66 protein-coding genes and 3 pseudogenes (2 of these 69 running past the window's edge) are annotated in these 57,671 nt (G+C 26.9%); 39 read left to right on the top strand and 30 right to left on the bottom strand.

Going from position 1 to position 57,671, the window contains the following annotated elements; genetic code table 4:
- The 29 genes and pseudogenes from ACFEL5_RS07615 to tuf form a co-directional block, all read left to right on the top strand.
- On the top strand, window positions 1–847 hold the 3' portion of the coding sequence (locus ACFEL5_RS07615; RefSeq protein ID WP_375315374.1) for a CTP synthase. Its footprint begins 755 nt before the window's first position; 847 of the gene's 1,602 nt are visible here — the last part of the coding sequence; the start codon falls outside the window, past its left edge; it ends in the stop codon at window positions 845–847.
- 25 nt (window positions 848–872) lie between these two features.
- Complete coding sequence (gene fba, locus ACFEL5_RS07610; RefSeq protein ID WP_342189689.1) at window positions 873–1,742, top strand: class II fructose-1,6-bisphosphate aldolase; 870 nt, start codon at window positions 873–875, stop codon at window positions 1,740–1,742.
- Between the two features lie 167 nt (window positions 1,743–1,909).
- Window positions 1,910–2,854, top strand: coding sequence for an IS30 family transposase (locus tag ACFEL5_RS07605; RefSeq protein WP_375315190.1), 945 nt, complete (start codon window positions 1,910–1,912; stop codon window positions 2,852–2,854).
- Between the two features lie 19 nt (window positions 2,855–2,873).
- A complete protein-coding gene (locus tag ACFEL5_RS07600) occupies window positions 2,874–2,996 on the top strand; it encodes a hypothetical protein (RefSeq protein WP_375315189.1) in 123 nt (40 codons plus the stop codon).
- 19 nt (window positions 2,997–3,015) lie between these two features.
- Entirely contained in the window at window positions 3,016–3,138 is a 123-nt protein-coding gene (locus ACFEL5_RS07595; protein ID WP_375315189.1) for a hypothetical protein, read from the top strand.
- The gene (locus tag ACFEL5_RS07590) at window positions 3,139–3,282 is read left to right on the top strand and encodes a hypothetical protein (RefSeq protein ID WP_375315373.1); all 144 of its coding nucleotides are present in this window, start codon (window positions 3,139–3,141) and stop codon (window positions 3,280–3,282) included. It begins immediately after the preceding gene.
- A 200-nt stretch (window positions 3,283–3,482) separates the two neighbouring features.
- Entirely contained in the window at window positions 3,483–4,703 is a 1,221-nt protein-coding gene (locus ACFEL5_RS07585; protein WP_375315372.1) for a hypothetical protein, read from the top strand.
- Between the two features lie 52 nt (window positions 4,704–4,755).
- On the top strand, window positions 4,756–5,148 hold the full coding sequence (locus ACFEL5_RS07580) for a transposase family protein (RefSeq protein WP_375315019.1): 393 nt from the start codon (window positions 4,756–4,758) through the stop codon (window positions 5,146–5,148).
- Window positions 5,149–5,150: 2 nt separating this feature from the next.
- The gene (locus ACFEL5_RS07575) at window positions 5,151–5,573 is read left to right on the top strand and encodes a transposase family protein (RefSeq protein WP_342224593.1); all 423 of its coding nucleotides are present in this window, start codon (window positions 5,151–5,153) and stop codon (window positions 5,571–5,573) included.
- An 82-nt stretch (window positions 5,574–5,655) separates the two neighbouring features.
- Window positions 5,656–7,209, top strand: coding sequence for an ABC-F family ATP-binding cassette domain-containing protein (locus ACFEL5_RS07570; RefSeq protein WP_342277924.1), 1,554 nt, complete (start codon window positions 5,656–5,658; stop codon window positions 7,207–7,209).
- Window positions 7,210–7,240: 31 nt separating this feature from the next.
- Window positions 7,241–8,536: a hypothetical protein gene (locus ACFEL5_RS07565; RefSeq protein ID WP_375315371.1), complete on the top strand. Its 1,296-nt coding sequence runs from the start codon at window positions 7,241–7,243 to the stop codon at window positions 8,534–8,536.
- A gap of 102 nt (window positions 8,537–8,638) precedes the next feature.
- Window positions 8,639–8,851: pseudogene (rpmE, locus tag ACFEL5_RS07560) on the top strand (50S ribosomal protein L31); the annotation flags it as partial.
- Between the two features lie 221 nt (window positions 8,852–9,072).
- On the top strand, window positions 9,073–11,004 hold the full coding sequence (locus ACFEL5_RS07555; RefSeq protein ID WP_375315370.1) for a hypothetical protein: 1,932 nt from the start codon (window positions 9,073–9,075) through the stop codon (window positions 11,002–11,004).
- A 16-nt stretch (window positions 11,005–11,020) separates the two neighbouring features.
- Window positions 11,021–11,974 (top strand): DHH family phosphoesterase, encoded by a 954-nt coding sequence (locus ACFEL5_RS07550; RefSeq protein WP_338967718.1) that lies wholly within the window; start codon window positions 11,021–11,023, stop codon window positions 11,972–11,974.
- The gene (locus ACFEL5_RS07545; protein ID WP_375315369.1) at window positions 11,974–12,624 is read left to right on the top strand and encodes a thymidine kinase; all 651 of its coding nucleotides are present in this window, start codon (window positions 11,974–11,976) and stop codon (window positions 12,622–12,624) included. The genes ACFEL5_RS07550 and ACFEL5_RS07545 overlap by 1 nt, the downstream gene beginning before the upstream one ends.
- Window positions 12,575–13,654 (top strand): peptide chain release factor 1, encoded by a 1,080-nt coding sequence (prfA, locus tag ACFEL5_RS07540; protein ID WP_338967721.1) that lies wholly within the window; start codon window positions 12,575–12,577, stop codon window positions 13,652–13,654. Before ACFEL5_RS07545 ends, prfA begins: the two co-directional genes overlap by 50 nt.
- 2 nt (window positions 13,655–13,656) lie before the next feature.
- Window positions 13,657–14,499, top strand: a complete 843-nt coding sequence (gene prmC, locus ACFEL5_RS07535) for a peptide chain release factor N(5)-glutamine methyltransferase (RefSeq protein ID WP_338967722.1) — start codon at window positions 13,657–13,659, stop codon at window positions 14,497–14,499.
- A gap of 81 nt (window positions 14,500–14,580) precedes the next feature.
- Entirely contained in the window at window positions 14,581–16,149 is a 1,569-nt protein-coding gene (locus tag ACFEL5_RS07530) for a hypothetical protein (protein WP_375315368.1), read from the top strand.
- Window positions 16,150–16,162: 13 nt separating this feature from the next.
- Window positions 16,163–16,681, top strand: a complete 519-nt coding sequence (locus tag ACFEL5_RS07525) for a hypothetical protein (protein WP_375315367.1) — start codon at window positions 16,163–16,165, stop codon at window positions 16,679–16,681.
- Between the two features lie 7 nt (window positions 16,682–16,688).
- Window positions 16,689–17,897: a hypothetical protein gene (locus tag ACFEL5_RS07520; protein WP_342277935.1), complete on the top strand. Its 1,209-nt coding sequence runs from the start codon at window positions 16,689–16,691 to the stop codon at window positions 17,895–17,897.
- 12 nt (window positions 17,898–17,909) lie between these two features.
- Window positions 17,910–18,437: an L-threonylcarbamoyladenylate synthase gene (locus ACFEL5_RS07515; RefSeq protein ID WP_375315366.1), complete on the top strand. Its 528-nt coding sequence runs from the start codon at window positions 17,910–17,912 to the stop codon at window positions 18,435–18,437.
- Window positions 18,438–18,589: 152 nt separating this feature from the next.
- On the top strand, window positions 18,590–18,832 hold the full coding sequence (locus tag ACFEL5_RS07510; RefSeq protein WP_375315104.1) for a helix-turn-helix domain-containing protein: 243 nt from the start codon (window positions 18,590–18,592) through the stop codon (window positions 18,830–18,832).
- A gap of 164 nt (window positions 18,833–18,996) precedes the next feature.
- Window positions 18,997–19,941, top strand: coding sequence for an IS30 family transposase (locus ACFEL5_RS07505; protein ID WP_338966716.1), 945 nt, complete (start codon window positions 18,997–18,999; stop codon window positions 19,939–19,941).
- A 51-nt stretch (window positions 19,942–19,992) separates the two neighbouring features.
- A complete protein-coding gene (locus ACFEL5_RS07500; protein ID WP_338966716.1) occupies window positions 19,993–20,937 on the top strand; it encodes an IS30 family transposase in 945 nt (314 codons plus the stop codon).
- 173 nt (window positions 20,938–21,110) lie between these two features.
- The gene (locus tag ACFEL5_RS07495) at window positions 21,111–23,192 is read left to right on the top strand and encodes a hypothetical protein (RefSeq protein ID WP_375315365.1); all 2,082 of its coding nucleotides are present in this window, start codon (window positions 21,111–21,113) and stop codon (window positions 23,190–23,192) included.
- A gap of 169 nt (window positions 23,193–23,361) precedes the next feature.
- Window positions 23,362–23,775, top strand: a complete 414-nt coding sequence (rpsL, locus tag ACFEL5_RS07490; RefSeq protein WP_338967736.1) for a 30S ribosomal protein S12 — start codon at window positions 23,362–23,364, stop codon at window positions 23,773–23,775.
- A gap of 23 nt (window positions 23,776–23,798) precedes the next feature.
- Window positions 23,799–24,266, top strand: coding sequence for a 30S ribosomal protein S7 (gene rpsG / locus ACFEL5_RS07485; RefSeq protein WP_338967738.1), 468 nt, complete (start codon window positions 23,799–23,801; stop codon window positions 24,264–24,266).
- Window positions 24,267–24,287: 21 nt separating this feature from the next.
- Window positions 24,288–26,366 carry an elongation factor G gene (gene fusA / locus ACFEL5_RS07480; protein ID WP_375315364.1) on the top strand — a complete coding sequence of 693 codons (2,079 nt, stop codon included), beginning with the start codon at window positions 24,288–24,290 and terminating at the stop codon, window positions 26,364–26,366.
- Between the two features lie 411 nt (window positions 26,367–26,777).
- Window positions 26,778–27,965 carry an elongation factor Tu gene (gene tuf / locus ACFEL5_RS07475; RefSeq protein ID WP_375315363.1) on the top strand — a complete coding sequence of 396 codons (1,188 nt, stop codon included), beginning with the start codon at window positions 26,778–26,780 and terminating at the stop codon, window positions 27,963–27,965.
- A 91-nt stretch (window positions 27,966–28,056) separates the two neighbouring features.
- Here the strand turns inward: tuf and ACFEL5_RS07470 are convergent, their stop codons facing one another.
- The gene (locus ACFEL5_RS07470) at window positions 28,057–29,418 is read right to left on the bottom strand and encodes a M17 family metallopeptidase (protein WP_375315362.1); all 1,362 of its coding nucleotides are present in this window, start codon (window positions 29,416–29,418) and stop codon (window positions 28,057–28,059) included.
- A gap of 113 nt (window positions 29,419–29,531) precedes the next feature.
- On the opposite strand from ACFEL5_RS07470, the gene pepF reads away from it, so the two are divergent.
- From pepF to ACFEL5_RS07450, 4 genes are all read left to right on the top strand, one after another.
- On the top strand, window positions 29,532–31,319 hold the full coding sequence (gene pepF / locus ACFEL5_RS07465) for an oligoendopeptidase F (RefSeq protein ID WP_375315361.1): 1,788 nt from the start codon (window positions 29,532–29,534) through the stop codon (window positions 31,317–31,319).
- Window positions 31,320–31,829: 510 nt separating this feature from the next.
- Complete coding sequence (locus tag ACFEL5_RS07460; RefSeq protein WP_338966716.1) at window positions 31,830–32,774, top strand: IS30 family transposase; 945 nt, start codon at window positions 31,830–31,832, stop codon at window positions 32,772–32,774.
- Window positions 32,775–32,793: 19 nt separating this feature from the next.
- Window positions 32,794–33,534 carry an IS30 family transposase gene (locus tag ACFEL5_RS07455; protein WP_375315360.1) on the top strand — a complete coding sequence of 247 codons (741 nt, stop codon included), beginning with the start codon at window positions 32,794–32,796 and terminating at the stop codon, window positions 33,532–33,534.
- Between the two features lie 19 nt (window positions 33,535–33,553).
- Window positions 33,554–33,889 (top strand): IS30 family transposase, encoded by a 336-nt coding sequence (locus tag ACFEL5_RS07450; protein ID WP_375315359.1) that lies wholly within the window; start codon window positions 33,554–33,556, stop codon window positions 33,887–33,889.
- Window positions 33,890–33,957: 68 nt separating this feature from the next.
- Here the strand turns inward: ACFEL5_RS07450 and ACFEL5_RS07445 are convergent, their stop codons facing one another.
- Window positions 33,958–34,350, bottom strand: coding sequence for a transposase family protein (locus ACFEL5_RS07445; RefSeq protein ID WP_375315019.1), 393 nt, complete (start codon window positions 34,348–34,350; stop codon window positions 33,958–33,960).
- A 101-nt stretch (window positions 34,351–34,451) separates the two neighbouring features.
- On the opposite strand from ACFEL5_RS07445, the pseudogene eno reads away from it, so the two are divergent.
- Window positions 34,452–35,504: pseudogene (gene eno / locus ACFEL5_RS07440) on the top strand (phosphopyruvate hydratase); the annotation flags it as partial.
- On the opposite strand, the gene ACFEL5_RS07435 reads toward eno, so the two are convergent.
- Entirely contained in the window at window positions 35,503–36,447 is a 945-nt protein-coding gene (locus ACFEL5_RS07435) for an IS30 family transposase (protein WP_375315358.1), read from the bottom strand. The pseudogene eno and the gene ACFEL5_RS07435 overlap by 2 nt on opposite strands.
- A gap of 68 nt (window positions 36,448–36,515) precedes the next feature.
- Here ACFEL5_RS07435 and ACFEL5_RS07430 point away from each other — a divergent pair, with 68 nt between their 5' ends.
- Entirely contained in the window at window positions 36,516–37,289 is a 774-nt protein-coding gene (locus tag ACFEL5_RS07430) for an IS30 family transposase (protein ID WP_375315357.1), read from the top strand.
- On the opposite strand, the gene ACFEL5_RS07425 is transcribed toward ACFEL5_RS07430, so the two are convergent.
- The 7 genes and pseudogenes from ACFEL5_RS07425 to ACFEL5_RS07395 form a co-directional block, all read right to left on the bottom strand.
- Window positions 37,286–37,528, bottom strand: a complete 243-nt coding sequence (locus tag ACFEL5_RS07425) for a helix-turn-helix domain-containing protein (RefSeq protein ID WP_342277269.1) — start codon at window positions 37,526–37,528, stop codon at window positions 37,286–37,288. The genes ACFEL5_RS07430 and ACFEL5_RS07425 overlap by 4 nt on opposite strands.
- Window positions 37,529–37,618: 90 nt before the next feature.
- Complete coding sequence (locus tag ACFEL5_RS07420) at window positions 37,619–38,377, bottom strand: MurR/RpiR family transcriptional regulator (protein WP_375315356.1); 759 nt, start codon at window positions 38,375–38,377, stop codon at window positions 37,619–37,621.
- 238 nt (window positions 38,378–38,615) lie between these two features.
- A complete protein-coding gene (locus ACFEL5_RS07415; RefSeq protein WP_375315355.1) occupies window positions 38,616–40,130 on the bottom strand; it encodes a dicarboxylate/amino acid:cation symporter in 1,515 nt (504 codons plus the stop codon).
- 25 nt (window positions 40,131–40,155) lie between these two features.
- The gene (gene gpmI / locus ACFEL5_RS07410; protein WP_375315354.1) at window positions 40,156–41,688 is read right to left on the bottom strand and encodes a 2,3-bisphosphoglycerate-independent phosphoglycerate mutase; all 1,533 of its coding nucleotides are present in this window, start codon (window positions 41,686–41,688) and stop codon (window positions 40,156–40,158) included.
- A 32-nt stretch (window positions 41,689–41,720) separates the two neighbouring features.
- A complete protein-coding gene (locus ACFEL5_RS07405) occupies window positions 41,721–42,539 on the bottom strand; it encodes a Cof-type HAD-IIB family hydrolase (protein WP_342190067.1) in 819 nt (272 codons plus the stop codon).
- A 26-nt stretch (window positions 42,540–42,565) separates the two neighbouring features.
- Window positions 42,566–43,303: pseudogene (tpiA, locus tag ACFEL5_RS07400) on the bottom strand (triose-phosphate isomerase).
- Between the two features lie 261 nt (window positions 43,304–43,564).
- Window positions 43,565–44,122 carry a UPF0236 family transposase-like protein gene (locus ACFEL5_RS07395; RefSeq protein WP_375315353.1) on the bottom strand — a complete coding sequence of 186 codons (558 nt, stop codon included), beginning with the start codon at window positions 44,120–44,122 and terminating at the stop codon, window positions 43,565–43,567.
- 124 nt (window positions 44,123–44,246) lie between these two features.
- Here ACFEL5_RS07395 and ACFEL5_RS07390 point away from each other — a divergent pair, with 124 nt between their 5' ends.
- On the top strand, window positions 44,247–44,639 hold the full coding sequence (locus ACFEL5_RS07390; protein WP_375315352.1) for a transposase family protein: 393 nt from the start codon (window positions 44,247–44,249) through the stop codon (window positions 44,637–44,639).
- Window positions 44,640–44,641: 2 nt separating this feature from the next.
- Window positions 44,642–45,064, top strand: a complete 423-nt coding sequence (locus ACFEL5_RS07385; protein WP_342224593.1) for a transposase family protein — start codon at window positions 44,642–44,644, stop codon at window positions 45,062–45,064.
- Window positions 45,065–45,187: 123 nt separating this feature from the next.
- On the opposite strand, the gene ACFEL5_RS07380 is transcribed toward ACFEL5_RS07385, so the two are convergent.
- The 5 genes from ACFEL5_RS07380 to trxA form a co-directional block, all read right to left on the bottom strand.
- Window positions 45,188–45,310, bottom strand: a complete 123-nt coding sequence (locus ACFEL5_RS07380) for a hypothetical protein (RefSeq protein ID WP_375315351.1) — start codon at window positions 45,308–45,310, stop codon at window positions 45,188–45,190.
- Window positions 45,311–46,255 carry an IS30 family transposase gene (locus tag ACFEL5_RS07375; protein ID WP_338966716.1) on the bottom strand — a complete coding sequence of 315 codons (945 nt, stop codon included), beginning with the start codon at window positions 46,253–46,255 and terminating at the stop codon, window positions 45,311–45,313.
- A 90-nt stretch (window positions 46,256–46,345) separates the two neighbouring features.
- Window positions 46,346–46,996 (bottom strand): hypothetical protein, encoded by a 651-nt coding sequence (locus tag ACFEL5_RS07370; RefSeq protein WP_375315350.1) that lies wholly within the window; start codon window positions 46,994–46,996, stop codon window positions 46,346–46,348.
- A gap of 283 nt (window positions 46,997–47,279) precedes the next feature.
- Window positions 47,280–47,582, bottom strand: a complete 303-nt coding sequence (locus ACFEL5_RS07365; RefSeq protein ID WP_215825698.1) for an HU family DNA-binding protein — start codon at window positions 47,580–47,582, stop codon at window positions 47,280–47,282.
- Window positions 47,583–47,662: 80 nt separating this feature from the next.
- The gene (trxA, locus tag ACFEL5_RS07360) at window positions 47,663–47,962 is read right to left on the bottom strand and encodes a thioredoxin (RefSeq protein WP_342189506.1); all 300 of its coding nucleotides are present in this window, start codon (window positions 47,960–47,962) and stop codon (window positions 47,663–47,665) included.
- Window positions 47,963–48,106: 144 nt separating this feature from the next.
- Between trxA and ACFEL5_RS07355 the strand changes: the two genes are divergently transcribed.
- The gene (locus tag ACFEL5_RS07355; RefSeq protein ID WP_375315028.1) at window positions 48,107–49,051 is read left to right on the top strand and encodes an IS30 family transposase; all 945 of its coding nucleotides are present in this window, start codon (window positions 48,107–48,109) and stop codon (window positions 49,049–49,051) included.
- A gap of 12 nt (window positions 49,052–49,063) precedes the next feature.
- On the opposite strand, the gene ACFEL5_RS07350 is transcribed toward ACFEL5_RS07355, so the two are convergent.
- The 11 genes from ACFEL5_RS07350 to ACFEL5_RS07300 all read right to left on the bottom strand — a co-directional run bounded on the left by ACFEL5_RS07350 (window position 49,064) and on the right by ACFEL5_RS07300 (window position 54,215).
- Window positions 49,064–49,324, bottom strand: a complete 261-nt coding sequence (locus ACFEL5_RS07350) for a hypothetical protein (protein ID WP_375315349.1) — start codon at window positions 49,322–49,324, stop codon at window positions 49,064–49,066.
- A 57-nt stretch (window positions 49,325–49,381) separates the two neighbouring features.
- Window positions 49,382–50,311: a hypothetical protein gene (locus ACFEL5_RS07345; RefSeq protein WP_375315348.1), complete on the bottom strand. Its 930-nt coding sequence runs from the start codon at window positions 50,309–50,311 to the stop codon at window positions 49,382–49,384.
- Window positions 50,312–50,438: 127 nt separating this feature from the next.
- Window positions 50,439–51,101 (bottom strand): hypothetical protein, encoded by a 663-nt coding sequence (locus tag ACFEL5_RS07340; protein WP_375315347.1) that lies wholly within the window; start codon window positions 51,099–51,101, stop codon window positions 50,439–50,441.
- Complete coding sequence (locus tag ACFEL5_RS07335) at window positions 51,102–52,046, bottom strand: IS30 family transposase (protein ID WP_338966716.1); 945 nt, start codon at window positions 52,044–52,046, stop codon at window positions 51,102–51,104. It lies immediately after the preceding gene.
- A gap of 80 nt (window positions 52,047–52,126) precedes the next feature.
- A complete protein-coding gene (locus tag ACFEL5_RS07330; protein WP_375315104.1) occupies window positions 52,127–52,369 on the bottom strand; it encodes a helix-turn-helix domain-containing protein in 243 nt (80 codons plus the stop codon).
- Window positions 52,370–52,860: 491 nt separating this feature from the next.
- Window positions 52,861–53,103: a hypothetical protein gene (locus ACFEL5_RS07325; protein WP_338967559.1), complete on the bottom strand. Its 243-nt coding sequence runs from the start codon at window positions 53,101–53,103 to the stop codon at window positions 52,861–52,863.
- Window positions 53,104–53,122: 19 nt separating this feature from the next.
- Window positions 53,123–53,257 carry a hypothetical protein gene (locus ACFEL5_RS07320; RefSeq protein WP_338968593.1) on the bottom strand — a complete coding sequence of 45 codons (135 nt, stop codon included), beginning with the start codon at window positions 53,255–53,257 and terminating at the stop codon, window positions 53,123–53,125.
- Window positions 53,258–53,268: 11 nt separating this feature from the next.
- The gene (locus ACFEL5_RS07315) at window positions 53,269–53,499 is read right to left on the bottom strand and encodes a hypothetical protein (RefSeq protein WP_375315046.1); all 231 of its coding nucleotides are present in this window, start codon (window positions 53,497–53,499) and stop codon (window positions 53,269–53,271) included.
- A gap of 4 nt (window positions 53,500–53,503) precedes the next feature.
- Window positions 53,504–53,647, bottom strand: a complete 144-nt coding sequence (locus ACFEL5_RS07310) for a hypothetical protein (RefSeq protein WP_375315047.1) — start codon at window positions 53,645–53,647, stop codon at window positions 53,504–53,506.
- Between the two features lie 17 nt (window positions 53,648–53,664).
- Entirely contained in the window at window positions 53,665–53,886 is a 222-nt protein-coding gene (locus tag ACFEL5_RS07305; RefSeq protein ID WP_375315048.1) for a hypothetical protein, read from the bottom strand.
- A gap of 2 nt (window positions 53,887–53,888) precedes the next feature.
- On the bottom strand, window positions 53,889–54,215 hold the full coding sequence (locus ACFEL5_RS07300; RefSeq protein WP_342263031.1) for a hypothetical protein: 327 nt from the start codon (window positions 54,213–54,215) through the stop codon (window positions 53,889–53,891).
- A 581-nt stretch (window positions 54,216–54,796) separates the two neighbouring features.
- On the opposite strand from ACFEL5_RS07300, the gene rpmB reads away from it, so the two are divergent.
- Window positions 54,797–54,985 (top strand): 50S ribosomal protein L28, encoded by a 189-nt coding sequence (gene rpmB, locus ACFEL5_RS07295; protein WP_338967333.1) that lies wholly within the window; start codon window positions 54,797–54,799, stop codon window positions 54,983–54,985.
- Between the two features lie 29 nt (window positions 54,986–55,014).
- On the opposite strand, the gene ACFEL5_RS07290 is transcribed toward rpmB, so the two are convergent.
- The 4 genes in view from ACFEL5_RS07290 to ACFEL5_RS07275 are tightly spaced (at most 3 nt apart) and all read right to left on the bottom strand, a layout consistent with a single transcriptional unit that may run on beyond the window.
- Window positions 55,015–55,659, bottom strand: coding sequence for a hypothetical protein (locus tag ACFEL5_RS07290; RefSeq protein ID WP_375315346.1), 645 nt, complete (start codon window positions 55,657–55,659; stop codon window positions 55,015–55,017).
- Complete coding sequence (gene rpe / locus ACFEL5_RS07285) at window positions 55,652–56,320, bottom strand: ribulose-phosphate 3-epimerase (RefSeq protein ID WP_338967337.1); 669 nt, start codon at window positions 56,318–56,320, stop codon at window positions 55,652–55,654. Before rpe ends, ACFEL5_RS07290 begins: the two co-directional genes overlap by 8 nt.
- 3 nt (window positions 56,321–56,323) lie before the next feature.
- Window positions 56,324–57,211, bottom strand: a complete 888-nt coding sequence (gene rsgA / locus ACFEL5_RS07280) for a ribosome small subunit-dependent GTPase A (RefSeq protein ID WP_375315345.1) — start codon at window positions 57,209–57,211, stop codon at window positions 56,324–56,326.
- Window positions 57,199–57,671 carry the 3' portion of a protein kinase domain-containing protein gene (locus ACFEL5_RS07275; protein WP_338967341.1) on the bottom strand. It continues 556 nt past the right edge of the window, so only the last 473 of its 1,029 coding nucleotides appear in the window; its start codon lies beyond the right edge, outside the window; its stop codon occupies window positions 57,199–57,201. Before ACFEL5_RS07275 ends, rsgA begins: the two co-directional genes overlap by 13 nt.

Below are 57,671 nucleotides of genomic sequence, written 5' to 3'. Positions count from 1 at the left end.
TTATGAACAAGATATTTTAACAACGCTTGCTTCGTTGCTACATTTAAAAATTAAACATAATAATTTAAAGAAATTAAAATTGTTTTTACAAAAAGCTAGTGATGCTAAAAATAAAGTTATTACAATTTATTTAGTTGGTAAGTATATTGAATTACCGGATGCGTATTTATCAGTTTTAGAGTCATTAAAGTTAGCTGGTTATGAAAAAGGTGTCGAAGTTAAAGTGCAATGAATTAGTGCCAATGATATTGATGAAAATAATTATGAAGATATTTTTAAACATTGTAAAGGTATTATTGTACCTGGTGGGTTTGGTTATCGGGGCATTGAAGGAAAAATATTAGCTGCTAAGTATGCTAGAAAACATCATATTCCTTATTTTGGCATTTGTTTAGGCATGCAAACGGCATTAATTGAATTTGCCCAAGATGTTTGTAAATTACCAGATGCTCATTCTGAGGAGTTTTTTCCTGAATGTAAAAATCCGATATTACATTTAATTAGAGGAAAAAACTCAACTGATCATATTGGTGGTACATTGCGACTAGGAAATTATGATATTACTATTGAAGATAAAACGCATGTTTCGAAATTATACAAGAAGAAGGTTATCCAAGAACGCCATCGGCATCGTTACGAAGTAAATAATGATTATTTGGATTTATTTAAAGAAAAAGGAATTATTTTTAGTGGTATGTATAAAGAACAATCTTTAGTGGAAATTATTGAATTAAAGAACCATCCGTTTTTTATTGGTAGTCAATTTCATCCTGAATTTACTTCCCGACCAAGCAAATCAAATCCATTATTTATTGGATTTATTGAAGCAGTAATTAAAGCATATTAACAAATTTTAATCTTGGAGGATAGAAATGACAAAATTAGTTAATCCAACAGCAATGTTGCAAAAAGCGAGAAAAGAAAATTATGCAATTGCGCATTTTAATATTAATAATTTAGAATGAATTAAAGCAATTTTAAAAGCAGTACAAGAAACTAATAGTCCAGTAATTTTAGGAGTATCCGAAGGGGCAATTAAATATATGGGGGGAGTTAAAACGGTTTATGGATTAGTTACTAATCTAATGGATTTCATTAAGGTGACTGTTCCCGTAGCATTACATTTAGACCACGGTCAAACTGTTGAATCGTGTATTGCAGCGATTGATGCTGGTTTTTCTTCAGTAATGTTTGATGGTAGTCATCATCCTCTTGCTGAAAATTTAAAATTAACTGCCCAAGTAGTAGATTATGCTCATCGTAAAAATGTTGCTGTTGAGGCCGAAGTGGGAACTATTGGTGGTGAAGAAGATGGTGTTATTGGTACGGGCGAATTAGCAACCCTTGATGAATGTCAAGCAATGAAAAACTTGGCGGTTGATTTTTTAGCTGCCGGAATTAACAATATTCATGGTCCATATCCTAAAAATTGGGACGGTTTAAAATTAGATTTGTTAAAAAATATTTCTGAAAATATTTCTTTACCACTAGTATTACACGGTGGTTCGGGAATTGATATGGAACAAATTAAACAAGCGATTAGTTTAGGAATTAGTAAAATTAATGTTAATACGGAATTACAATTAGAATTTCAACAAGCAACCCGACAGTATATTATTGCTGAAAAAGATCAAGTGGGTAAAGGTTATGATCCGCGAAAATTATTAAATCCGGGAACTGTTGCTGTTGAGAATAAAGCGAAACAATTATTAGCAGAGTTTGGTAGTTTAGGTAAAGCTTAATTTAAAAAAGAATATTAATGTATTAAAAGAACGCCTTTAAAGGCGTTCTTTTTTTATTTGCTGAATTATACTTGTAAGTGCAAGTAAATAAAATTGCAAAAGATTTCATATAAAAATTTCATGATGCTAAGTTTATTTTAGAAAAAGTAAATTTAAGGAGTTTTTATATGGGATACAAACATCTTGGCATAGATGAAAGAATTTATATTGAGAATCAATTGAAATTTAAAGTAAAAATTAGTGAAATAGCTAAAAATCTTAATCGAAGTATTAGTACTATTAATCGAGAAGTTAATAGAAATAAAGATAATAATCATTATTTTTCATTAATTGCACAAAATAAAGCAGAAAATAGAAAACAATTACATGTTTATTTTCATAAATTTAAAAATAGAGAATTAGTAAAATATGTACAACAAAAATTATTATTAGGTTGATCGCCTGAACAAATTTATGGCAGAATTAAAAATTTTCATCAAGAATGAATTATTAGTTTTAAAACAATTTACAATTGAATTTATTCTGGATTACTTGAAAAGGTTACTAGTAAAAATTTAAGAAGAAAAGGTAAGAAACGAAAATCTCAAGAAAATCGGGGTAAATTTAATGGTAAATCCATTAAAGAACGAAATGTTAATAATCGCATAACTCTTGGCCATTGAGAAGGTGATACTGTAGTATCATCACGAGGTAAAAGTAAATCATGTTTAATAACTTTAGTTGAAAGAACATCAAGATTTACTTTAGCAATATTAGTTGAAAATAGAACTACTAAAGTTATTAACAAAAATATTAGTCATTATTTATCAATTCTTCCAAATAATCTTGTTAAGACTATAACATTTGATAGGGGTAAAGAATTTGCTAATTGACAACAACTTGAAAAAAATTTAAATGTGAAAATTTATTTTGCTGATGCATATTCACCTTGACAAAGAGGTACTAATGAAAATACTAATGGTTTAATTAGAGAAAAATTTCCTAAAAAATTAAATTTTTCAAACACTACTAAAAATGCAGTTCATAAATTTATATTGTCTTTAAACCAAAGACCAAGAAAAATACTAAATTATCTTTCGCCAATCGAATATTTGGTTAGAAAAATAATTTAGTTGCACTTAACTTTACAATTTGGCATTTTCAAACACTACTAAAAATGCAGTTCATAAATTTATATTGTCTTTAAACCAAAGACCAAGAAAAATACTAAATTATCTTTCGCCAATCGAATATTTGGTTAGAAAAATAATTTAGTTGCACTTAACTTTACAATTTGGCATTTTCAAACACTACTAAAAATGCAGTTCATAAATTTATATTGTCTTTAAACCAAAGACCAAGAAAAATACTAAATTATCTTTCGCCAATCGAATATTTGGTTAGAAAAATAATTTAGTTGCACTTAACTTTACAATTTGGCATTTTTTCAAACACTACTAAAAATGCAGTTCATAAATTTATATTGTCTTTAAACCAAAGACCAAGAAAAATACTAAATTATCTTTCGCCAATCGAATATTTGGTTAGAAAAATAATTTAGTTGCACTTAACTTTACAATTTGGCATTTATCATAATCCATAATCCAGATAAAGGATAAATCAGTTAATTGAAAAGTAAAACTTTTAATATTGATTTACTATCAAATAATACTTTTTAAAATTATGTGATAAAATATTTTATATTAAAGGATATTAAACTATCACTTGTAAACTTTAAAAATATTTTAGGAGATAATTGTAATGTGAAAAATGATTAGTTTTTTTAATATTTATTTATTAGTAAGTATTAGTTTTGTAAAACCACTATATCTTGTTAATGAGGATAATGAAAATCTTTTAACTGATTGTCGTTGTGCTTTTGAACCCAATAATCGTAACGAACTAATAATAAGAGATAAAAATCGTAGTCAATATTTAGATGTGAATAGTGATGATGCTATTGGTATGGAAGTTATTATGCAGTATGCAAAGATGGTTAGAAAATATTATTTTCAATCTCAAGAAATAGCATCATTAAGGTCTTGTTATGAAGAAATATTAAAAGTTTCGGAAAATAGTAAATTGGCGTATGATAAGTTTATCCATAATACTAAACAATTACAAAATGAATCAGGTTATTTTCCTTCTTTAACAACATTAATTGCTAAAATTAGAACAACAATATTACGCCATAATTATTATCCGCTGTTAGATTTTAATTCTATTATTAATGTTGTTGGTAGCGAAGAACAACATTTATTAAGTTTATATAATTATCTAAGTAAATATTATGGTATTGAAAATATTAAGCGTTGACTGTTTACTCTTGTTTTTACTAATAATATCCAAAAACGCTATTCAGGAGTTTTAGGGATTACAGTATTAAATAGTTTTTATGGCTATCAGTTTATTGCTTTAGATTCAAATATTTTAAGTAAAAATGTTGTTTTTGAAAATTATCAGTTAGGTCATTGAGTATCTAATAATATTATTACGGGTGTTATTCATGAATATGGGCATATGTTAGAATTTGCTTTATCGTTTTTACCTGAACAATTAAATAAAAACATTTTACCAAATAAAGTTACTAATAATGAAAGCAATTATTTTTTAAACAATTGGTTTTCACAAGTTGATTATAAAAATATTAATAATAATATTATTAGAGGTTATAAAGTTCAACCAAGTAATTTTTCAGCATCTAATGAATTTATTCGTTTTATTGGTGAAAAATTAGGTTTTAATCCTGCCAATATTAATGTTTGAAAAGTAGAAGATAATAATGAATTTTTGGAAATTAATCGTAGTACCTTAATAAGTGCTTTAGTATCAAAATTATTTGTTGATAGTCGTTATGGCAAGTTTACTGATTGAAATGAGCAATTTGCCGAGTTAGTTAGTCAATGATTATTAACACCGAATAATTATAAGCAAAATAAACTTTCCGTTCGTTGAACTTTATTAAATAGACTTGGTACATAACCTTTAATTTTATCTACTATTTTGATAATATTATTTACTAGGTGAAGTACAAATGTTAGATAAATACAAAGACGAAAATGAATTTTATAGTCTAATAGGCATAAAATATAAAACTTTCATGAAAATGGTAGAAATTTTAAAAGAAGCTAAAGCTAAACAAAAACAAATTGGTGGTAGACCAAATAAATTATCAATAGAGCAAAGATTACTTATGACTTTAGAATACTGAAAAGAATATAGTACATATCGTATTATTGCAAAAAAATATAATATTAGTCATGTTAGTTGTATTCGTAATATCTTTTGAGTTGAAAATACTCTAATAAAAAATAGTCACTTTCATATACCTGGCAAAAAGATATTATTGGAACATAAAGTTACTAATAATAATTTATTAGCAATTGATGCTACAGAAATTCCAATTGAAAGAATTAAAAAAAACTAAAATTATTATTTTCTGGTAAGAAAAGGCAACATTCATTAAAATCGCAAATAATTATTGATTTATTTAACAATAAAATTATTTCAGTAGATTTTTGTTATGGCAGTATTCATGATTATAAGTTATTTTTAAAATCAAATACACTTATAAATCCAAAATTAGAATTAATTGCCGATTCAGGCTATCAAGGTTTGCAAAATGTTCATAAAAATACATTATTGCCAATTAAAAAGAGTAAAAATAATCCCTTAAATCCAGATAAAAAGGAATATAATAGCTTTTTAAGTAAAGTTAGAATTGCCATTGAACATGTTTTTGCTAGATTAAAAAGATTTAAAATACTAGTTTATCGTTATCGCAATAAGATTAGAAGATTTGGATTACGATTTAACTTAATTTCAGGAATATATAATTTTGAATTAAGCTAGTTATAGTTATGTACCAAGTCTGAAATATAAAAAATTTTTAAAACAAGTTATCATTAACTTATTATTTGAGGTGAAAGAAGCAATGAGTATTTTATTTATTAAAGAATTAAATCATAGTACGGGTAGTAAATCGTTATATCAAAAAGCAACAATGAAAATTAATGTTGGTGAGCATATTGCTTTGATTGGACCTAATGGTAGTGGCAAAACAACATTATTAAATATTATTTCTGGTAAAGTTAGTGCTGATAAAATTGATTTAATTTTTTTTCCTTATGTTAAAATGGGATATTTAGATCAACATCAATTGGTTGATAATAATATTTCAGCATTAGACTATTTAAAAACAGCATATAAAGATTTATTTTTAAAGGAACAAATGATTAATGAATTATATCATCAATTATCATTGAATTATGAAGAAAAAATTTTAAATAAAGCTTTAAAACTGCAAACTGAACTTGATAATAGTGATTTTTATAATGTTGAAAAAGAAATTAATAATTTAGTTATCGGTTTAGCAATTGATAAATCATCATTAGCACAAAAATTATCTAGTTTAAGTGGTGGCCAAAAAAGTAAGATTCTTTTAGCAAAATTATTATTATCAAAAAATGACTTTTTGTTATTAGACGAGCCAACTAACTTTTTAGATACCCAACAAGTTAATTGGTTAGCAAGTTTCTTACAAACATATCCGTATGCATTTTTATTAATATCACATGACCAAGCATTTGTTAATAAAGTTGCTCATATTATTTATGCAATTGAAAATTTTAATTTAGTTCGTTATGTTGGTAATTTTGATCATTATTTAGAACTTAAACAATTAAATCAACGACAGTATTTAATGGAATATCAAGGACAACAAAAGAAAATTGATAAGTTACAAACTTATGTTAATAAAAATATTGCTAGAAAGTCAACAGCAAAAAGTGCCCAGTCACGAAAAAAACAATTGGAAAAAATGGAAATTATTGCTAAACCACAAAAAATTAGTAAACCAAACTTTAATTTTAAGTATCGCCGAAGTTTAACATCGGTTACTCTTAAAGTAAAAGATTTAACGATTGGTTATACTAAACCGTTAATTAATTCATTATCATTTACGATTAAAGAAGGTGAAAAATGATTGGTGCAAGGTTATAATGGGATTGGAAAAACAACATTGCTAGAAACTTTAACTGGTAATATTAAACCAATATCAGGGATAATTACGATTGGTGATAATGTTACGATTGGTTATTTTAAGCAGTTTTATAATTTTCCTGAATTATCGCCAATACAATATTTAAAATCATTAAATCCGGAAATAGATGATGGTGAAATTAGGAAAATATTAGCTAGTTTTGGAATTAAGCGCGAGTTAGCGATGCAAACCCTTAATAAATTATCAGGGGGAGAACAAACTAAAGTTCGGTTAGCAGTTTTATCTTTAATTCCTTGTAGTTTGTTAATTTTGGATGAACCAACTAATCATTTAGATGATTTAGCTAAGGATTCATTATTAGAAGCAATAACCAATTATTCTGGGACAGTATTATTGACTAGTCATGATATTAATTTTAATACTTCTTGAGTGGATAAAACATTAAATTTTATAGATTTTATGATAAAAAATGATAAAATAAAGTAATTAAAATAAGTGATAATTAGGGAGGATAACAATGATTAAAAAAACACCATTAGTTGTTAATATTATTATCATATTGTTTTTGTTAGTAGGGTGTAACGCTTTTAATTTTTATGATTATCAATTACCTAATGATAATGATTCGTTAATTAATTATAATTGTGCTTTTGAGGGTAAGAATGTTAATCTTAAAAGTGAAGGGTTAAACTTAGAAGATATTTTTCATCGTTGGAATTTAGATTTTGAATCACCATCATCTGATGGTGATTCAAAATATATGAAATATTTAGCAACTATTAATAGAAAGAAAAACAATATTGCTGAAAGAAAAGCGTTACAATCTTGTTATAATGAGATTTTAAAAGTTTCTAATAAAAGTACAGAGCAATATAATAAGTATGAACAAAGTTCATTATTGTTAAGAGATTATTATTCAAGTTATGATGATTTAGTAAAAAATCTTGAAAATACTGACTTAAGAGATGGACAAAAACCAATGCTTGATTTGAAACTATTGGAACAAAAAATTGGTAATGATTCAAAGTATTTGTTAGCGATGTATAATTATTTAAGTAAATATTATGGTAAAAAAAATGTTGCTAAGTTATTAGTTGCCCTTTTGGTTACTAATAGTTTTGATTTACAGACTGATTCAGAAAATACCTTAGGGGTTACGGTTTTAGATTGACAATATGGTTATCAGTTTATTGCTTTGCGACCAAGTATTGTTGATAAAGACCATATTAAATCCCAATATTTTAATGGTCAATTTTCTACTAGTAATGTTACTACTGGGATTATTCATGAGTATGGTCATGCGTTAGAAAACTTGTTAAATTTTTTTCCTGAGCAGTTAAATAGTAATATTTTACCAGATAAAACTAATGCTAGTGATGAAGTTCGTTTAGATAAATGATTTAAAAATGGATTACAAAAATCTACTAATAAAAATCAAGCCTGATATAAAAAGGGGTGAAAATTAAAAAAAACAAAAATTTCTGCATCCCAAGAATTTGTTCGTTTTATTGCTAGTAAATTGGGGTATCTTCCAAGTAAGATTAAATTTATTGATATAAATGGCAAAATATATTTTTCTAATTCAGAAGCAAAAATTAGTGCTTTAGTATCAAAATTATTTGTTGATAGTAACTATGGTAAGTTTGTTAGTTTAAAAGAACAGTTTGCAGAGTTATTTAGTCAATGGTTGTTACAACCGATTAGTATGCCAAGCGATCAATTATCGGTTCGCTGAACAATACTCAATGAGTTTTTCTTGGAATACTTACCTAATAAGTATTATGAGATTATTGGAACAAAATTGCTTGCGTAAGCGATAATGTTGTTGGCAACAAGATAGATTAAAAACGCTGATTTTGTAATTAACATAATATATGTTATTATTTTATAGTGAAAATATTTTAGAGGTGGAATAATGAATAAAAAAGATCAAGAGAATGCTATTAACTATTATGAAGCAGAAATTACTTGTATAACATGTTCTAATGTCTTTACTGTTGGTTCAACTAAGGGAAAAGAAATTAGAGTAGATGCTTGTTCAAAATGTCATCCTTTTTATACTGGTCAACAACAATCAATGCGTGCTGATGGCCAAGTAGAAAAGTTTGCTAAGCAACAAGCAAAACAACAAGAAATTTTAAAGCAACAAATTGCAAATGCTAAAAATCAAAAACCAATCGTTAAAAATGCAAGTAAAAAAAGTGATAAGTTAAAAGAGATATCATTAGAAGACTTGAAAGATTCTTTAAACAAATAGTTTAAAACTCACTAAAACAAATTATAGTGAGTTTTTTCGTATTATTTTTAGTTTGTCGTATAATGTAATGAGACTAAGAAATAGGTGATTTTGTGATATTAGAACTTAAGGATATTGTTGTTAAACAAAAAGATATTGTTATTTTAAAAAATATTTCCTTTAATATTTCTAATAATGATGTTTGTGTTTTACTTACTAATTCTTATGAAGAAAAAAATGCTTTATTTAAAGCTTTTAAAGATGGCAAGAATTTAGAAACTGGGCAAATAATTTTTAATGAAGAAAATATTACAACACAATTACCAAAAAAACGCCCATTAGCATTAATTTTTCCACAAAAATTTCTTTTTTCAATTTTTTCAATTCCTTGAAAATTAACTAGTTTATATTTAAAAAATAAAAATTTTTATTTGCAAGCTAAACAAGATTATCGTGATACTAAACATCATTTAAATGATTTAATTGATAATGGTATTAATCTTGATAAGAAAAAATATAAAGACCAATTACGAGATTTTAATGAGAATTTTCTTAAAAATAGTCGGATTCTTGAAGAAACACGGATTAATAAATATTATGAGTTTATTAACAAATTTCATCAAACAGCAATTAAACAAATTATGAATGATGTTAATGCTAATAATACTTCAATTTTAATGCAAAGATTTCAAAGTTGAGTTGTAGAAGCGGAAAAATTAACAATTTTAAATAGTCGGTTAACTTTTTTACAAGCTTTATGAGATAAAATTTTTATTTTAACAAGAATGGAAAAAAGTTGTCATTGTCATCAAGGACATAAGGAAAATAAGCGTTCATTTAAGATGAAAGAAGTAACATTTGTTGCTAATGAGTTTTTAGAAACTTTAGATGGGGAAATTACTGAGTTAAGAAAAAATATTTTACAAGCGGAAATTGATACGAAAGCATATGCGAAAAATTTTTGAAAGTTAGTTAAAAGCATTGAGTATAAACATAAAAATGCTGATTTTATTCGTTTAAAAAAAAGTAATAAATTTAAGCAGTGAAAACAGGCAACAAGAGAATACCGCAATGAATTTTATTTTCAACAAGGGCAAATTATTAGTGAAATTTTAGTTTCAGAAATTAAAATGCTTCAAGGAAAAATTATGAATGAAACCTATATTTATCATCAATTGCTTTTAAATGGTTTTGATAAAATTAGTGTAAAAAAGTTTAAAAATGAAGTTCATACTGCTAGTAGAGCAGTTATTAGGGTTCGTCAGCAAGCTTGATTACAAGTAAAGAATATTATTGATGATATTGAGCTAAAAGGCTTAAAGTTTAGTTTTATTTGACAATTTACGGGTTGAGATCGCGTTAAGTTGCAAATTGCTATTGCTCTTATTCAACAAAAACGATTACTTATTATTGATGATACTTTAGTTAAACAATCTAAACAGTATAAAAATGAGTTTGGTTATTTAATTGAAAAACTTCAAAAGCATTATAATTTAACGATTCTTATTATTAGTAAATATGGTTATCGTGTTATTGATGTTGCCCAAAAAGTTATTATTTTACAAAATGGTGATATTGTTCAGCAAGATACAAAAGAAAATATTATTGCTCAACCTTTTAATAAGGATGTTTTACAGGCGATTAGTTCCCCACATTTAAATTGGTTTGCGTACTTTAATTATACTGAATCGTGATTATTAATTGATAATATTAATATTGTCAGTTTAAAGACACTTTATATGGAAAATAAAAATTTTAGTTTTAATGTTGGTATTTTACCAGAAAAAATTGTTCCTGATTTTTACAAACATAAAATAAAAGTTATTAATAAGCAACCCCTTTATGGATGAGTTATTAAGTTAAAAAAAATGCGTAAAGGTGATTGATTACTTGATGTAATTTTAAATGATAATAAAATTATTAAAGTAATAACTCCACCATCAAATAATAAAAAATTTTTAAAAGAAGAAATTAAATTTGATATTTTGTCAGGGGGTATTTATTTGTTTGATAGTAAAACCGATCAATTAATTAAGAGATGATAGAGGAGAATAATAAAAAATGACAAAACAAATCTGAGATAAGATAAAAGAATATTCCACGGTAATAATTTTGCGCCATATTAGTCCTGATGGTGATGCGTATGGTGTCCAATTTGGTTTAAAACATTTAATTGTTACTAATTTGCCTCATATTAGAGTTTTAACTGGGGGTGTTAGTTTATTAGACTTGAGTTATATTGGTATCTGTGATGATGTTAAGGAAGAAGACTATCGTGATGCTTTAGTAATTATTGGTGATTGTGCTAATGCCGAGCGAATTGATGGCAGTGGATGAGAAAAAGGAAAATATAAGATTAAAATTGATCATCATCCATTTTATGAACAATATGCTGATTTAGAGTGAATTGATGATGTGGCACCATCAGCAAGTGAAATGGTAGCAAAGTTAGCTTTAGATAATAACTTGCAAGTTACAAAGGAGGCTGCTAAAGCACTATTTCATGGAATGGTAACTGATACGGGAAGGTTTCTTTATGGTAATTTGCGACCAGAAACTTTTTTATTAGCAAATTTTTTAATGACAACGGGTTTTAATATTGAACAACTTTATAATAATTTGTATCAACGGCCAATGAATATTATAAAATTTCAAGCGTTTGCTTTGAGTAATTTTACGGTTACTGACAATGGCGTTGCTTTTTTAAAGTTAACACCAGATATTTTGAAAGAATTTTTAATTACTAAAGAAAAAGCTAATAATTTAGTTAATCTCTTAGGGAGGATTTTGGGAATACATATATGAGCATTTTGTAGTCAAGATGAAAATGATGAGTTTATTAAAATTAGTATTCGGAGTACTGGTTTGAAAATTAATGATTTAGCAGCAAAATATGGTGGCGGTGGTCATCATCGTGCAGCTGGTGTAAAAACTAATTCTTGACATACTGTTGATGCCTTATTAAATGATTTAAATTTGTTAGCAAAAAATATTAATCAAAGTGAGGGGAAATAATGTATGTGCGTTATAAAGATGGATGAATTGAAGTAATTAGTGGTTGTATGTTTGCTGGTAAAACTGAGGAATTAATCCGCCGAATAAATATGTTATCATTTGCTAATAAAAAAATTCAAATTTTTAAACCATTAATTGATAATCGTTATGAAGAAGAAATTGTTAGTCATAATAATAGAAAAATTAAAGCAATAAGAATTTGTAATGCGCAACAATTAATTGAATTTTTAGATGATGATACCGAGGTTATTGCGATTGATGAAATTCAGTTTTTTACAAGTGATATTTTAATAGTTTTAGAACAATTAGCAGATCAGGGAAAGAGGATTATTGTTGCTGGTTTAGATAAAGATTTTCGTGGTGAACCTTTTAAATGTATGCCAGAACTATTAACGCGAGCTGAATTTGTTACTAAATTAGAAGCAATATGTGTAAAATGTCATTCGCCGGCAACAAGAACGCAAAGAATAATTAATGGATTTCCTGCTAGTTATCATGACCCGATTGTTTTAATTGGTGCTAATGAATTTTATGAGGCGCGTTGTCGTCATTGTCATATTGTTAATGATTATCCACAAACTAATATTAAGGAGAATAAAAATGAATGTCAAAACCCGAGAACGATTGGAAACAATGAAACATCGTTATAATGAAATTAATAGTTTACTAAGTCAATCCGATATTAATAATAATATTGAATTATTAACTAAGTTATCTAAAGAAAGAGCTAAACTTAATGATACAGTATTGCTATATATGAAATATCTTAGTATTGAAAGCAATCTTCAAGAAATTAAAAATATTTTTCAAAATGAAAAAGATGCTGATTTGTTAAATTTAGCAAAAGAAGAATTAAAAGGTAATGAAGAATCATTATTATTTGTTGAACAGCAGTTAACAGTTGCATTATTGCCAGCAAACCCTAATGATGATAAAAATGTTATTATTGAAATTCGTGGTGCTGCTGGTGGTGATGAAGCTAATATTTTTGCTGGTGATTTATATCGGATGTATTTACGATATTGTGAATCACAAAATTGAAAAACAGAACTTTTGGATGCACGAATATCAAATTCTGGTGGTTTTTCGCAAATTTCATTTTTGATTAAAGGTGAAAAAGTCTATGCAAAAATGAAATTTGAAGCTGGTAGTCATCGCGTGCAAAGAATTCCTAAAACTGAATCACAAGGAAGAGTTCATACTTCTACAGCTACGGTTGTTGTCTTACCCGAAGCTAGTGCTTTAGATGTTGATGTTAAACCGTCAGAATTAAAAATTGATACTTATCGGGCTTCTGGTGCTGGGGGGCAACATGTTAATACTACTGATTCAGCAGTACGCATTACTCATTTACCAACTGGAATTGTGGCAACTTCACAAGATGGTCGCAGTCAACATGATAATAAGGATAAGGCTTTAAAAGTGTTACTTGCTAAAATTTATGAAGCTAAACTTGAAGCTCAGCAAAGTGAAATGGGAACATTACGAAAAAGTGCTGTTGGTAGTGGTGTGCGAGCAGAAAAAATTCGAACATATAATTATCCTCAAAATCGTGTTAGTGACCATCGGATTAATTTGACATTAAATAAACTTGATCGAATTATGCTGGGTGAACTTAATGAGATTATTAATGCTTTAATTGATGATGAACAAAAAAGAAAAATGGGAATGGAAGATTAGTTATGACCTATCATCAGTTATTACAAAAGGGTGAAAAATTATATGTTGATTATCGTAGTCACCATTGTAAATGATTATTAGCTCATTTAGCAAACTATTCCTTGCAAGAATTATATGCCAATTTAGATATTGAAAGTAAAGTTAGTGAAGAAGACTTTTATGCTTTAATTAATATTAATTTACAGGGAAAACCGTTGGCATATATTTTAGGTTATCAAACTTTTTTGGGGCGTGATTTTATTGTTAACCCCAATGTTTTTATTCCGCGTACTGAAACGCAAGAATTAGTAGAAAATCTTTTGTATTATGTTGATGACTATTTTCAAGATGTAAAGCAAATTAAAGTACTTGATGTTGCTACGGGTAGTGGTGCGATTGCTATTAGTTTAGCGTTAGAAGAAGCAAAAGTTTTTGTTGTTGCTAGTGATATTAGTAGTGAAGCTTTAAAAGTTGCAAAAGCTAATGCGCTAAATCTTAATTGTCAAAATATTAAATTTGTTAATAGTAATTTGTTAGCGTCCTTTGTTAATAATGATGATAAGTTTGATATTTTAGTATGTAATCCCCCTTATATTGGAATTGATGAACAGATTGAAAATATGGTTAAAGACTATGAACCGCATTTAGCATTATTTGCTACTGATAATGGTTTATTTTTCTATAAATTAATTTTTAAACAAGTAAAAACAATAATGAACAATAAATATTTATTAGCCTTTGAATTTGGTTATTCACAAAAAGCGGCTTTAGAAGTATTAGTAAAGGAATATTTTGCAACTAGTGAATATGAATTTATTAAAGATATTAGTGGTCGATGAAGAATGCTTTTTATTTACAATGAATAATAAATAATTTTATAGTAAAATAATGACATTAGAAAATAAAGAATTGGGTGAAATGAAATGAAGGGTAAAGCAACAAAACCATTGTTAATATCACTTTTTTTAATTCTTTTGTTAGCACCGGGAATTGCTTTTCTTATTGTTTTGGTTAATGATTCATTAGTTACAACTTTTACTAATGATCTTAATGTTTTTACAAGAGAAGAATATTACTTACAATATTTTCAAAAGACCTATAATTTTTCTTTGGAAAATACTAAAATCCTTTTGCAATATTTATCTGATTTTTATGATTTTAAAATAATTTCCAGTATGAATGCACAACTTGCCTATACAATTACGGGAACTTCATTAGTATTTTTAGGAATTTTTATTATTTTAGGGGGAGCATTTTTTTTAAATAAAAAGTGAAAAACAACAAGGGCATTAGTAGTTGTTTTATTAATTTTTTGAATTATAACAATTGTTGGTTTTGGATTATTAGCTGTGGGGCAATATAAATATCAATGAACTAATGAAGCAACTTTAAATTCGCTAGTAAAAGTTAAGGATGCTAAAGATATTATCATTATTCCCAATCCTTATCATTTTGCGAGTGAAGAATTTCATGAATTTTTAGTGGCGTTATCTGGTAAAAAAATTCATTCTGAAGCTATTGAGTGATTTAAAAATTTTCTTTTTAAAGAATTTTATCAAAAGTTAATTAATTTAAAAGGAAATACTAATGATTGAATTAGTGAAGTTGGTATTTGATGAGTTTTTCTTATTCAAGCAACATTAGTTTCTTTAATTGTTGCTTTTGATTATACTAGTTATGCTAGTCATTTAGTGAAACCGGCTTTTGTTTTTAATAAACGGGAAAAAATTTTATTATTTGGTCAAAATTGGTTTCGAAAAACTTGGGTTTCTTTTAAACAACCAACAATTTGAAATGTTTTGCGAATTTCAATTTTTTTAATTTCAATATTTATTTTAATTGAAGTTATTTTAATTATTGCTAATTTTCTTAATAAAGATTTAGTAAATCTTTATGATTTGTTATCAAAATTTCCTTATGGTCATAATAATCCTAGAAATATTCTTGAAATCCCTGGACAACCACAAGAAATTATTCGTGAAACTTTTTTGATTGAAATTTTAGCACCAATTTATTATTATCCTAATTTACCAACTGTTTTTGTTGTGCAGTTTGTGCCAATTTTAGGTTTAACATTTTTAATAATTATTTGAAGTGTATCTTTTGTTCTTATTAAAAGGATATCTTATTTATCTCGTGGTTCAATAATTTTATTTTATACTTTTTTTCTGCCAATTCTTTTTGCTGGTTTATTTCTTTTTACATATTCACAAACTAATACTAATAATTTAATTGCTGTTGCTAATGATATGTTTTATAAACTTAAAGAAAAATATCCTGATTTTCATATATCATATTATAAATCATCCTTATTTGGGGGTGCTATTTCTAATACTGGCGAGTGAATTGTGTTTAGTGTTGAAATTATTGTTCTTGCTGTCTTTTCAATTATTATTTCAATTTTGTTATGGAAAATTTATCAACAAGATAATTTAAAAATAAAAATGACAATTCCTAATTTTATTTTAGAAAAGAAAAAAAGAGTTAAGAAAGTAAAAAAAATATCCAAAAAATAAAGAGGAAAATAAAATGTTTTTTGCATATAATCGTTCAATGTTAATTTGATTTTTGACTAATATATTATTATTTTTTAGTCACTTTTTAGTCATTTGAACACTTTATTATTTTACATATAATTATAAAGCTGCCCCATTGGAGTTTTCAACATTAATTTGAGCTATTGGTATTAGCATTGTTGCTGTTCTTTATTTGAGTGAAGCATTATTTATTATGATTAAGTTTTATCCGCTGTGGAACCGACCATTTTTAACTGTTAGTGATTATTATCAATGATATCTTTTGAATCGTTTTCTTACTTATACTACTTTTATTTTGTTAATGATAACGACTTTTTTTAGTTTAAGAAAATTGCCGATTAGTGTGGGAAATGCTGTTTATCAGAATGCGGATTATTTAATTTATTTAATATTTATTCCAATCTTAATATTTAATGCAATTGTTGTGTGATATAATTACAAATATAAAAAAATTATTAGAGCGCGAAAAAAAGCATCTAATAAAGTAGAATTAGTTTCTAGTGTGAGGTAGAGATAATATGATTAGAAAAGAAAAATGGCTTTATTTAATTGCTAATGTAATATTAATATGAAACCTTGTATATTTTATTATTGCTAATTACCTAAGTAGTGAAGTTGTTCTTTGAAGTGATGTTTTTAAAGATTCTTTACTATTGTCTTCAACAAAAATTCTTTTGTTACCATTATTATCGCTACTTATTAGTTTAATAAGTATTGCTGTTGCTTTATTTTTAAATTTTAAAAATTATAAAACTAAGCAAAGTAAATATCTTATTGCTTGAATTTTTTTATTATCATTATCAATGGCAATATCTTTAATGTTATCTTTTTATTCGCAAATATCATTAGCAATATATATGGATGGTGGTAACAGTGGCTTAAGTATTTCGTGGTTAAATAGTCGTTCAATTTGAATTATCGGCGGAGTAGTAATCGTTGCTAAAATTGTTGCTATTGTTGAGTTTGCAATGAATTATAATTCATTATTAAAATATAACTTGCTATTAGAAAATAGTTTTGAGGATGGAACAGCGTTTAATTTAAATTCTAATTTACAAAATATGAAATATAATAATAAAGAACCAAAAACGGAATATATCCCTAATATTAATAATGTTTATGCTGGTTATGTAAATCCTAGTTATAATGGTAGTTTAAGTGCCACAATGAATATTAAAAGCGATGATATTAATGACTTTTATGCTAAAGAAAATTTATTACAGGATAATAATATTAAACCATTAATAAAAGAAAATGAAGAATTTAATAGCTTGGGAGTTGTAAATCCGTTACCAAATATTACACCAGCAACAATGGGATTTACACAGCAAATTAAAAATGAATATGAAAAGGATTTTGTTTTGGTTCAGGAATTGCATCGTATTAATATGGCACAAAGTAATGCTCGTGTTGCGAAGTTAATTAATATTTTTTATAATCGTTATGACCGTGGTTTGGATCTTGATGTTGATCGGGTAATGCTCTTAATCTATCGGGTAGCGTTAGAACACGAACCGCTTTTTGGATATTTAAAAGATGCTATTTTATATAAACTAGATAGCAAATTTATTTCTGATTTAGCTCGTAAATGATTTAATTCTTATGCTAATAAGGTAAATAATTTTTATAGTACTAGTCGTTCTGCTTTTAAGAAAAGTCTTAATGAAGGAATAACTATTATGGATAATGATATTGAAAAGTATTTGCAAGAATCGGTACCGAGATAGTTTTATTAGTTTATGCAAATATTATCATTAGAACAAAAAAATCTTGTTATTCATAATTTATTAAACGAGCAAGTTGGTATTGTTCCTACCGATACCGTATATGGTTTAGTGGGAATTTATTCTTCGCAATTTGTCGCTAAAAGAATCTTGCATTTAAAATTAAGAGATAAAAATAAACCATTGGCAGTTATTGTTAGTGATATTGCAATGGCAAAAGATATTGGGGTTATTACTTCGCAAGTTGAACAGTTATATGAATCGTATCCTCGGGGGAAAATAACAATTATTGTTAAACAAAAAGTGAATGTCACAGAAACGATAGCGATTAGAATTACCAATTATCGCTGGTTACAAGATATTGTTTATCAAACAGGACCACTATTTGCCACTAGTGCTAATATTCATAATGAAAATCCAATTATAACTGTTAATGAGAATAAACTTGAAGTTGATTTTATTGTTGATGGGGGTATTATTGACCAAAAGGCTTCAACAATTATTGATGCTACAGGTAGTGAGATTGTTATTATTCGTTCATAAGTTATATTAGGCGTTATTGTATTAATATTTTTTATATATTAATTGCTGAATTATACTTGTAAGTGCAAGTAAATAAAATTGCAAAAGATTTCATATAAAAATTTCATGATGCTAAGTTTATTTTAGAAAAAGTAAATTTAAGGAGTTTTTATATGGGATACAAACATCTTGGCATAGATGAAAGAATTTATATTGAGAATCAATTGAAATTTAAAGTAAAAATTAGTGAAATAGCTAAAAATCTTAATCGAAGTATTAGTACTATTAATCGAGAAGTTAATAGAAATAAAGATAATAATCATTATTTTTCATTAATTGCACAAAATAAAGCAGAAAATAGAAAACAATTACATGTTTATTTTCATAAGCTGAATTATACTTGTAAGTGCAAGTAAATAAAATTGCAAAAGATTTCATATAAAAATTTCATGATGCTAAGTTTATTTTAGAAGCTGAATTATACTTGTAAGTGCAAGTAAATAAAATTGCAAAAGATTTCATATAAAAATTTCATGATGCTAAGTTTATTTTAGAAAAAGTAAATTTAAGGAGTTTTTATATGGGATACAAACATCTTGGCATAGATGAAAGAATTTATATTGAGAATCAATTGAAATTTAAAGTAAAAATTAGTGAAATAGCTAAAAATCTTAATCGAAGTATTAGTACTATTAATCGAGAAGTTAATAGAAATAAAGATAATAATCATTATTTTTCATTAATTGCACAAAATAAAGCAGAAAATAGAAAACAATTACATGTTTATTTTCATAAATTTAAAAATAGAGAATTAGTAAAATATGTACAACAAAAATTATTATTAGGTTGATCGCCTGAACAAATTTATGGCAGAATTAAAAATTTTCATCAAGAATGAATTATTAGTTTTAAAACAATTTACAATTGAATTTATTCTGGATTACTTGAAAAGGTTACTAGTAAAAATTTAAGAAGAAAAGGTAAGAAACGAAAATCTCAAGAAAATCGGGGTAAATTTAATGGTAAATCCATTAAAGAACGAAATGTTAATAATCGCATAACTCTTGGCCATTGAGAAGGTGATACTGTAGTATCATCACGAGGTAAAAGTAAATCATGTTTAATAACTTTAGTTGAAAGAACATCAAGATTTACTTTAGCAATATTAGTTGAAAATAGAACTACTAAAGTTATTAACAAAAATATTAGTCATTATTTATCAATTCTTCCAAATAATCTTGTTAAGACTATAACATTTGATAGGGGTAAAGAATTTGCTAATTGACAACAACTTGAAAAAAATTTAAATGTGAAAATTTATTTTGCTGATGCATATTCACCTTGACAAAGAGGTACTAATGAAAATACTAATGGTTTAATTAGAGAAAAATTTCCTAAAAAATTTAATTTTTCAAACACTACTAAAAATGCAGTTCATAAATTTATATTGTCTTTAAACCAAAGACCAAGAAAAATACTAAATTATCTTTCGCCAATCGAATATTTGGTTAGAAAAATAATTTAGTTGCACTTAACTTTACAATTTGGCGAAAAAGTAAATTTAAGGAGTTTTTATATGGGATACAAACATCTTGGCATAGATGAAAGAATTTATATTGAGAATCAATTGAAATTTAAAGTAAAAATTAGTGAAATAGCTAAAAATCTTAATCGAAGTATTAGTACTATTAATCGAGAAGTTAATAGAAATAAAGATAATAATCATTATTTTTCATTAATTGCACAAAATAAAGCAGAAAATAGAAAACAATTACATGTTTATTTTCATAAATTTAAAAATAGAGAATTAGTAAAATATGTACAACAAAAATTATTATTAGGTTGATCGCCTGAACAAATTTATGGCAGAATTAAAAATTTTCATCAAGAATGAATTATTAGTTTTAAAACAATTTACAATTGAATTTATTCTGGATTACTTGAAAAGGTTACTAGTAAAAATTTAAGAAGAAAAGGTAAGAAACGAAAATCTCAAGAAAATCGGGGTAAATTTAATGGTAAATCCATTAAAGAACGAAATGTTAATAATCGCATAACTCTTGGCCATTGAGAAGGTGATACTGTAGTATCATCACGAGGTAAAAGTAAATCATGTTTAATAACTTTAGTTGAAAGAACATCAAGATTTACTTTAGCAATATTAGTTGAAAATAGAACTACTAAAGTTATTAACAAAAATATTAGTCATTATTTATCAATTCTTCCAAATAATCTTGTTAAGACTATAACATTTGATAGGGGTAAAGAATTTGCTAATTGACAACAACTTGAAAAAAATTTAAATGTGAAAATTTATTTTGCTGATGCATATTCACCTTGACAAAGAGGTACTAATGAAAATACTAATGGTTTAATTAGAGAAAAATTTCCTAAAAAATTTAATTTTTCAAACACTACTAAAAATGCAGTTCATAAATTTATATTGTCTTTAAACCAAAGACCAAGAAAAATACTAAATTATCTTTCGCCAATCGAATATTTGGTTAGAAAAATAATTTAGTTGCACTTAACTTTACAATTTGGCAATTTAATTAATAATATATAAAAACTCTTTATTTTATTGAAGTTATTCAATAATTTTTTTATAAAATGGTGTATAATTTAATAAAATAAAAGGAAAATAATGGTTTATTTCTTGAATTTAAGTAAATGGATATTAAGGGGTGAAAAGCAATGACATTAATGATTATGGGAGCAATAATGATATTTTTATCTACGCTTTTAGGGGTATTTTTATTAGTGTTATCAATGCCAATTATTTTTAATTTTATTACTAATGAAATTTGGTTAGAAAAATTATTTTTAAGATTTGGTAAAGAAAATTTTTCTTTTGCATTAATTAAATTAAAAAATGATTTAATGAGTAATCTTGTAATTTATGTATTTTTTGGAATTTTAATTACCCTATTTTTTGTTTTAGTAACAATAGTAATATCACAAATTCGTCATCGTAAAAATCATAAAGTGGCAATTAGACTATTTTATACAAATTTTGCTTTAACGGGAATTATTTTTACTATTTTGGTTTTAATGATTATTTTTACGGGAATATGATGATTTTCATTTATTTTAGCAGTTTTAGCAATGGGGTTATTTTTTTTACAAAATTCCTTCTTATCATTAATTAAAAATTCTATTAATCATAAAGAATACCAAATTGGTAATATTATTACTGCGGGTGATGGAAAAATTAGTAATGAAAATTATTTAGATATTAATAACGAAATTGTAAATATTAGAAAAAATAGTATTCAAGCACAACAATCATTGTCTTTAGTAAAAGAACAGTTACAGTCAGAGTTTTTAAATGATAAAGACTATGAAACTAATGAAATTGATAACAATAAGTTGGTGGTAAAGTCAAAAGCATCCTTACCAGATATTTTAAATCCAATGTTGTTAAAAGAGAATAAAGATGATGGTGATGCGATTCGTAAAATAATTGCAGAACCGATTTATCAAAAAGATTCAAAAAATAATGTGATATCATCAGATGAACAAAAGGAAGCTGATGATAAGGAGCAAGTGGATATTAATAATGAATATTTACAAGTTAAGCAACCGGAGGAGTGTTCATATGTTGCTCCAAGTGAATTGGAGGATGACGATGGTAAACAACCATTGATGAGTAATAGTTCACAAACTGGTAGTAGGGAAGATGATTTTGTGAAGCAGTCATTTGCTAATGGGTATTATCAAGGACAGCAATATTCACAAGTTCAGGAACAAATAGTGCCATTAGGTGAACAAAAGGAAGCTGATGGTAAAAACCAAGTGGATATTAATAATGAATATTTACAAGTTAAGCAACCGGAGGAGTGTTCATATGTTGCTCCAAGTGAATTGGAGGATGACGATGGTAAACAACCATTGATGAGTAATAGTTCACAAACTGGTAGTAGGGAAGATGATTTTGTGAAGCAGTCATTTGCTAATGGGTATTATCAAGGACAGCAATATTCACAAGTTCAGGAACAAATAGTGGCATTAGGTGAACAAAAGGAAGCTGATGGTAAAAACCAAGTGGATATTAATAATGAATATTTACAAGTTAAGCAACCGGAGGAGTGTTCATATGTTGCTCCAAGTGAATTGGAGGATGACGATGGTAAACAACCATTGATGAGTAATAGTTCACAAACTGGTAGTAGGGAAGATGATTTTGTGAAGCAGTCATTTGCTAATGGGTATTATCAAGGACAGCAATATTCACAAGTTCAGGAACAAATAGTGGCATTAGGTGAACAAAAGGAAGCTGATGATACAGACATTGAGCCTAATAAAATTTATTGTCATTCATCGATGACAGGAAAAACTGTTGAAATTGTTCCACAAAAGACAAGAAAATTTTTATTTGCTAATCTTCCAGGAAAACCAGATGAGTTAGAAAGTCCGGTGTATGAATATAATCCGATTGAAGAACAAGATAAGAAACCAAAACAGGACAAAAAGAAGAATCACGAAAGTCGTTCTTATGGAATTTTTGACCAAACAATGCAGCGCCGAGCTAATCCAGTAGGAATACAAGAAGCAGTTTCCTATCCACAAGGATATGTGCAAGCAAGATATCAAACAAAATCTAATTATTATGAACAACCAACATTAAATATTAATTTACCGAATCAAGAAACATATAATAAATCTGTTGTTAATCAACAATTTGATGTAGCAGCAATTGCAGAGCATTATCATTCGCAATATCCAAATTATATATTTACTAATGATAGTTGTCCTATTTGTTATCAAGGCGGTTAGTTATTCTAAAATCTAGAACTTAATTATATATAAGTTCTAGATTTTATTTTGGGGATATGTTGCATTTTTATAATAAATTAGTTATTATTATAAAGGACTTTATTTAGATACGCACGGTATCGTGTGTATAAAATAATAACACTATGAAAGAATGAAAGGAGTATTAATTATGCCAACAATTAATCAATTGATTCACAAGCCAAGAAAAGGAAAGACTCGTAAGTCAAGGTCAGCGTTATTAGGAGTAGGATATAACTCATTAAGAAGAAAGCAAACTACTGGTTCTTCTCCCCAAAAAAGAGCAGTATGTAAACTTGTGAAAACAAAAACGCCAAAGAAACCTAACTCAGCTTTAAGAAAGATTACTCGTGTGCGACTGAGTAATGGTTTAGAAATAACAGCATATATTCCTGGTGAAGGACATAACTTGCAGGAGCATTCAGTGGTACTTATTCAAGGCGGAAGAACGAAGGATTTACCAGGAGTGCGCTATCGAGTTATTCGTGGTGTTTTAGATGCGGCTGGTGTTGAAGGGCGAAAACAAGGTCGTTCAATTTATGGAACAAAGAGACCTAAAAAGTAATAGTTTAAGAAAGGAGTTATTATATGCGTAAAAGAAGAGCAGAAAAACGAGATGTTTTACCAGATCCAATATATAATTCAAAGTTGGTTACGAGAGCAATTAATAAAATTATGGTTGATGGTAAAAGAGGAATTGCCCAAACAATTCTTTATCAAGCTTTTGATATTATTAAAGAAAAAACAAATGATGATCCATCGGATATTTTTAATAAAGCATTAAATAATGTTTCACCACAATTGGAGTTGAAAGTAAGAAGAATTGGTGGTGCTAATTATCAAGTACCTATTGAGGTATATGAAGAGCGAAAAATGACATTGAGTCTTAGATGATTAATTAATTATTCACATAGTCGTAATGGAAAATGTATGGAAGAAAAGTTAGCAGCAGAAATTATTGATGCATCAAATGGTACAGGTGGCGCTGTTAAGAAAAAAGAGGAAACCGAAAGACAGGCAGAAGCGAACAAAGCCTTTGCTAATTACCGTTGATAATTTAAGAGGAGTAGATAGAGAATGCCAAGAGAATATAGTTTAGAAAAAACTCGCAATATGGGTGTTATAGCACATATTGATGCTGGTAAGACTACGGTTACTGAGAGAATTTTGGTACATACTAAAAGAATTCGTAAAGCTAGAGAAACCCATGATGGTGGTTCACAAATGGATTGAATGGCTCAAGAACAAGAACGCGGCATTACGATTACTTCAGCAGCAACAACAGCGGTTTGAAGAGAATTCAGACTTAATCTTATTGATACGCCAGGGCATGTTGATTTTACTGTTGAAGTAGAGCGGTCATTACGAGTATTAGATGGTTCAGTTGTGGTTTTAGATGCCCAGTCAGGTGTGGAACCACAAACAGAAACAGTTTGAAGGCAAGCAAATACTTACAAGGTACCAAGAATTGTGTTTATTAATAAAATGGATAAAATTGGTGCTGACTTCTTATATTCTATTAATACAATTTATGACCGTTTACAAGGTAATGCTCATCCAATTCAATTGCCAATTGGTAGTGAAGATAATTTTGATGGTATTATTGATTTGATTGAAATGAAAGCATATCATTATAATCAAAATGATATTCATGAAACAGTAGAGGAAATTCCGATCCCTAATGAATTACAAGAGTTAGTTAAAGAAAAGCGCAGTAGTTTAATTGAAACACTTGCTAAACTTGATGATGAATTAGCGATGCAATATTTAGAAGGCGAAGCGATTGGTGTTGAACAAATTAAACAAGCGATTCGTAATGCTACTTTAACAGCTGAATTCTTTCCTGTTGTTTGTGGATCAGCGTTTAAAAATAAAGGGGTTAAGTTGTTATTAGATGCGGTTGTTGATTATTTACCATCGCCATTAGATATCCCAGCCATTAAAGGGGTGCTTCGTAATGGTGAAGAAGCAGAAAGAAAAGCATCTGATGATGAACCTTTTGCTGCCTTAGCATTTAAAATTATGACTGACCCTTATGTCGGAAAGTTAACTTTCTTTCGTGTTTATTCAGGGGTATTAAACTCAGGTTCTTATATCTTGAATGCTACTAAAGATAAACAACAACGCATTGGAAGATTATTAAAAATGCATGCTAATAATCGTGAAGAAATTCAAGAAGTATATGCTGGTGATATTGCAGCGGCTGTTGGTTTGAAAGATACAACAACTGGTGATACTTTGTGTGATGAGAAGCATGCGATTGTTTTAGAATCAATGATTTTTCCAGAACCAGTTATTTCTTTAGCATTAGAACCAAAAACTAAAGCTGATCAAGATAAAATGAGTTTAGCGCTATCAAAACTTGCTGAAGAGGATCCAACATTTAAAACATGAACTGATAATGAAACTGGACAAACAATTGTTGCGGGAATGGGTGAATTACATCTAGATATTATTGTTGATCGCATGAAACGAGAATTTAAAGTTGAAGTAAATGTTGGAAATCCACAAGTATCATATCGTGAAACTATTAAAGTTTCATCTGATTGTGAAGGTAAATATATTAAACAATCAGGTGGTCGTGGACAATATGGGCATGTATGAATTAAATTTGAACCTAATCCAGATAAAGGATTTGAATTTGTTGATAAGATTGTTGGTGGTAGAGTTCCCCGCGAATATATTAGTTCTGTTAAAGCGGGACTAGAAGCTAGTTTATCTGGTGGTGTTTTAGCGGGATATCCATTAATTAATATTAAAGCAACATTATTTGATGGGTCATATCATGATGTTGATTCATCAGAGATGGCATTTAAGATTGCGGCTTCAATGGCTTTAAAAGAAATTAAGAAGCATTCGCAACCAGTATTGTTAGAACCAATTATGACTGTTGAAGTTGTAGCACCAGAAGTATATTATGGTGATGTGATCGGAAATCTTTCTTCAAGAAGAGGTCAGATTGAAGGCAGTGAGCAAAGAGGTAATGTTCAAGTTATTAAAGCTAAAGTACCGTTAGCAGAAATGTTTGGGTACGCAACTGATTTGAGGTCCTTTACACAAGGAAGAGCAAGTTATACAATGCAGTTTTCTCACTATCAAGAAACACCAAAATCGGTTAGTGAAAAAATTGTTGCCCAAAATTCAAAACAAGGATAATAAGGGCGCATAAAGTTTTGTTAGGTGGGTAAAGATTTGAATAATTTTGAAAGAAAAGCAACTAAAAATTTATTACCTTTTTACTTGAAAAATAATTAATAAAACAAAATATTTAATATTAACAAACATATTCTTAATAAAAGGTTATAAAAACTAAGTAAAATGCTTATAAAAACAACATTAAAATAATTTTTTACAACAAAAATCATACATAAGAAATATATACTTAATTTGCATATTGAAATAATTTATAGTAAATGACTATTTTTTCTTTTTTAAAAAATACCTAAGAAAACTAAACGCGACCGATAATAATTTTGTTGTTAGCAACTTGAATTTTAAGATAAATTTAAGATAAAATATAAATATCTTTTTTAAAAAGTAGTAATAAAAATGAAAGGAAGAAATGAAATGGCAAAAGAAGCATTTTCAAGAAGTAAACCGCATGTTAATATTGGAACAATTGGTCATGTTGACCATGGTAAAACAACTTTAACAGCAGCGATTACTTCGGTATTAGCAAAACAAGGTGGAGCAAAAGCAAGAAAATATGATGAAATTGATGCTGCACCAGAAGAAAAAGCAAGAGGTATTACAATTAATATTGCCCATGTTGATTATGAAACTGAAGCAAGACATTATGGACATATTGATGCTCCTGGGCATGCTGATTATGTAAAAAATATGATTACGGGTGCAAAACAGATGGATGGAGCAATTTTAGTTGTTGCTGCAACTGATGGCGCAATGCCCCAAACTAATGAGCATGTTTTATTGGCTAAAAATGTGGGAATTAAAAAATTAGTTGTTTATTTAAATAAAGTTGATTTACTTGATGATCCTGATATGTTAATCTTAGCAGAAGAAGATATTAGAGAATTATTAACTAAACATGGCTTTGATGGTGGCAATACACCAATTATTGAAGGTTCAGCATTAAAAGCATTAAATGGTGATCCCGAACAAGAAGCAAAAATTCTTGAATTAATGAAAGCTGTTGATGAATATATTCCAACGCCAGAGCGAGATTTAGATAAGCCATTTATGATGTCAGTTGGAAGTGTTGTGAGTGTTCCAGGTCGTGGAACAGTTGCTACTGGTCTTGTTGATCGGGGAATATTAAAACTTGGTGAAGCGGTAGAAATTGTTGGGTTTGGTGATAAGGTAATTAAAAGTATTGCTACAAGTATTGAAACTGGTCACAAAACGCTAGATGAAGCTAGAGCTGGTGATAATGTTGGAATCTTATTACGAGGTGTTGAAAAAGATGCCGTACGAAGAGGACAAGTTTTATGTAAACCAGGAACAGTTACGCCTCATAGTAAATTTCAAGCAGAAATTTACTTATTGACAAAAGCTGAAGGTGGTCGTCATACGGCAACTAAAAGTAATTATCAACCACAATTTTACTTACATTCTTCAGATGTAACAGGAACAGTTACCTTACCTGCTGGTGTTGACTTTGTAATGCCTGGTGATAATACTGAAATAACTGTTGAGTTAAATACTAAAGTTGCTTTAGAAGAAGGAACACAATTTGCTATTCGTGAAGGTGGTAAAACCGTAGCTTCAGGAATAATTAATAAGATTTTAGAATAAAAATTTTAAAAAATAAACTAAAATAAAAAGCAAAGAAAAAGTTATCTATTTAAAATAGATAACTTTTTAATTTTAATTTTACAAATTATTACTATTTAACTCTACTTAAAAGTTCAACTAGTGTTTTAACCATAACCCCACTACCACGAGAATCGCTATCAGCTGTTCCCGCAATATCTAAGTGAATGAAAGGTTTTTCTTCAACAAATTCTTGTAAGAAAGCAGCCGCTTGTGAAGAACCCATATCCCGAATTTTTCCAATATTTGCTAAGTCAGCTATTTGTGAGCATTGCATTTCTTCAATATTTTCTTTGTATATCGGCATTCTTCAAATGCGTTCTTTGCTTAAATCACTTGCTTGTTCAAATTGGTGGTAAAAATCATTGTTATTACTAAATACACCTGTAGCATGTTTTCCTAGCGATACTACGATTGCTCCGGTTAGAGTAGCAACATCAATAATTTTAGTAGCGTTGTTATTTCTAATGGCATAAGTAATTCCGTCAGCTAAAACTAAGCGTCCTTCAGCATCAGTATTTAAGATTTCAACGGTTTTACCGTTCATTGCAGTTGCCACAGCTTCAACTAAGGTGGCGTGACCTCCAATGCGATTTTCAGTTAAACAGGCAACAGCAACAACATTAATTGTGGGTTTAATTTTAGCAATGGCTAATAATGTTGAACAAACAATTGCTGCTCCCGACATATCAAATTTCATATTAATCATTGAAGCTGCTGGTTTTAATGAATAACCACCAGAATCAAAGGTAATTCCTTTGCCCACTAAACCAATTTTTTCTTTGCTATTAGGATTTCCTGTGTATTCAATTATCACAACTCGGGGGTCGTTGTGGCTACCATTAGCAACAGCTAGTAAAAGACCCATTTTATTTTCAATAATTGCTTTTTTATCTAAAATAGTAATTTTAACATTATCAATGTCTTCAAAAACTTTTTGAATATCTTGAGCAAAGATTTCTGGGTACATTAAGTTTGGCGGTGTATCTTGTAAGTTTCTTGTTAAATTAACACTATCTAGTTTAATTTGAGCAGTGTTAAAAATTTCGGTGCTATCACTAATATTAGTAATTAGATGATAGTTTGCTTTTTCTTGCTTTTTTTCTTGTTTATAAGATATTACTTGATGTTGGGTATATAAAATGGCTTCACTAATGGCTTGTAATGCCAATTGTTCATTAAAATCATCAGTTGTAAAACTAGCAACATCAATATTTAATTCCCGAGTGTTGGTACTGCTAAATTTTTTCATTCATTGCTGTAATTTACAAAATGTCATTTTCTTTTCTTTAAAGTAAACGAAAAGGATTTTTTCTGAGTCGATTAAGGTTGTATTTCCTTCAGATTTTTCAACGGTGCCCTTAATTGCTGCGCCTTCAAAAATCGCTTTTAAAGTTACAATGTTTTGTTGTGATTCTTTTGTTAAGTTAATCATATTTTTCCTCCTAATAATAAAATTATATAAATTATAACATTTTTGATTGCACAAATGCCGTAATATATTGATATAATCATAAAATAGATTAATAAGGGAAGAGGATACAACTAATGAAACGAATTAATGCTGATAAGAAGTATCAATGAGATTTAAGTTATTTATTTACTAGTGATGATGAATGAACGAAGGCGTTACAAAATTATATTAGTCATTATGGTAAATTGTATAATTTAAAAGGGAAATTACATCAACAAGAAAATTTTAAGCAATATATTTTATTGTCAGAGGCGGGAGAAATTTTAGGTGCAAAACTTTCGCAATATTTACATTATGGTAGTTTAGATACTACTGATGAACGATTTATTAATTTAAGTAATTTAATGATGAATGAGTCATTAAAAATTCAAACTAAGATGTCATTTGTTGAACCAGAATTAAAACAAATTGGTGCGGAAAAAATTATGCAAATGTTAGCAAATGATGCGAAATTAAAAAATTTTGAATATGATTTTCGGTCATTTTTTGAAAAAGTAAAATATTTATTAACAGAAGAACAAGAGGAATTATTAAACAATGTTGCTAAAACGCGAAGTACTAGTTATCAACTTTATGATTTATTAGCATATGCTGATAAGGAAAAACAATATCTTGATTATGATGGTGAAAAACAGGAATTAACAGAATCATTAGCAACTTCAATAGCACAATTATCGCGTCCCAAAGAAGATCAAAAATTACGACGAGAAACTAGTATCTTATTAAACAAACATTTAGTTACAAAGAAGCATTCATTAGCTAAAGTGTATGAAGATATTATTCAATATAGTGTTGAAGAAGTTAAATTAAGAAACTATGAAAGTTCATTGCAAGCATCATTATTAGGTGATAAAGTATTGCCAGATATGTATTTAACTTTATTAGAAGTTGGAAAAGCATATATTCATTTATATCGGCGTTTTATTAAAATTAAACAAAAATATTTTCAATTAGATAAATTTTATGCAACTGATAGTCATTTATTAATGAATAAAACAGAAAATAATAAGTATACTGTGGTGCAAGGGATTGCAATGGTAAAAGCAGCTTTTCAGCCATTGAGAGCAGAATATTTAACGATGTTAGATATCGCTTTATTACCAGGGCGAATTGATTATTTTGAAGACACTAACAAACGCAGTGGGGCATATTCGTCATCAGGTAAAGGTGTTGAACCAATTATTTTAATGAATTGAGATGATTCATTAAGATCTGTTGCTACCTTAGCACATGAATTAGGTCATTCCGTGCATACATTATTTTCTAATAAATATCAACCGCCTAATTTAGCACAATATCCGATTATTTTAGCAGAAGTGGCATCAACTTTTAATGAGCATCTTTTATTTAAATATCTGTATACGCAAGCTAAAGAAAAAGATGAACAAATTTATTTATTGGAAACAAGAATTAATGATTTAATGGCTACTTTCTTTCGTCAAATTCAGTTTGCTAAGTTTGAATGGGAAGCTCATAAAATAGTTGAACAAGAGCAGCCGATTAATGCTAGTATTTTAGCAAAATTGTTTAAAGATGTTTCAATTGAGTATGGTTATGATGTTTATGATGAAATTGCTGATGATGGCATTTATGCTTGACCGCGAATTTTACATTTCTTTAATTCCCCTTATTATGTTTATAAATATGCTACTTCGGTGACAACTTCGTTTAAGTTATATGATGATTTTGAAAAGGGCAATAAAGATAACATTTTGAATTTTCTTAAAGCAGGGGGTCATAAAGAACCAATGTTAATTTTGCAAGATGTTGGTATTGATTTAGCACTGGAGGCAACCTATGTGCCGTTAATGGAGCATTTGGAGCAACTATTGGATGAATTGGAAAAATTATTACAGCTTTAAAATAACAACTAAATTAACTTGTATAAAAGATGTTAAAAGTCAGAAGTTTACTTCTGACTTTTTTAAATTAGTTTTTAAAATGGGTCACAATGTCATTTTTAGAAAATAGTTTCAATGGAAATCATTTAATTTTAGATATAATAATGTCATTATAAGTTTAAGAAAAATATTTATATTTTAAGGAGTTGATAGTTTTTGAATTTATCAAGGAAAGTTTAAAAAATGTAAGTAATTAAAAATAGAGAGGTAGTTGCTAAATGCTTAGTCTAAAATCAGGAGAGAGACTTATACAAAAACCAGTTTTTTTAAAAATATTTTATTTAAAACTAGCAATATATTTATTATTATATATTTTGTTGCTAATTCCGATTTCTAATCGCAATGAAACATTTTATAATTTTTGCTGAATTATACTTGTAAGTGCAAGTAAATAAAATTGCAAAAGATTTCATATAAAAATTTCATGATGCTAAGTTTATTTTAGAAAAAGTAAATTTAAGGAGTTTTTATATGGGATACAAACATCTTGGCATAGATGAAAGAATTTATATTGAGAATCAATTGAAATTTAAAGTAAAAATTAGTGAAATAGCTAAAAATCTTAATCGAAGTATTAGTACTATTAATCGAGAAGTTAATAGAAATAAAGATAATAATCATTATTTTTCATTAATTGCACAAAATAAAGCAGAAAATAGAAAACAATTACATGTTTATTTTCATAAATTTAAAAATAGAGAATTAGTAAAATATGTACAACAAAAATTATTATTAGGTTGATCGCCTGAACAAATTTATGGCAGAATTAAAAATTTTCATCAAGAATGAATTATTAGTTTTAAAACAATTTACAATTGAATTTATTCTGGATTACTTGAAAAGGTTACTAGTAAAAATTTAAGAAGAAAAGGTAAGAAACGAAAATCTCAAGAAAATCGGGGTAAATTTAATGGTAAATCCATTAAAGAACGAAATGTTAATAATCGCATAACTCTTGGCCATTGAGAAGGTGATACTGTAGTATCATCACGAGGTAAAAGTAAATCATGTTTAATAACTTTAGTTGAAAGAACATCAAGATTTACTTTAGCAATATTAGTTGAAAATAGAACTACTAAAGTTATTAACAAAAATATTAGTCATTATTTATCAATTCTTCCAAATAATCTTGTTAAGACTATAACATTTGATAGGGGTAAAGAATTTGCTAATTGACAACAACTTGAAAAAAATTTAAATGTGAAAATTTATTTTGCTGATGCATATTCACCTTGACAAAGAGGTACTAATGAAAATACTAATGGTTTAATTAGAGAAAAATTTCCTAAAAAATTTAATTTTTCAAACACTACTAAAAATGCAGTTCATAAATTTATATTGTCTTTAAACCAAAGACCAAGAAAAATACTAAATTATCTTTCGCCAATCGAATATTTGGTTAGAAAAATAATTTAGTTGCACTTAACTTTACAATTTGGCTCATAAATTTAAAAATAGAGAATTAGTAAAATATGTACAACAAAAATTATTATTAGGTTGATCGCCTGAACAAATTTATGGCAGAATTAAAAATTTTCATCAAGAATGAATTATTAGTTTTAAAACAATTTACAATTGAATTTATTCTGGATTACTTGAAAAGGTTACTAGTAAAAATTTAAGAAGAAAAGGTAAGAAACGAAAATCTCAAGAAAATCGGGGTAAATTTAATGGTAAATCCATTAAAGAACGAAATGTTAATAATCGCATAACTCTTGGCCATTGAGAAGGTGATACTGTAGTATCATCACGAGGTAAAAGTAAATCATGTTTAATAACTTTAGTTGAAAGAACATCAAGATTTACTTTAGCAATATTAGTTGAAAATAGAACTACTAAAGTTATTAACAAAAATATTAGTCATTATTTATCAATTCTTCCAAATAATCTTGTTAAGACTATAACATTTGATAGGGGTAAAGAATTTGCTAATTGACAACAACTTGAAAAAAATTTAAATGTGAAAATTTATTTTGCTGATGCATATTCACCTTGACAAAGAGGTACTAATGAAAATACTAATGGTTTAATTAGAGAAAAATTTCCTAAAAAATTTAATTTTTCAAACACTACTAAAAATGCAGTTCATAAATTTATATTGTCTTTAAACCAAAGACCAAGAAAAATACTAAATTATCTTTCGCCAATCGAATATTTGGTTAGAAAAATAATTTAGTTGCACTTAACTTTACAATTTGGCTAACAAAAATATTAGTCATTATTTATCAATTCTTCCAAATAATCTTGTTAAGACTATAACATTTGATAGGGGTAAAGAATTTGCTAATTGACAACAACTTGAAAAAAATTTAAATGTGAAAATTTATTTTGCTGATGCATACTCACCTTGACAAAGAGGTACTAATGAAAATACTAATGGTTTAATTAGAGAAAAATTTCCTAAAAAATTTAATTTTTCAAACACTACTAAAAATGCAGTTCATAAATTTATATTGTCTTTAAACCAAAGACCAAGAAAAATACTAAATTATCTTTCGCCAATCGAATATTTGGTTAGAAAAATAATTTAGTTGCACTTAACTTTACAATTTGGCGATTTTTAATGAATGTTGCCTTTTCTTACCAGAAAATAATAATTTTAGTTTTTTTTAATTCTTTCAATTGGAATTTCTGTAGCATCAATTGCTAATAAATTATTATTAGTAACTTTATGTTCCAATAATATCTTTTTGCCAGGTATATGAAAGTGACTATTTTTTATTAGAGTATTTTCAACTCAAAAGATATTACGAATACAACTAACATGACTAATATTATATTTTTTTGCAATAATACGATATGTACTATATTCTTTTCAGTATTCTAAAGTCATAAGTAATCTTTGCTCTATTGATAATTTATTTGGTCTACCACCAATTTGTTTTTGTTTAGCTTTAGCTTCTTTTAAAATTTCTACCATTTTCATGAAAGTTTTATATTTTATGCCTATTAGACTATAAAATTCATTTTCGTCTTTGTATTTATCTAACATTTGTACTTCACCTAGTAAATAATATTATCAAAATAGTAGATAAAATTAAAGGTTATGTACCAAGTCTAATATATATCTCATTTAGAGGAGGATAGTAATAGATGTCAAGAATTACAGATGTAAGAGCAATAGAAGTTTTAGATTCTCGTGGTAATCCCACAATTCAAGTGGAAGTGTGAAGTGAATTTGGTTACGGCAAAGCCTTGGTTCCGTCAGGGGCATCCACAGGTGAATTAGAAGCTTTAGAATTAAGAGATAACGATGAAAAGCGATATATGGGTAAAGGTGTTTTAAAAGCTGTTGCTAATATTAATAAAATGATTCGTGAAAAAGTAGTAGGAATGGATGTTACTAATCAACTTTTAGTTGATCAAGTGATGATTAAATTAGATGGTACAGATAATAAAGAAAAATTAGGAGCTAATGCGATTTTAGGAGTATCAATGGCAGTTATGCGTGCAGGTGCTGATGAAGTAGGTTTACCATTATATCAATATATTGGTGGTATTAATGCTAGAAAATTACCAGTACCAATGTTAAACATTATTAATGGTGGAGAACATGCAGACAACACAATTGATTTTCAAGAGTTTATGATTATGCCGGTTAGTGCTCCTGATTTTAAAGAAGCAATTAGAATGGCAGCAGAAGTATTTCATACTTTAAAGAAAATTTTACACGATGCTGGTGATACTACTTCTGTTGGTGATGAAGGTGGATTTGCTCCAAATTTAGATAATGAAGGTGCATTAGATGTTATTGTTAAAGCAATTGAAACAGCAGGATATAAAACTGGTACGGATATTAAAATTGCAATGGATTGTGCTTCTAGCGAACTATATGATAAAGAACGAAAAATTTATGTCTTTAAAAAACTAAGCAAAAAAAGTGGCAAAGTTGTTGAAAAAACTACTGATGAAATGATTTCGTATTTAGAACAGTTAGTTAATAAATATCCGATTATTTCTATTGAAGATGGACTATCAGAACATGATTGAGATGGTTTTGTTAAATTAACAGAAAAATTAGGTAATAAAGTCCAAATTATGGGAGATGATATTTTTGTAACTAATCCTAAAATAACAAAAGAAGGTATTGAAAAGCAAGCGGCTAACTCAATTTTAATTAGCCAAATTGTAAAGTTAAGTGCAACTAAATTATTTTTCTAACCAAATATTCGATTGGCGAAAGATAATTTAGTATTTTTCTTGGTCTTTGGTTTAAAGACAATATAAATTTATGAACTGCATTTTTAGTAGTATTTGAAAAATTAAATTTTTTAGGAAATTTTTCTCTAATTAAACCATTAGTATTTTCATTAGTGCCTCTTTGTCAGGGTGAATATGCATTAGCAAAATAAATTTTCACATTTAAATTTTTTTCAAGTTGTTGTCAATTAGCAAATTCTTTGCCCCTATCAAATGTTATAGTCTTAACAAGATTATTTGGAAGAATTGATAAATAATGGCTAATATTTTCGTTAATAACTTTAGTAGTTCTATTTTCAACTAATATTGCTAAAGTAAATCTTGACGTTCTTTCAACTAAAGTTATTAAACATGATTTACTTTTACCCCGTGATGATACTACAGTATCACCTTCTCAATGGCCAAGAGTTACGCGATTATTAACATTTCGTTCTTTAATGGATTTACCATTAAATTTACCCCGATTTTCTTGAGATTTTCGTTTCTTACCTTTTCTTCTTAAATTTTTATTAGTAACTTTTTCAAGTAATCCAGAATAAATTCAATTGTAAATTGTTTTAAAACTAATAATTCATTCTTGATGAAAATTTTTAATTCTGCCATAAATTTGTTCAGGCGATCAACCTAATAATAATTTTTGTTGTACATATTTTACTAATTCTCTATTTTTAAATTTATGAAAATAAACATGTAATTGTTTTCTATTTTCTGCTTTATTTTGTGCAATTAATGAAAAATAATGATTATTATCTTTATTTCTATTAACTTCTCGATTAATAGTACTAATACTTCGATTAAGATTTTTAGCTATTTCACTAATTTTTACTTTAAATTTCAATTGATTCTCAATATAAATTCTTTCATCTATGCCAAGATGTTTGTATCCCATATAAAAACTCCTTAAATTTACTTTTTCTAAAATAAACTTAGCATCATGAAATTTTTATATGAAATCTTTTGCAATTTTATTTACTTGCACTTACAAGTATAATTCAGCATAAATTTAAAAATAGAGAATTAGTAAAATATGTACAACAAAAATTATTATTAGGTTGATCGCCTGAACAAATTTATGGCAGAATTAAAAATTTTCATCAAGAATGAATTATTAGTTTTAAAACAATTTACAATTGAATTTATTCTGGATTATTTGAAAAGGTTACTAGTAAAAATTTAAGAAGAAAAGGTAAGAAACGAAAATCTCAAGAAAATCGGGGTAAATTTAATGGTAAATCCATTAAAGAACGAAATGTTAATAATCGCATAACTCTTGGCCATTGAGAAGGTGATACTGTAGTATCATCACGAGGTAAAAGTAAATCATGTTTAATAACTTTAGTTGAAAGAACATCAAGATTTACTTTAGCAATATTAGTTGAAAATAGAACTACTAAAGTTATTAACAAAAATATTAGTCATTATTTATCAATTCTTCCAAATAATCTTGTTAAGACTATAACATTTGATAGGGGTAAAGAATTTGCTAATTGACAACAACTTGAAAAAAATTTAAATGTGAAAATTTATTTTGCTGATGCATATTCACCTTGACAAAGAGGTACTAATGAAAATACTAATGGTTTAATTAGAGAAAAATTTCCTAAAAAATTTAATTTTTCAAACACTACTAAAAATGCAGTTCATAAATTTATATTGTCTTTAAACCAAAGACCAAGAAAAATACTAAATTATCTTTCGCCAATCGAATATTTGGTTAGAAAAATAATTTAGTTGCACTTAACTTTACAATTTGGCTTATGAAAATAAACATGTAATTGTTTTCTATTTTCTGCTTTATTTTGTGCAATTAATGAAAAATAATGATTATTATCTTTATTTCTATTAACTTCTCGATTAATAGTACTAATACTTCGATTAAGATTTTTAGCTATTTCACTAATTTTTACTTTAAATTTCAATTGATTCTCAATATAAATTCTTTCATCTATGCCAAGATGTTTGTATCCCATATAAAAACTCCTTAAATTTACTTTTTCTAAAATAAACTTAGCATCATGAAATTTTTATATGAAATCTTTTGCAATTTTATTTACTTGCACTTACAAGTATAATTCAGCATATATTAAAGTTAAATGACTTGTTAACGATACATACCGCTCAATTGATTCATTGGACAAAACATGGAGCGCAACATCACTATAACTATTTACTTCATTTTTATTTCGTTTAGTAACAGTTACAATATGACTATTATTACCTTTAACAATTTTTAAATTACGCAACACCTCAAAATTAATTCCCGAATAACTCACAGCAATAACAAGACTATTTTTACTTGATAGTTTACAATAAGTATTTTGAATATAAGCATTATTACTAAACTTAACATTAAAACCTAAACGAATTAATTTTTCTGCTAAATCAAGGCAAGGAACATATGATGCTTGCCCCGCAATGAGAATAACTTCTTGAGTTTTAGTCAAATATAAACTAACCTGCTCAATTTTTTTAGTATCAATAATGTTATGAGTATCTTGCAAACTTTTAGTAGTATTCTCATATAATGTTTTTATATAATCACCTTTATTATCAGGCGATGAATGACTAATATAGTCACCAGCAATATTATGCAAATAATATTTTAAAACATGTTGAAATTCATTATATCCACTCAAACCTAATAATTTAACAAATCGTGACACCGTAGATGTTGAAACATATGTCTTATTTGCTAAATCATTAATCCGAAAAGTAATAACCTTTTGAGTATTAGTAATAATATAATTTGCTAATAACGCATAATTATGAGTAGAGGTTGCAAGTTCTTTAATTTGTGAAATAATTTTATTAATTTCCACTTGCTTCTCCCCCTCAAATGATATTATTAGAAATTAAAGAACTTCCTTATAAGAAATAATAGCAATTAAATTTCTAATATTGCTAAATTGCCTTCACTTTTCACAATATGAAAACACATTCAATTATTAATTGCTAAACAATCTTTTATTTTCTTTTTCTTAATTAAAACCGCTTATAATTAATATAAATGGTAAATAAAAACACACCTAAGGGTGTGTTTTGTGAAAAAAATATCGTTTAGTGAATCTTATTTTTATTTTTTTGGCGATTTTTTTTCCGATAATTAAAAAGAATCATTTGCGGTTCAGTAATTTTATTTTGCATTCGGGCCACAATTGTTGTTGCTTGTAAACCACCAGCAACATTAACCGCCGTTCTTCCCATATCAAGAATCCCATCTAGTGCTCCCAAATAAGTATATACCGTACCATAATATGTAGGAAATCCTAACCCCGATAAAACACCAGCAGTAACTAATGGTGCTGTACCAGGAACACCAGCAATTCCTAATGAAGTAATAACGGTAACAATTAATCCCATTAAAAATCAAATCCATACTGAATATTGACTATTAATACTACTAGCACCGTTATAAACAAACATTAAAACAACACCAGCTTGAACACCAGCACATCCAGCACATCCAGTTAATCCCATCGTTGAAGATAATGGTAATACTAAGTTTACGGCTTCTTCTTTAATTTTCATATCATCTTTTAAGGCATCAATTGATATAGGAATTGTTGCTTGAAATGATTGCGTTGCAAAGCCTTGAATAACGGGTTTCCAAGCAAATTTTCATCACTGTACGGGATTAATCCCAAAAAATAATATCGTTAATGTATGCCACACTAAACTAATAAATAAACCAATGTACGCTGTTCCCATTACTTTACCAATATCTACTAAGTGGGCAATTGGACCACCAATAATAGCAACTGTTACCATTGACATTACAGCATAGGGCATAAACTTCATAAAAGTCATTAACATTGACATCACAATTTTTCAAAAGCGCTCTAAAGTATCTCTTGAAGTATTCATTTCTCGTTCATACCGTTTGCTTTGCTTTTTAATCGCATATCCAACTAACGCCGCAATAACCATTACTGGAATAATAGCACCCCCAACAAAAGCCCCAATAAAATTTGCTGGCATATAGTTACTAATTACTTCTGGTAATTCCTTAACCGTAGTTTCATCACGCATTCCTTCTGGTTGTAAATTTAAACCACTACCAATGTCTAATACCATACCAACTAAATATGTCACTGTATAAGCAACAGCAACATTAATTAATAAAATAATAATGCCTTTAATTGTCATTGTTGCTAAACCACTAGTATGTGGCTTAGCAACCACCCGAGCAATTGCTAAAAATACAACGGGAACAGATAACATCAACATTCCATTAATAAAAATAGTTTTTAACAATGTTATCCAAGTAATAACTTGATGCAATCAAAGATTGTAATTAGGATTTTCTGTTTTTTTATCCTCTAAGAATTCCTTTCAAATACTAGTAGCACTATCATCATTAGGAAAACCTAATATCGCTTGAATACCAATTGCAAAGATAACACCACCACCAATAGCAGTAAAAATTCGAAAACTAAATCGCATTTTAGTTAACTTAACTAAAATTCCTAAACTTACAACTAAAACAAGGAAAATTAAAATAATAACTAACGATTGTCAAGTTGAAATACTAAAAAAATCCTTTAAAATGTCAACTTTTTTATCTTCTGGCATATATTTACCTCCCTTCAAAATAAAGTTATTTTTTAATAATTGATTTACTTGTCATTTCATCAGGAATGCTAATTCCTAATAAATCACAAATTGTTGGAGCAATATTTGCTAAACTAATATCGGTATTTGTTACCAATTTTAAATCTGATTTAGTAATAACTAACGGCACTAATTGTGAAGTATGTTTCTTATTAATATCACCCGTCTCATCAATCATAATTTCAGCATTACCATGATCAGCTGTTAATACCATAATGCCCCCTAACGATTTTAATGGTTCATATATTTCTTTTAAACATTTATCAACTACTTGTAATGCTTTAATAGTAGCTAATAAATTACCAGTATGACCTACCATATCAGGATTAGCAAAATTAAGAACAATCAAATCATATTTTTGCATTTTAATTTTACTAATTAATTCCTTAGTAACTTCGTTGGCAGCCATTTCTGGTTTTAAGTCATAAGTGGCAACTCGTGGTGAAGAAACTAATATGCGGTCTTCACCAGAAAACATAATATCTCTGCCACCATCAAAGAAATAAGTAACATGAGCATATTTTTCGGTTTCAGCAATTCGTAATTGTTCTAATCCTTGCTTACTAATTCATTCACCAAGACCATTATTCACATTTTGACTTTGAAAAGCAATTTGATTAGCTTTAACATCAACACTATATTCTGTCATTGTTACAAAAAATAAATTATTACGAACTACTTCTGAATTTCACACATATTCACGATTAGTTATTGCCGCAGCTAATTGAATAGCACGGTCAGGACGGAAATTAGTAAAAATTACACTATCATTATCTTTAATATGACCATCAGCAACTTGTTCATTATATGCCGGAATAATAAATTCATCATTACGAGAACAAGCATATTCATCATCAATATATGTTAAAGGATTACTAAAACTAGCGCCATTCCGTTGCACAATGACATCATACGCTAACTTCATTCGCTCTCATCGTTGGTCACGATCCATTGCGTAATATCTTCCCGAAATACTAGATAAATATCCAACTTGTAATTCATTCATCACCGACATTAACTTTGTTAAGTACTTTTTAGCAACATCCTGTTTAGTATCACGACCATCTAAAATCGCATGCACATAAACATCTTTAAACTGTTGCTCTTTTGCCATTGTCAAAATTGCTAATAAATGATTAATATGCGAATGAACGCCACCATCAGATAATAAACCAATAATATGCAATCGAGAATTATTACTTTTAGCTTGATAAATAGCAGCTAACAGAGCTGGATTTTCATAAAAAGATTTATCACCAATAGCATTATTAATTAGCGATAATGATTGATATAAAATTCTTCCCGCACCAATATGCAAATGGCCCACTTCCGAGTTTCCCATTTGTCCATCTGGTAAACCAACTCATTTTCCTGAAGCATGAATTGCTAATGACGGATAAGTACTTTGTAAATATTTAAAATGTTCCATCTTAGCTTTCGTAACGGCATTAGAAGCTTGTTCAGCAGCAATGCCAAAACCATCTAAAATTGCTAATAATATTGGATTTTTAGTTCTCATCTTTCTCTTTCCTTCTCTTATTTTCATCAATATTATTTTAAAATATATTTAAGTATCGCTTTACCAACACCATTTTTATTATTACTATCACACATATCTGTTGCTACTTTTATTAAATCTGAATAACCATTTTTCATCATTATTCCTAAACCAGCTTTTTGTAACATTTCATAATCATTTAAAGAATCACCAATTGCCATACAATTTTTTAGTTTAAGATGTCATTTATTCACAAGAAACTTTAAAGCTTTAGATTTATCAAAATTTGCTGGCATAATCTCTAAATATTGATATTTTTCTAACGATGACGATGTTATTCTAATTCGTTTATTAGCTTCAATTTCAATTTTAAAATTTTCACAAATCTTATCCTCTAAATCATCTAAACTAATAGTTAATGTATAACAAGCTGGCAATGCTTGGCAATCATTTAAAACCTTTAACTTATATTTAGGATTTATTTTTGCTTCTCGCATAATCGCAACAGATTTTTTTCTTGTATAAGCAGAATTTTTTAAACCATAACCTCAAAAATTCAAATCATATTTTTTAATAATTTCATAAATATATTTTGTATCCTCTTCATTTAAATGAGCATTTCAAATATTCTTTTTAGTTTTTAAATCATAAATAACACAACCATTAAAACAAATAATATGTTGCGCATACTCATCTAACTTTAATTGCTGAGCATATAAAAGTGCTGCACTAGGTGCCCTTCCCGTTGCTAAAACAACTTTAATGCCTTTCTCTTGCGCTTGAATAATAGTCTCCCTAGTATCATCTAATATTTTTCCTTTATCAGTTAATAAAGTGCCATCAATATCAATTGCAATTACTTTAATATTCATACTATTTATCACTCCTTAGAAATTAATTAAGAAATTAATTGCAAGAATGAATCCACTTGCAATGATGCACCACCAACCAATGCTCCATCAATATCTGGTTGTTCTAAAAGTGCTTTAATATTATCTGGTTTAACAGAACCACCATATTAAATTCTAATCTTATTACTTAGAGCAACATTATATATTTCCATTATATTTTTACGAATAAACTGACAAACTTGTTGTGCTACTTCTACTGTTGCGGTTTTTCCAGTTCCAATAGCTCAAACCGGTTCATAAGCAATAACAATTTGTTCTAATTGTTTCTCACTAACATTTTCTAATGCTATCTTTAATTGGTGAGCAACAACTACTTCTGTTTGCTTATTAATATATTCTTCTTCCGTTTCACCACAACAAAGAATAATTTTTAAATTATTTTCTAAAGCCTTTAAAACTTTTTTGTTAATAATCTTATTACTTTCATTAAAAAGAATTCTTCTTTCAGAATGCCCTAATACAACATAGGAAACATTCATAGTTTTTAACAATAATGGGGAAACCTCTCCCGTAAATGCACCGTCATTTTCAAAATGACAATTTTGAGCACTAATAATTAATTTACTAGCCTCACGAATAGATGTTTCCAATAAAGGAAAACTAACAGCAATTCCAACATCAATATTCTGATTCATCATTTTCTGTTCAACTTGCAAAATAAAATCTTTTGTTTCATTAATATTTTTATACATTTTTCAATTACCGATAATAATTGGTTTACGCATTTAAATAATTCCTTTCTTAATTGTTTTCCTCTTTGATTATAACATATCTATTTTTGGATATGCTGCCACTAGAAAATCGCAATTTTCAATAAAAAACTTTATCAACAAAAGATAAAGCTTTTTATTTTTTCTTTAGACTTGGTACATAACCTTTAATTTTATCTACTATTTTGATAATTATTTTTTAGATGAAATACAAATGTTAGATAAATACAAAGATAAAAATGAATTTTATAGTTTAGTCGGCATAAAATGTTATAGTTATGTACCAAGTCTTTTATGTCCGGTGTGAAAAGTAACTAAACGAATTCTTTGGTCTTGTTTAACTTTATGGTCTAATGTCGCTAAAAATGTCTCATCTAGTTGAATATATAAATCCTTACTTTTGACATCAATTCTATTTTTAGTTTCTTTTTCTGCTAGTTGAAAATATTCGGCAATATCGTATTTATTTAAAATATTTGAAATACTAGCTTTTGAAATATAACAATGATTTAGAGCGTCTAAAACATCGCGATACCGCTTACCATCACCCAGAAGACTTAAAACTTTAAATTGGACATCAAAATAAATGCGTTGTTTGGGTAATAGACCAATTTCTTTGTCTAACAAACATACATATTCAAATTTACCTGATTTTTTATTTCAATATTTATATCGGCGTCGTTTAAAATTAACATCACCAAAAATTGTAATAATTGTTCTTGATGCAAAATGAACTACTTTATAACCTTGTTTTAAGCGATAATGATATTTATATAAGTATTCATCTAATTTTTCGTATTCATTAGCTAGTTGTTCGCATTTATTGGTGTACATATTTTTATGGGTTGTAAATAAGTTTAATCAATGCTTATTTTCCGGGGTTTTTACATTAGACTTGGTACATAACCTTTAATTTTATCTACTATTTTGATAATATTATTTACTAGGTGAAGTACAAATGTTAGATAAATACAAAGACGAAAATGAATTTTATAGTCTAATAGGCATAAAATATAAAACTTTCATGAAAATGGTAGAAATTTTAAAAGAAGCTAAAGCTAAACAAAAACAAATTGGTGGTAGACCAAATAAATTATCAATAGAGCAAAGATTACTTATGACTTTAGAATACTGAAAAGAATATAGTACATATCGTATTATTGCAAAAAAATATAATATTAGTCATGTTAGTTGTATTCGTAATATCTTTTGAGTTGAAAATACTCTAATAAAAAATAGTCACTTTCATATACCTGGCAAAAAGATATTATTGGAACATAAAGTTACTAATAATAATTTATTAGCACTTGATGCTACAGAAATTCCAATTGAAAGAATTAAAAAAAACTAAAATTATTATTTTCTGGTAAGAAAAGGCAACATTCATTAAAATCACAAATAATTATTGATTTATTTAACAATAAAATTATTTCAGTAGATTTTTGTTATGGCAGTATTCATGATTATAAGTTATTTTTAAAATCAAATACACTTATAAATCCAAAATTAGAATTAATTGCCGATTCAGGCTATCAAGGTTTGCAAAATGTTCATAAAAATACATTATTGCCAATTAAAAAGAGTAAAAATAATCCCTTAAATCCAGATAAAAAGGAATATAATAGCTTTTTAAGTAAAGTTAGAATTGCCATTGAACATGTTTTTGCTAGATTAAAAAGATTTAAAATACTAGTTTATCGTTATCGCAATAAGATTAGAAGATTTGGATTACGATTTAACTTAATTTCAGGAATATATAATTTTGAATTAAGCTAGTTATAGTTATGTACCAAGTCTATTATTATTAATTTCTAACATAATAAATTACCTTTCTTGATAGTAATTTTAATAAAGTTTAGTTAGCTTATTTTTCTTCTTTAATGATAAATGTTTTTAGAACTAGTATTTAATATGCTGAAAAAATAATAGACTTGGTACATAACTATAACATTTTATGCCGACTAAACTATAAAATTCATTTTTATCTTTGTATTTATCGCCAAATTGTAAAGTTAAGTGCAACTAAATTATTTTTCTAACCAAATATTCGATTGGCGAAAGATAATTTAGTATTTTTCTTGGTCTTTGGTTTAAAGACAATATAAATTTATGAACTGCATTTTTAGTAGTGTTTGAAAAATTAAATTTTTTAGGAAATTTTTCTCTAATTAAACCATTAGTATTTTCATTAGTACCTCTTTGTCAAGGTGAATATGCATCAGCAAAATAAATTTTCACATTTAAATTTTTTTCAAGTTGTTGTCAATTAGCAAATTCTTTACCCCTATCAAATGTTATAGTCTTAACAAGATTATTTGGAAGAATTGATAAATAATGACTAATATTTTTGTTAATAACTTTAGTAGTTCTATTTTCAACTAATATTGCTAAAGTAAATCTTGATGTTCTTTCAACTAAAGTTATTAAACATGATTTACTTTTACCTCGTGATGATACTACAGTATCACCTTCTCAATGGCCAAGAGTTATGCGATTATTAACATTTCGTTCTTTAATGGATTTACCATTAAATTTACCCCGATTTTCTTGAGATTTTCGTTTCTTACCTTTTCTTCTTAAATTTTTACTAGTAACCTTTTCAAGTAATCCAGAATAAATTCAATTGTAAATTGTTTTAAAACTAATAATTCATTCTTGATGAAAATTTTTAATTCTGCCATAAATTTGTTCAGGCGATCAACCTAATAATAATTTTTGTTGTACATATTTTACTAATTCTCTATTTTTAAATTTATGAAAATAAACATGTAATTGTTTTCTATTTTCTGCTTTATTTTGTGCAATTAATGAAAAATAATGATTATTATCTTTATTTCTATTAACTTCTCGATTAATAGTACTAATACTTCGATTAAGATTTTTAGCTATTTCACTAATTTTTACTTTAAATTTCAATTGATTCTCAATATAAATTCTTTCATCTATGCCAAGATGTTTGTATCCCATATAAAAACTCCTTAAATTTACTTTTTCTAAAATAAACTTAGCATCATGAAATTTTTATATGAAATCTTTTGCAATTTTATTTACTTGCACTTACAAGTATAATTCAGCATTAACAATTTTTGTTGCTTCTTCTTCAGCAATTTTAAAAGTAATGGGAATTACATTATTAGCATCTGACATCTTAATATTTTCACTATCTGGCGATAAACTAATAATAAACTTATATTTATCATTTGCGATATGAGAATTTTTCTTAATTAATTCTAATGCATCTTTATATTTTTGATAACTATTTAAACTTGAACCATCAATCGTTTGCCCTTCTAAATCACTAAATAATTCATTTAATCGCATTTGTAATTCTGAACTTACATTTAATAATTTAGCATTAATTAAAATATTTTGGGTTCCCAACATAACTTCAATTTTAACAATAACACTGTCGTCAGTAAAAACAAGCTTTTCTTCTCGTTGGGAACGATCTGCTAAACTAACCCTAGCTAATGATTGTTGTTTTTTAATATAACTAGAAAGATAGTCTAAGCCTTTAACATAAGCATCGCGAACGCTTAAATTACTAGCATCAATACCTGCTTCTAAATGATTCTTAATTTCTTCTAAACTATATGTATAATCATTTTGCTCATCTAACGATTCACTACTACTAGAACAACAAATAATAGGTAAAACTGGTGATATGATCAATGTTAAAGTACATAATTTTTTAAGTAATTTATTCATTAATTTATTCCTCCTTTTATAAATATAGTGAAAATAAGGATTACTTATCATTTATTTAATGATTATTAATGACATTAATATTAATTTGTATAATTGCTTATTGTATTAAATAAATAACTAAGCACATTCTTAATAAACTAATATTACTATTTTCTAGCATAATTACAATAAAAATAGTAAAATATTTTAATTTTTTATTATTTACTAAACGATAAAGTTAAATAAAAAAATTACAGTAATTACTGTAATTTTTCAAATATTTTTAATAATTTTTTAATAATTATTAACTATTTGTATTAACTTTTTCTTTTAAAGTTGTTGAAGGACTAAAACTGACAACAGTTCTCGCAGGAATAGCGATTTTTTCTCCTGTTTGCGGATTTCTTCCTTCCCGAGCTTTTCTTTCTTTAGTTTTAAAAATACCAAAACCTGAAATAGGTGTTCTCTCAGCACTCTGAATTTCTTCGGTTAAAATATTAATAATACTATCAAAAATATCGTTAGCTTTGCTTTTTGTAATCCCATATTTTTTATACTCTTCGACGATAAAATCAGCTACTTTGTCTTTAATTGATGGTTTTTTCATTTTTAAACTTCCCTTCTTATGAAATTATAGTTTAAGAATAATATAAAAAATTAAATTTGGCAAGAAAAAAATTACTAATTTTAACTTAAAGCCGTTTTTAATTCTTCTTTGGACTTATAACCATTTAAAGTTCTTTTTAATTGACCATCATCAAAAATTAATAATGTCGGAATTGAACTGATATTAAATCTTTGTGCCAATTCTTGTGATTCATCAATATCAACTTTAACAAAAGAAACTTCTTTCATTTCATCAGATAATTGTTCAAAAATTGGTGCTAACATTTTACAAGGTCCACATCAATCCGCATAAAAATCAATAATAACTTTACCAGTTTTAATAGCTTCATCAAACTTACTTATATCTGTTTTAATAACCATTTTAAATTCTCCTTTCATTCTTTATTATTTTAACATGCTGAATTATACTTGTAAGTGCAAGTAAATAAAATTGCAAAAGATTTCATATAAAAATTTCATGATGCTAAGTTTATTTTAGAAAAAGTAAATTTAAGGAGTTTTTATATGGGATACAAACATCTTGGCATAGATGAAAGAATTTATATTGAGAATCAATTGAAATTTAAAGTAAAAATTAGTGAAATAGCTAAAAATCTTAATCGAAGTATTAGTACTATTAATCGAGAAGTTAATAGAAATAAAGATAATAATCATTATTTTTCATTAATTGCACAAAATAAAGCAGAAAATAGAAAACAATTACATGTTTATTTTCATAAATTTAAAAATAGAGAATTAGTAAAATATGTACAACAAAAATTATTATTAGGTTGATCGCCTGAACAAATTTATGGCAGAATTAATAATTTTCATCAAGAATGAATTATTAGTTTTAAAACAATTTACAATTGAATTTATTCTGGATTACTTGAAAAGGTTACTAGTAAAAATTTAAGAAGAAAAGGTAAGAAACGAAAATCTCAAGAAAATCGGGGTAAATTTAATGGTAAATCCATTGAAGAACGAAATGTTAATAATCGCATAACTCTTGGCCATTGAGAAGGTGATACTGTAGTATCATCACGAGGTAAAAGTAAATCATGTTTAATAACTTTAGTTGAAAGAACATCAAGATTTACTTTAGCAATATTAGTTGAAAATAGAACTACTAAAGTTATTAACAAAAATATTAGTCATTATTTATCAATTCTTCCAAATAATCTTGTTAAGACTATAACATTTGATAGGGGTAAAGAATTTGCTAATTGACAACAACTTGAAAAAAATTTAAATGTGAAAATTTATTTTGCTGATGCATATTCACCTTGACAAAGAGGTACTAATGAAAATACTAATGGTTTAATTAGAGAAAAATTTCCTAAAAAATTTAATTTTTCAAACACTACTAAAAATGCAGTTCATAAATTTATATTGTCTTTAAACCAAAGACCAAGAAAAATACTAAATTATCTTTCGCCAATCGAATATTTGGTTAGAAAAATAATTTAGTTGCACTTAACTTTACAATTTGGCATAAAAATTAAAAACATAACCAGACATACTACCACCTTCAGGAATTGTAAGAGCAGAAACATCTTGAGGCAAATCATCTAATTTATCATCGGTGTTTCAAATATAACCAAGAGATGGCCATTTAAAAACATAACTATTTTGAATACTAGCAAACTTTAAATCATATTTATTTAAAATATTACTATTTTTACTACATCCAAAAATAAACATTACACAGACTAAATTTAAAACTGATAAAAATTTTCGCATAAAGAAAAATCCTCCTTTCAAAGGAATTATAATTTTATATAAAAATATTGGAAATATTTAAGAGAATTTTTTTAATATCATTAATAAAATTGCTAAAGGCACTACAAATTCAAATAACATCTGAAATGCTGGAATGACTTCAAACACTGGAAAGGCAGTTTTGGTAAAGTTAATCGTTGTTTTAGCAATATCGGCAAGGGGGCGAATTAAAAGATTAATCCCAGAAAGACCTAGTAATCAATTCAACACACTAACAGAAGCGTGTTGAATACCACAAGATATGGCACTAAATAAACCCCAATAAGAACACGTAGGTGTAGGAATTAAATCATCCATATTGCCACTTATTCCGCCACCAATAAAAGCTGTTGAATTCAAAATGTTAAAATCGTATAAAGAATAATGATATTCAGTACTTTCATTTTTCTTTTTATATAGTGGAAATGTCAGTGTAAAAATATTAATTCCATACATCACATTAACTTTGGCATTGTAAAAATGCAATTTATTACTAGTGGCATTCCATAATTGGTTATCATATGCTTTTAAAACATTAAAATCTATTTGATAAGAGCTTTTACCAGTATTAAAACCATTGGCAGTTTGTTTATCTTTAACAAAGAAATAAGAGCGAAAAATCATATTCTTACTATTTTCGATTGTTGAACCAAAGTTAATCAAATATTGTTTGGGATAAAAAGTAATTAAGGAGCGGTAGAAAAAACCCATTTGTAAAACATTTTTAGGAATTTGTTGCGTTCCTTTGTAATCTAATTCTACATAAGTAGAAGTATCCATATCAAAACTTGCATAAAAGAATTGTACGAAAAAACCACCTAAAACTTTATAAATTTTATCAAATAAGCCATTAATAAAATCAATAGTTAAATCTTTTTGATAATGAAGCATAAAATCTTTAAAATCTGATTTTAATTTGTCATCATAGCGTAAAAAATGGAAGGTGTTACCATAATAGACTTGGTACATAACTATAACATTTTATGCCGACTAAACTATAAAATTCATTTTTATCTTTGTATTTATCTAACATTTGTATTTCATCTAAAAAATAATTATCAAAATAGTAGATAAAATTAAAGGTTATGTACCAAGTCTAATAATTAACTTGTCCAAAAAAGGTGTTAATAAAATCTATTCCAAAACTTGTTACTGACCCAAATTTTAAAATTGATTTACCATTTTCTAAAAACTCATTATTACCCACAATGCTACCATGCTCAGTTTTTATAGTAATAACATCACCAAAACTAGAAAAGGAAAGTTCTCTAAAAATAACTTTTTCAATAAAACCGGGTGGATATGAATTTTTACGACTTAAACTAAATTTACTATTTTGTTTAAAACCATTTAACTTAATTGATATTTCATTCATATATTTAAAATTCTCATCAAAGAAATTAAAAATTGGGACTCAATATAAATAGCTATAATTAAATTTATCAAAATCTCGGCGTTGTATCATCAAATAGTCTAACTTATCTTGAAACTGATTATACTGATATTCGCCATCATTTTTAGTTATTTCGGTTGGTAATGATTGCTCGTTATCTTTTCCAGGTAAAGATGGCATTTCGGCAGAAAATGAGGTAATTATATAACCAGCTCGCCTATCATATCTGTCGAAAGTTGAAGCTTTTAAAATTGTAATTTTTACATTAACAATTTTATCAATATAATATTTATCATATTCACTATTAACATTAACAATTTTAGTCGTATTTTTTTTATAAAAGCCAAATTGTAAAGTTAAGTGCAACTAAATTATTTTTCTAACCAAATATTCGATTGGCGAAAGATAATTTAGTATTTTTCTTGGTCTTTGGTTTAAAGACAATATAAATTTATGAACTGCATTTTTAGTAGTGTTTGAAAAATTAAATTTTTTAGGAAATTTTTCTCTAATTAAACCATTAGTATTTTCATTAGTACCTCTTTGTCAAGGTGAATATGCATCAGCAAAATAAATTTTCACATTTAAATTTTTTTCAAGTTGTTGTCAATTAGCAAATTCTTTACCCCTATCAAATGTTATAGTCTTAACAAGATTATTTGGAAGAATTGATAAATAATGACTAATATTTTTGTTAATAACTTTAGTAGTTCTATTTTCAACTAATATTGCTAAAGTAAATCTTGATGTTCTTTCAACTAAAGTTATTAAACATGATTTACTTTTACCTCGTGATGATACTACAGTATCACCTTCTCAATGGCCAAGAGTTATGCGATTATTAACATTTCGTTCTTTAATGGATTTACCATTAAATTTACCCCGATTTTCTTGAGATTTTCGTTTCTTACCTTTTCTTCTTAAATTTTTACTAGTAACCTTTTCAAGTAATCCAGAATAAATTCAATTGTAAATTGTTTTAAAACTAATAATTCATTCTTGATGAAAATTTTTAATTCTGCCATAAATTTGTTCAGGCGATCAACCTAATAATAATTTTTGTTGTACATATTTTACTAATTCTCTATTTTTAAATTTATGAAAATAAACATGTAATTGTTTTCTATTTTCTGCTTTATTTTGTGCAATTAATGAAAAATAATGATTATTATCTTTATTTCTATTAACTTCTCGATTAATAGTACTAATACTTCGATTAAGATTTTTAGCTATTTCACTAATTTTTACTTTAAATTTCAATTGATTCTCAATATAAATTCTTTCATCTATGCCAAGATGTTTGTATCCCATATAAAAACTCCTTAAATTTACTTTTTCTAAAATAAACTTAGCATCATGAAATTTTTATATGAAATCTTTTGCAATTTTATTTACTTGCACTTACAAGTATAATTCAGCTTATGAAAATAAACATGTAATTGTTTTCTATTTTCTGCTTTATTTTGTGCAATTAATGAAAAATAATGATTATTATCTTTATTTCTATTAACTTCTCGATTAATAGTACTAATACTTCGATTAAGATTTTTAGCTATTTCACTAATTTTTACTTTAAATTTCAATTGATTCTCAATATAAATTCTTTCATCTATGCCAAGATGTTTGTATCCCATATAAAAACTCCTTAAATTTACTTTTTCTAAAATAAACTTAGCATCATGAAATTTTTATATGAAATCTTTTGCAATTTTATTTACTTGCACTTACAAGTATAATTCAGCAAAAATTAATAACTTTGTTAATTTGTGTTAAATTACTGATTTTAAAAAGGAAAATTAAAATACAACCTGCTAAAAATAAATAACTTACAATGTTTTTAAAATAACCGTTGTAAATATATCAAATTGCTCCTCAATGTCATAAAATTAAAAATGAGGTGCGATTTAATTCAATAAAATGGTTATTTTTTTCTATTATTCATTAGACTTGGTACATAACTATAACATTTTATGCCGACTAAACTATAAAATTCATTTTTATCTTTGTATTTATCTAACATTTGTATTTCATCTAAAAAATAATTATCAAAATAGTAGATAAAATTAAAGGTTATGTACCAAGTCTATTTGCAAAATTTCATCTTGCACCTCACTTTATTTTTTTGTTAGCGTACTGCTCCAAGTAATTTTTCAAACATTTTAAAGCAAATAAAGAATATTGCCAAAATAAATGGAAAAATGAATATTCAGTAGTCAGCAAAGAAATTACCGACTTGTGGCATATTAACAGCAATAATTTCCCACATTTTAGTAAACGCTGTTATAATCGCATTCCATAATTTAGTCATCGCGTCACTAGCTGTTATCTTTGTTACTGCTGGTGCTTCTGTTAAGAAAGTTCCAATCATATAATCACCCCCTTTCTTTTTAAAACATTCATCATTTATATTCAAAGTTTTTCTTAAATTTGTTAAAACCACGATTAACCTTAACACGATTGTATTTTTTTCTAATTAATTTTGAATTTCTTTGTGAATGCATCACAATGTAGCTTCTTGACATTACTTTTGTCTCTATCTAAATACTGACATGGTTTTCCAAAGTAGCATTAGAATAAATCAGACTATAATCGCTGTTAGTAATCAAAAAGCGATGTTGGTTGTTAAAAGTCAAAGTGGTTCTTCAGTTAAATTAATTTCTTTACCACCAGTAATATGAGCCGGAATAGTTGTAATTTGAATAAATAAATCTCAGAAAGTTTGTTTAATTTGTTCTCAATTAAATTCTTTTAAATTTACTGTCATTTTTTTATCTCCCAAAAATCATTTTTATTGGTAAATACATAATTGAAATTAAGGCGAAAAGAAAAGTAATGATAATAATTAATCCGGCAATAAACGCAACTTGTGCAGGCATTTTTTCTATTGGAACAAACAGTTTTAAGAACTCCATAATAATTTCTCAAAACATTATTTTTTATCCGCGTTATTTTCTTTTGAATTAGGGGCTTTAACTCATTCTTCAAAGCGAGCAATAAACACTTTTTCGTCTTTTGTGAAATTACCAGTATTATTTTTAATGGAATTTTTATATTTAATTCTAATTTTTATTTTGGCATAAATTTTATAAGCAAAATATGCCAATAGCATTATGCAAATGATAATAAATATTATTCCAATCGCAATATTCATTTTTAAACTCCTTTAAAATAGTTATAATTTATATCTTTTTTGTTGTTTGCTTTTTCGGCAATGAAAAAACCTAATAATTCTTGTCCCTTAATTAATTTGGTTTCTTTTTCTTTTTGATTAATTGAAATTACTTGATATTTACTATCTTTTATTATTCCAATGCAAATTGAATTTTCGTATTTTCCTTTATAAACAAATCGCTTTGGAAACCAAATACCGATTTGTCCATTAAATCACGGAATTTCTGGTGCTTTAATAAGAATTGCGTTTTGTGTTTCTTTTAAAAGATATTTTTTAGTATTTAAGAAAATGTTTTCAATGTTTTTCATAATAAATTACCTTTCTTATGAATAAACTAAGTTATATTAACTAAGTTAGTTAACTTAGTTTTTTAAACACTTATATATCGCAGATTTAAGTGTTTAACAAGCTTTGTTAGTAAATTTTGTTTTTTTAATTAGATAAAGATTTTAATAATTTTAAACTTAGTATATCCCTATATAGAAATTTCTACACTTTAATATCCGCATCCTACCCTTGGAACTAATTTAATAGCGTGTATATTTTTAGGAAATCCACCCATTCATTTTTTTATTGCAAAACGAAACAAATTGCTATAGCTAATAGGATGTTATCTATTAACTGGTAAACTTCTTTTGGTTATGGCGACCACCCACAATTTATCGTGTTTTAATACATACCAACATTATTAATTCACTTGTATTTAATTTTCAAAGAACAAATTTTTAACATCTTATAAAATAAAAAGACAATCATTGCTGACTGTCTTAATACTTATTCAAATCTTTTCCTACCTAACAAAACTTTATGCGTCCTTTTAATTGTTGAAAAGCTCAATAAGTATGATATTATTATTGTTGTGATATTGATTTTATAAAGGAGAACTAAAATGTCAAGAAAATGTGAAATAACTGGTAAAAGTGTTCTGTCTGGTAATAAGCGTTCTCATGCCATGAATGCATCAAGAAGAAAATGAAATGTTAATTTACAAACTGTAAAAGTGGAAATTGATGGCCAAGTAAAAAAAGTTAAAATGTCAACTCGTGCTTTAAGAACATTAAAACGCAAAGGAATTTAATACTACATAAAAAAAATGACTAAATAATATTAGTCATTTTTTTCATATTCTTTACTAATTGTTAAAATACCACAACCTTGTTTAATATTAATTTCCCCTCTAAGAGCTTCTAATTCATTACTAATAAAATAATTATCATATGGTTTTAATTCATAATTTTCATTTAAAGGATATTTAAAACCTTTTAAATTTAATTTAGTATCCATCAACGGTAAAAAATCAAAATAACGATATTCAAGATATTCAGTTTTTAAAAAAAATGTGAGGGTATTAATAAATTTTAAAATATTCGTTTCATTATATATTTCTAAATTATAATCATGATACTTAATTAATAAGTTAATCAAACCATAAATCATTCCTCAACGATGCCCACTAACTATTAGTTTAATACTAGTAGCCTGCATTGCAATCGCTTTTTTAATAGCATATTCGCTATCTAAAATATCTTTATCTTGTGGTAATATTTCAATATTTTTAACATGCTTTTTTATTATTTCTAACTGTTCCTTACTAGTGTGGTCAAAATCAGCACAAACTAAAACAATCGGATAATTTTCATTAATTAGCTTTATGGCTCCTTGTTCAACAGCAATAAATTGACAATCTTTTCACTTTGATAAATCAATATTAATATTTTGACAAACAATAACAAAACAATTTTGCTTAATCATTTTTTAATTCCTTAACTGCCTGTTTCATATGTAAATGTTGCATTAAATAACTACCAACAACAACAACATCAGCCCCTTGCTTTTGACATAATTTAGCAATATCATTATTAATACCACCATCAACTTGAATTAAACAATGATAGTTATTAATAACAATTTTGGTTTTTAAATTTTTAATCTTATCTAACGATGCCATTATAAATTTTTGTCCGCCCTTACCAGGAACCACACTCATTAAAAGAACGGCATCTAATTGTTCTAAATATGGTTCTAATACTTCAATTGGTGTTGTTGGATTTAAAGCTAAAGCCTTTTTAATTTTATTATCTTGACAAAAACTAATGAATTCTTTTATTTGCTCTGGTGTTAATGCTTCATAATGCATCGTAATACTACTAGCTTTAGCTTCAATATATGGCATTAAATATCTTGCCATATTACAATTAACTTTTACCATCAAATGACAATCAATAAAAATATCAAAATATTTAGTAATATCTTGTAATATTTTAGCTCCAAAACTTAAATTATTAACAAAATTACCATCCATAACATCATAATGGATTCAATCAATATTTGCTTCTTGCAACTGTTGTAATTGCTTTTTTAAACACAAATAATTAGCATCTAAAATACTAGCAGCAATAATAAGTTTTTTCATTATTTAGTACCTTCCTTTTTCTTGTAATTGTTTTTGTTCTAAAACTTTAATATAATCATCATAAATAAATTGAGGAATATCTTTATTAATTAATGCTTGTTTAACACCACATTTTGGTTCTTTTCAATGTCGGCATTGCCGATAATGACAATTAACAAGAAATTTTTTAAAGAACCGGAATGAACTCGCTATTTCTGATAATGATATATCATTCAACGAAAATGATGAAAATCCTGGTGAATCAATAATTCTAATATTATTTGCCATAATTATTAATTCATTATGTGTTGTCGTATGTTTACCACGATTTAAAGCCTTAGATATTTCTTGCGTTCTAATTTTAAGTTGTGGATCTAACATATTTAAAATTGAAGACTTCCCAGCCCCAGTTTGACCACTTAAAATTGAAATCTTATCAGTTGTAACTTCCTTTAACTTTTCTCATTGATTACTTGACTGACTAATCGATAAAGTTAAACATTCATAACCTAATTTTTTATAACTAGAAATATAATCATAAACCTTATCACCAGACAATAACAAGTCGGCTTTAGTAAAAACTAAAACTACTGCCAAACTGTGAGCTTCAACTCATATTAAGTACTTATTAAGTAAAAAACTACTAAAATTAGGTTGTTTTAAAGCACTAACAATAATAACTTGATCAATGTTGCTTACTGCTGGTCGCATTAATTGATTTTTTCGGGGGTGAATTTCAATAATTGTTGCTTGCTTTTCTTGTTCATTAATAACTTCAATAGTTACAACATCACCAACAAGAATTCTTTGATTAGATAATCTTAAAGCTCCTCTTGTTTGACAATGATAAATTTCATTATTGATAATAACATTACAAAACTCACTAATAACACGAATGACTAAACCAATCATATACTATAAAATACCAATAATAAGAAAACAAGAAAAATAAAACTAGTAATAATAGCAATCATCATTAGAAACTTAGGAGTTAAAAAATATGACATTAATTGCTCACGATTTTTAATAAATATCTTTTGCTTTCGGTTATCGCGTGTTAAAACAATGCAATTTTTCAATTTTAAAGGTTTTATTTTAGCATTACTAATAGCTTGTAATGCTTTAATATCTTGACTTAACGCCTTAATACTTTGATATCTTTCCTCACAATTTTTAGCCGTTGATTTAATAATAATGTTTTCCAATGCTTGTGAAATATTTGGATTAATCCCTCTTGCACTTGGCAACGGTTCTCTAACTTGCTTTACCGCTACTAATGTTGGATTTTGACCATTAAAAGGACAAGAACCAGTTAACAATTCAAATAACACAATTCCTAATGAGTAAATATCACTACGATGATCAATTTGTA

The organism is Spiroplasma endosymbiont of Tipula paludosa (assembly GCF_964264785.1).
Taxonomy (GTDB): Bacteria; Bacillota_I; Bacilli_A; order Mycoplasmatales; family Nriv7; genus Nriv7.
This window is presented reverse-complemented; position numbering and strand designations above follow the sequence as displayed.